Below are 41824 nucleotides of genomic sequence, written 5' to 3'. Positions count from 1 at the left end.
CGCATCATTCAACTTTCCTGCGGAAAAACCTCGCTGATTTTGCGGGTTATGCAAACGGAGTTGCTCGGCACGCTCTTGTTGACGAACGACATGGCGCCAATGCTCACGTTGTCGCCAATCTGGATATCGTCACCGATGATGCAGGAATGCGCGGCGAGCCGCACATTGTCGCCAATGCGGATGGACTTCTCGCCCTCGCCGCCCTTAATCCCTACCGTGCAGTTCTGCCACACCTTGAAGTTCTTGCCGATCACCGAATAACCGCTGATGACGATTCCCGTAGGATGACCGATCCACAACCCCTCACCGACCTCGGCGCCAAGCATAATCTCTACGTTGTAGCATCGGCTCAGGCGCTCGTTGAGCAACTTGGCGCGGCGACGCCAGAAGCCGCTGTGGCTGGTGTGCATCACGTAGGCCACGCGATACCAGAATACGTAGGCATAGCGGTTGCTGCGCTTGCACTTCTGCCGCACCCGACGCCAGGAGAAACGGCGCTCCGCGCTGCCGAGAATCTCGATGGACCAGTAGCGTTTGAGCAGTTGAAAATCGGCGATCAGACTCATCATTGCGCTCCTATCGACTGCATTTTAGCGCTGCCTCGCGGAGTCGCCGACACGGCCAGCAAGATACCAACCGGCAACCAGAAGACCATCCAGAACACGCCTGGCCGCAGAAAGATCACATAGAAATTGGCGATTGCGACAACCAGGGTGAACACCATCATGGCCAGGCCCAATGGCGCCATGCTGTCCTGCAACCGATAGCGCCACCCCCTGTGCAGTAATAGGCCGATCAGTGTCAGCAAGAGCAAAAGGCCGGGCAACCCATACTCGAAGAAGAACTGCAGATAAAGACTGTGCGCCTGGTTGAAGCAGCGTTTGGCCGCTGCAATGCAGATATTGGCGTCGGCACCCGCACCGGCGCCCCATAACCAGAACGTATCCAGCTGCGAAAGCCAACTACCAAAAATCGCATCGCGGTAACTCATTTCGAGTCCCCCGGCGCGACCCAGCAAAAGCAAGATCAGCACGGCCATGGGTGTTGCAACCACGATGGCGATAACCAACAGACGTCGGCTCAGGACAAACCAGCCCAAGGTTGCCAGCCCGGCGAGAACGCCGACCCATACTCCACGAGAATAAGTGAAGTACTGGTAGGCCAACATTCCCACCAAGGCGACCAGGCACAGCCAGCGGATTATCCCCCGGGCGCTCACGACCAGGTGTGCGGCGACTAGCGCGCCAACGCCAAAATACAGGGCGGCAACAATCGGATTGCCAAAATCGGCCAATCCGCGCCAGCCCCAGGTAAAGATTCGGAAAGCCCGGTACTCCAACCCATGCTGCTCAACATACAACGCCTGCACCAGACTGCCCCAAGCACACAGGCCCGCCACCAGCACGACGGCCACCAGCAACCATTGCCAGACTCGTCGGTTCTGCATAACCAGGCTGATTGCCATCAGATACAACCAAGCGTACAGGGTCACACGCAGCCAACGCAGTCGCCCGTCTTCGCTGCCTTCGTTGAACAACGCGACGATCAAGACCCACGCCAGCAAAGCCAGAAGAGCCATGCACAGCGGGCGCTGCCAGCTGTCGATCCGCGACCACGACAGCACCACAGCCAGCAGCGCGGGCAAGAACAGCATCAGGTTGACTATGGTCGTGTAACGGCTGCCATCGGTAATAAAACACAGACCGGCCAGCTGCAGGAACAACCCGAGCGCCAGCCAGCACTGAAAGAGGGGGTACAACTTGTCTCTGACACTCAATTAACACCTTCCCGTTTTACGCGCTCAAGCGCCGAGCAACTTCCATCAGGTGCTCGCCGCTGGAGTCCTGCCAGCGCCCGGGCACGCAATATTCATGCTGCAGATAATGCAGGAAGCTCCTGCGCAACACCTCATCCACCGGCCATTGCGGAAAGTCCTTGGCAATCCGCATCAGCTCATCCCGCGAGTCGGCGTGCATGGCCACGCCCTCGACATTGAAGAATGCCTGCCCGAGGATCAGCAATGGCTTGCCGAGCAACAAGCTTTCCAACCCCACCGTGGAGTTGAGGGTGACAACAAACTCGCAAGCCTCGATCAGCTCCTGGGTGGCATTGCCATTGGCAAACATCAGGCGCTCATGGGTACGCTGGTGCAGCTCAGGGTAGGACTCGCGACTCGACGGATGCTCCTTGAACACCACGGTCCAGCCGGTCTCGGCGACCAGTCGCTCACCCAGGGCGAACAGCTCGCGCATATTGCCGATCCAGGGCGAGAACAGACGAACCTGGGTGTCGCGATCATCCTGAAACGGGATGAACACAAAACGCTCGGGCAACGTGATCGCGACCTGTCCGGCGACGCGAGGTTTGCGCGGAATGAGAGTCACCTCCTGCTGCAGGTCGATGGCCTGACGCGCGGCATAAGCACGATAGAACGCGGCATCACGCGGCACCGAGTTAAAGTAGTTGACCCCGCGCGGATCCAGGGTGGTGGTATCGGGCAGCAAACCGTTCTCGAAGAAGAAGGTCTTCGTGCCTTCCGGAAGAAGCGACAGCAGAAGTTGGCAATAACGATTGGAACCATTCCAGACCACCACGGCATCGGGCTTGTCCCGCTCGACCAATGCTTGCAGGCGCAGCGCCATTACCAGCATTTCGAGGCGTAGCAGCAGCCGATAGAACGCGCCCTCGTACTTGGCCTTGACTCGTCGCTCCTGGCACTTCTCCTCAACCAGTTTGTGCCAGCCGATGCGCTGAATGACACGATGCCAGCCACCCAGTGCAGGCAATGGCAACTGCCGTGGCGTAACGACTCGCCCCTGCAGCGGAGTATTCGTCAGTAGGCGTTGGAAGTAGATTGTCTGATGCTTGGCCAGGGAAAAAAACAGGAACTTGTTCATACACACACCATTGCCGGAGGCACTACCGCCGGCCGAGAGAATAATGCGGAGTCATTGTGATCAACTCCCGAAAATGGAATTGGAGGGCGGCAGTACCTCCCCGGCACAGCGTCCATCGGCCAGCAACTCGTCCAGCAGGACTAGCGTATTGCTCAGGCCCTCCACGCCGTGCGCAAGATGAAACTCGGCAAAGCGCTCAGAGCTGACGACACTGGCCGGGTAGGCCGCTGATATCTCGCCCAGACGGGCAGCCAACGCTGGCAAGTCGGTCACGCAAGCACCGAAAAACCGCGCCTGGGCGAAGATGTCGTGTTCACCACTGGCATTCGCGTGGATCACCGGCCGTCGTGCCAGGGCGGCCTCGATGACCGCATTCGACATGATGTTGACCACTACGGACGCCCGGCTCAATGCATCAGCCAGCCCACAGTCGGAAGGCAGCACCCGCAGGTTCTCCAGAGTCGCGGCCGCATCGTGCCAGAACGGCACCTGGCTGCGCGGATGCGCCTTGATCAGCACCTGGTAATCCGGGTTCTCGGCCGTCCAGGCGCGCAGCATGGTGTAAGTGCGCTGGTAGCCCAGCTCTTTTTCCTTGTCCGGGCCGACGCCGAGGATCAACAGTACGCGGCGCTCAGCCTCGGCAGGCGGCAGATCGAAGGTGTCGTCGATCATGTGCGAGCCGGCCAGCACCACCATCGAAGTACCGAAACGCAGCGCGCGCGCCTGCAGGGCCTCCAGCGAACTCCGGCCGAACAGGAAGTAGTAGTCGTAGTCGTTCATGCTCAGGCGCCGCGAACCTTCCACGGTGGTCGCATGGGCCAGGTGTACCAGCAGACGGTCACGGCGGTTCAGGGCCAGGCGCAAGAACGGCGAATACAGGCTGCCATTGCGATCATTGAGCAAGATGCGCGGTTGGTGGTGCTCGACCAGCCACTCGGCATAGGCCGCATGGCCGAAGTAACGCAGTGGCACCGACTGCGGCGGACGCTTGAGCAGGCGCTGGCGGAGAATGGTCCTGGGCTCCTGCAGTGCGGTTTCCACCAACGCATGACCGCGCGCGCGCAGTCCATCGATCAGCAGCTTCTTGCGCTGGAACTTGATCACCTTCAGTGCCGATTGCAGCAGGAGAAAATCGCAGGGCTGCGCACTGATCGAACGTGCCAGGCGTGCCTGGGCGCGCAGGCCGAACAGCCAGTCACCAATCGCCTCGCGGACGAAACACAGCGCACTGCCGAGCAAGCCATGCCGCTCGCGCAGCAGCAGCCAGCGGTAGCGGTCCAGCGCGCGGGCCTTGTCCACCCAGGGATTGCCGGAGACAACCGTAGTCATGTCGAACGCAGGCCGGTGAGCATGGGTAACGTCCAGAAATGCTCGTAGACAACCTGATCGGAGAAACGCTGCGCGAGATGAGCCTGTATACGTTGAGGCGTACCCGCCAGCGCTGCAGCATCAGCAGCTTCGGCGATCAATTGCCGGGCCAATGCCTCGGCATCGCCCAGAACGAACAGCCTACCCACACCCTGCACCACTTCCCGCCCGCCGCCGCAATCACTGCAGATCACCGGCACACCGGCGGCCATGGCTTCGAGCAGGACCATGCCGAAGGGCTCATGGTCGGAAGTCAGGGCAAACACATCGAAGGCCTTGAAGTAGCGACGCCCTTCAGGAACCTGTCCCAGAAAGCGCACCTGCTCGGCCACACCCAGCTCAGCAGCCAGCGCCTTTAATGAAGACTCCAGCTTGCCACTGCCCATAATCGCCAGCAGGCTGCCGGCCGGCAACTGGGGTAGTGCCGTGGCGAAGCCGCGGATCAGGGTGGCCTGGTCCTTATCCGGGTGCAGGCGGCCGACGTTGCCGACTATCCAGGCCTGCTGCAGCAGACCGAGATGCTCGCGAGCGGCCTCGCGCGACACCTGTTCGGCCTGCACGGCGGCGATATCGATGCGGTTGTACAGGGTTTCGATGCGCTCGTGCGGCCAGGCTGGCAGGCAGCCACGCATATCGTCGCGCACCGCGTTGGAGACGCCGAGCAAGGCCAGGCGACTCCGGAAGAAGTTGGCAAACAGCCGGCGCGAGCGCCGCTGGTAATCGCCGAAGGCATGGTGCACGCCTATCACCGGCAGGTCGCTGCCGAGCAAGGCCACATAGATGGGTTTGAAACGATGGGCGATGCAGAACTTGAAGTTGCGTGACGCGGCGATGCGCTTGATATCGCCGATGGCCTTGAGCTTGAGGCCGCGCACATCGCGGCTCGCGTAATCGAGAAAGATCACCTCGTCGGAAGCCGAGCCTTGCTCGACCTCCGAGCTTGGCTTACCGGTCAGGTAGACCGTACAGACCTTGTAAGGCGTACCGACAAATAGCGCGGCGTACTGCCGCGCGCAGTCGAGGAAGGGACCGTCGTAGCCGTGGCAAAACTGCAAAACCCACGGCTGATCAGCCCCAGCGACCTCAGACATTGTCATACCAATCCTTGCCATCCTTGACCACCAGAATGTCTTCCATGATCAGGTATTGCAGGTCGGAGCCGTAGAACATGTTCAGCGCGTCGGTGGGCGAGCAGATCATCGGCTCGCCGCGGCGGTTGAGCGAGGTGTTCAGCGACACGCCGTTGCCGGTGAGTTTCTCCAGTTCCAGCATCATGTCGTAGTAGCGCGGGTTGTATTCGCGCTTGAGCACCTGGGCGCGCGAGGTGCCGTCCTCGTGCACCACTTCGCTGACGCGGGTCTTCCACTCTTCATTGACTTCAAAGGTGAAGGTCATAAAGGGGCTCGGGTGGTCGACCTTGAGCATCTGCGGGCCGACGGTATCCAGCATCGACGGGCAGAAGGGGCGCCAGCGCTCGCGGAACTTAATCTGCTCGTTGATGCGGTCGGCTACGCCTGGCACGCTCGGGCAACCGATGATCGAACGGCCGCCGAGGGCGCGCGGGCCGAACTCCATGCGGCCCTGGAACCAGGCCACCGGATTGGCATCGACCATGATCTTGGCGATGCGCTGCGGCATATTGTCGATCTGCTTGAACACCGGTTTGCTCGGGTGACGGGCGCAGGCGGCGATCACATCCTCGTTGGAGTAAGCCGGGCCGAGGTAGACGTGCTCCATCTTCTCCACCGGCACGCCGCGCTGGTGCGAGACGTAGGCAGCCGCGCCGACCGCGGTACCGGCGTCGCCGGAAGCGGGCTGGACAAACAACTCTTTGACGTCGTCCCTGGCGATGATCTTCTGGTTGAGTTTGACATTCAGCGCGCAGCCGCCGGCGAAGGCGATCTTGCCGGTCTCGCGGATGATGTCACCCAGATAGTGTTCCATCATCTGCAGCGCCAGCTTCTCGAACAGCGCCTGCATGCTGGCGGCGTAGTGGATATAAGGGTCGTCGGCGATATCGCCCTGACGCTTGGGCCCCAGCCACTCGATCAGCTTCTTGGAGAAGTAGAAGCCTTTGCCGTTTTCCTTATAGCGGCGCAGGCCGATGACGTTGGCGTAGTCGGTGTTGATGATCAGCTCACCGTTTTCAAACTTGGCCAGACGGGAGAAATCGTACTGGCTGGCATCGCCATAGGGCGCCATGCCCATGACCTTGAACTCGCCGTCGAGCATCTCGAAGCCGAGGAACTCGGTGATCGCGCCGTACAGACCTCCGAGGGAATCCGGGTCGAAGAACTCCTTGATCTTGTGGATCTTGCCGTTCTCGCCGTAGCCGAAGAAGGTGGTGGCGTACTCGCCCTTGCCGTCGATGCCGAGGATCGCGGTCTTCTCGGTGAAGCCCGAGCAGTGATAGGCGCTGGCGGCGTGGGCCAGGTGATGCTCGACCGGCTCGATCTTGATCTTCTTCAGGTCGAAGCCGAGCTGCTGCAAGCACCACTGGATATGCTTGTAGTAGCGCTTGTAGCGACGGTTGCCCATCAGGATGGCGTCCAGCGCACGATCCGGGGCGTACCAGTAGCGCTTGGCATACTGCCAGCGGGCTTTCTCGAAGATGCTGATGGGGGCGAAGGGAATGGCCACGACGTCGACATCGCTCGGCTTGATCCCGGCCTGTTCCAGGCAGAACTTGGCCGACTCGTAGGGCATGCGGTTCTTCGCGTGCTTGTCGCGCACAAAGCGCTCTTCTTCGGCGGCCGCGATCAACTTGCCGTCGATATACAGGGCGGCGGAAGGATCATGACTGAGAGCGCCGGACAGGCCGAGAATGGTCAATGCCACTGGTTTTGCCTCTATTTCGGGCAGGTGCCGGGCACCTGCGGTAAGCGTTGGTCGAGCAGTTGGCACAGCTGGGAGTCAGCCGGCCAGTTGCGTAAAAATCGGGCACGGTCGCGGGCATAAGCCCTGGCGAAACTGCGTTCACTGCGGTGTTGCTGCATGGCGTCCAGGTCGATCAGCGACCAAAAACCCTGAGCCTCATCCCGCTCTTCAATCCAAAGCAGATTGTGCCCCTTAAGATCGCCGTGGCTGATGCGTTCGCGCAGCAAGGCGGCGAACAGGCGATCGAGGGCCAACAGGTCGGATTCAGGCGGCGAACTCTGCCCTTGTGTAGCCAAGTAGGGCTGAAAACGCGCGATTATATCCTGCCCGCCGCAATATTCGGTAATCAGGTAGGCGCGCCCGCGCAGCCAGCTCCAGCGCCGCTCCACGACCGCCAGCGGGCGCGGGGTGGCGATGCCGAGCAGCTGCAGGCGCTGCCCCTCGACCCAACTGTGCCAGGCGCGGCTGGGACGCCAGAAGCGCTTAAGCCAATGGGCCAGGTTCTTGATGTTGTAGCGCTTGACCACCAAGGGCCGGCCGGCCAACTCGACCCGCGCCACGGTGGCGGCGCCACCGGTCTTGTAGATATGCCCCTGCTCGGTCAGCTGGTCCAGGTTATCCAGCAGCGGCTCCAGGGCCTGCTGCTCGTCGCGGCGCACTATGCGCAGGCCGAAAGCCCCCACTTTGGCGGAGAACAGGCTGCAATCGCGGGCGATCTTCTGCAAATAATCACCCAGGCGCCAGCGCCGCACCTTGGCCACTTCCTGAAGCAAGACTTCCAGCGGCAGGGCGTGCTCGCCGTTGACCAGCAGGTAATGCACCAGCAGCTCTTCGATATAGGGGGTGAGCTCGGCCGGTAACTGGGCGAAGAACACTCCGAGGTTAGCCAGCACCTTGTCCCGCGACAGCGGCTGACCAGGCGCTTCGGCCTGCACGCCGCCGCCGTCGATAATAAACAGCTGGCCGTTATGCCGCAGCAGATTGTCCAGATGCAGATCGGCTTGCCATAAGCCCTTGGCGTGCATCTGCGCGATGGCGGCCAGGGCTTCACCGAGCACCTGTTGCTGGGCATCGCTCAGCAGCGCGGTATTTTCCACCGCCCGCCAGCTATCCCCCAGGCTTTCTGCGCCATCCAGGTAGTCGAACAGCAGCCAACCGCCCTCACCCTCTTGCAGCCCATCGGCCAGCAGTATCGGTGTGCACAGCCCTTGTTCGGCCAGGCAGCGCGCGCCCTGCAATTCACGCCGGAAATGCCGCGCGGCCTTAGCGCCCACCAGCAGTTTGGCCAGCACCTTGCGCCCCCGCCATTCGGCCAGACCGACATAACGCTGCCCCGGCAGCACCCGCAGCAGTTGCTCCAGGCGCAAGACTGCCGGGCCCGCGGCATCCGCCAGTTCTATCTGCAGCGGCAACTCGGGGCTACGCCCGGCCTGGGCCAGCTCGACGAGAGTCACCGGCGCGCCGCCTTGTTAAGCCGCCGCGCGCCCAGCAGTCGCCACCAGCGTTCGATGTCGCCGCCGGCCGGCAGATAGGCCGCCAGCAACTGGCGCACCTCCGCCTCGCTCCAGACCGCGGCGCGGCGCAGCAGCGGCTCCAGGTCCTTGACTCGGTCGCGCTCGCCAAACAGCAGCGGACGGGTCTTCTCCAGGTCGATCAACTGCGCACTGAAGGCGCCGCCGTCTTCCTTGAGGCCCTCTTCCTTGAGAAAGATATGCTTGGGATAGAAGCAGCCATGCATCTGCCCGGCGCCGTGCAGGCGCTGGGCCAGCTCGGCACAGGCGCGCAGAATGGCCGCACGTTGCGTCTCGGGGCGTGTACTCCAGCCCGATAGCAGACTGTCCAGATCGCGCCAACCATCCAGGGCACGGGTCAGCAGAATCGCCCGGCGCTCGCCCGGCAGCCGCCGCTCGGCGAAGAAGGCTGCCTGCAACGCCGGAATACCCAGAGCCTGGTAACGCTGGATATTGCGAAACTCGCGGGCAAAGGTCGGCTCGCCAAAGGGATGCAGCAGGTTGCGGGTCAGGTGATTGCTCTGGCGTTTGAGGTAAAACGCCGCCTCGCCCAGATCCAGGCGATACACGCTGCTCCAGCCGCCGCGCTCGGTATTGGGTTCATCCACCGCTTCCAGCTGCAGCGCCCACAGCGCGTCGTAGCTGGCCAGTCCATGGCGTTCCAGCAGCGCGCGATCCGCCGCGTCGATAAAGTCGCTCATTCCCTGCCCTCGAAAAAACCGACTATCTGGCGGATGCGCTTTTTATCGCTGGCGTTCAAGCGCTCACGACCGCGGTACTGTAGGTAGAAGCGCAGGCGCTGGCTGCGCGACAGTTTGTATTTGGCGACCTTATCCAGACAGGCCAGATCCTTGACGATGCGGTAACGCAGCAGCGGGCCCCACCAGAAGGAGCCGGTCGGGCAGTCGATAAAGAACAGCTCGGCGCGGTCGTTGACCAGCAAATTGCGCCACTTCAAGTCGTTATGGGTGAAGTGATGCTCATGCAAGGTCCGCGTGGCGCGGGCCAACTGGTGGCTGACACCCACCACCCAATCCTTGTCGCGCAGGCGCGGGTCATTGCGTTTGGCCAGCAGGGCCAGGTCTTCGGTATTGTCCAGCTCGCGGGTAATCAGGGCGCCGCGAACAAAACTGCCCCGCTTGCGCTCCAGGCCATAAGCGACGATTGACGCAGTCGGCACGCCCCACTTGGCAAAGTTCTTCAGGTTCTGCCACTCGGCCTTGACCCGCGGCCGCCCGATAAAGCGGCGCAGCCCCTTGCCCGCGCCCCAGTAGCGCTTGACGTAATAGCGCACGCCGTCGCGCTCAATCAGTATCACTTCCGACAGCGGGTCCTTGGTCAGGCGCTCGCCTTGCAGGGCGAATACCGCATCCAGGCTGGCGAAGTCGGCAGACAGCGCCTGGTACTGCTGATCCAGAATCCAGGCTGACATCAGAGCGCATCCCCATAACGCTGTTTGCGGGCATAGAGCTTGTCCGCCTTGCGCTGCAGCCAGGCCAACAGGCGCGCCTCGTCCTGCAGAATCTGCCGCAGCGGTTGCTGGCCCTTGGTTTCCTGAAAATAGGTTTGCAGAAAGCGCAGCTTGTCGCGCCGGGTCAGGCCGATATCCAGGGCGGAAAAATACAGCGCGGCCAGGTCCTTGTTGCGCCAGCGCAGCGGCGTAACGGCGCGTACCTGGGCGCGGTGCAGGTCGATCAGCGACAGGCGCAGATCGTCCGCCGTCACCGGCTTATCGGTGTGCAGCAGAAAGTGGCAGATATAGCAGTCACGGTGATTGACCCCGGCGCGGTGCATGGCCCCGCTCATCTGCGCCACCTCGGCGATCAGCGCCCACTTGAGGCGCGGCTCGGGCGGCTGCTGCAGCCAGTTCAGGCTGAACTGCTCGAGATCGGTGGTCGGCGCCAGTTCCTCGGTGACGATAAAGGAATGCTGCGCCGCCGGGTTGTTGCCGCGCTCGCCATAGGCCACCGCGGTCATGGTCGGCACGCCGGCCTGCTGCAGGCGATGGATGGCCTGCCACTCCTGGCGCGCGCCCAGCACCGGCAGCTTGGCGCTCAGCAGGTTCTTGACTATCTCGCCCCAGCCGATGCCGCGGTGGATCTTGACGAAATAGCCGCGCCCGGCGACCTCGGTGCGCAGGGTGCGGCGGCCTTCCAGCTCGCGGTAAATCTGGCCCTGCAAGGCCTCGACCGCGGCAAAGGCATCGCGCCCGGCCCACAGGCTGTTAAAGGGTTCTGCCAACACCAGCTTCATGGGCGCGCCGCCAGGATAATGTCCGCCGCGCGCTGCGGCATGGAATACAGATCGGCGCTGTCGGCATAGGCCAGGCCATTGCGCCCCCAGAACTCTCGGCGCTGATCGTCGGCGAGCATATCGGCGAGCAGATGGTTGAGGCGTTCCTGCTCGAAGGGGCTGGGCAGCACCCGCCCGGCATCCGCCTCGGCGATGTAATGGGCATAGCCGCAGACAGCGCTGACCAGCACCGGCAAGCCGGAGACCAGGGCCTCCAGCAGCACGGTGCCGGTGTTTTCGTTATAGGCCGGATGGATCAGCAGATCGGCGCCCAGCAGGAAGCGCGGGATATCGCTGCGGCCCTTGAGAATCTGCACCTGCTCGGACAAGCCCAGGGTCTTGGCCTGCAACTGGAAGGCGCGCGGATCGTCCTGGCCGATGGCGATCAGGCGGGTGCGCTGCTTCAGCTCCCGCGGCAGGGCGGCCAGGGCCTTCAGGCTGCGATCCAGGCCCTTGGTCTTGAACCCGGAGCCGAACTGCACCAGCAGCAGTTCATCGTCCGCCAGCTTGAACTCGCGGCGGAACTCGGCGCGGATCTCGGCGGCATTAGCCGGTGCGCGGCGGTCCTGGGCGATGCCCGGCGGCAGCAGGTGAAAGCGCTGCAGCGGGGTGTGGTAGTGCTGGATAAACAGCGGCTGCTGCACCTCGGAGATCATCAGTATCTCGGTCTTCGCCTCGAGGGCGAACACCGCCCGCTCGTAGTCGGCGAAGTGCTTGTAGCGCCCCCACTGGCGATACAGCGGGTTGCGCAGGGTCTGCGCCTTGTCCTCGAAGCAGCCGTCGGCGGCGTAATAGACGTCGAGGCCGGGCATCTTGTTGAAACCCACCACCCGATCCACCGGGCGCTTGGCCAGATCGGCCTCGATCCAGGCCGTGAGCTTTTCGTTGCGCTTGTGGTTGAACAGCGCCTTGACCGGCACCAGCACCAGCTCGAAACCCGCCGGCACCTCGCCTTCCCAGATCGGCGTGTAGACGCGGATGGCATGGCCGCGCGCCTGGCACTCCAGGGCGATGCGCATAAAGTCGCGCTGCAGGCCGCCGAAGGGGAAGTATTTGTAGAGGATAAAAGCTAATTGCATCAGACAGTTTCCTCAGCTAACAACAGGGCCTGCAGTTGCGTGGCGACACGCTCGACATCCAAACCGTCGAAACAGGGCTTGTGCCGGTCGCCCAGGCCGGCATTCGGCCCGCTGGCGCACAGATGCACCTGCGAGCGGCCATAGGCGCCGACGCGCCCCGGCAGGGTCGGGCCGTACAGGGAGATGCTCGGCACATCCAGGGCGGCGGCCAGGTGACCCAGACCGGTGTCCACCGCCACGCAAGCGCTGGCCCCGGCAATCACCTTGGCCACCCCGGCCAGATTCAGCTTGGGCAGCACGGCGGCATGCTCGACGCCGGCGGCGATCCGCTCGGCCCGTTCCTTCTCCACCGCATTGCCCCAGGGCAGGCGAATCGCCCAGCCCTGCTCGCTCATCTGCTCGGCCAGCGCGCGCCAGTTGGCTTCCGGCCAATGCTTGCTGGGCCAGGTGGTGCCGTGCAGAAACAGCAGATAGGGCTGCGCCGCGCCATCGGCCAGCTGCGCACGATTCAGGCCATAGTCCGCGGCCGTGTCGGGCAGCGGATAATCCAGGGCCTGGGCAAACAGCTGGCGCACCCGCTCCAGGGCATGTTGCTCGCGCGGCACGGTATAGGCGCGGTTATAGAAACGGCTGGCCAGAGGCTCGCGCGCCGAATCGCGGTCCAGGCCGGCCACCGGCGCCTTGACGTAACAGGTCAGCCAGGCGCTTTTCAGCAAGCCCTGAGCATCGATCACCAGGTCGTACTGGGTCTCGCCCAGGCGCCGCTTGAAGCGCTGCCACTCACCGCTCTTGAAGGTCTGCCAGAGGTTCTTGCGCCAGCGGCGGATCGCCACCGGAATCACCCGGGCCACGGCCGGGTGCCAGGCGGGGATCTCGGCGAAACCTTCTTCCACCACCCAATCGAACTGGATACCGGGAATCGCCCGCGCCGCGTCGGTCAGGGCCGGCAGGCTGTGAATCACGTCGCCGAGCGACGAAGTCTTGATCAACAGAACCCGCACTATTCGACCTCGACCGGATCGGCCACCAGGCGCTCCAACGCCTCTATCACCGCGCGCGGCTTGAGCTGGCCCAGGCAGTTGTAGTGGCCGAAGCGACAGGTGCGATCGAAGCAGGGACTGCACGGAAGATTAAGGCGGACTATCTCCACCTGCTCGGCCAGAGGCGGGGTGAAGGCCGGCGAAGTGGAGCCGTACACCGCCACCAGCGGGCGATTCAGCGCGGCCGCCACATGCATCAGCCCGGAATCGTTGGACACCACGGCTCCCGCGCAGGACAGCAGGTCGATGGCCTCGGCCAGGCTGGTGTCACCGGCCAGATTCACCGCTTCTTCACGCAGGCCGGGAATCAGGCGCGAACGGATATCTTCACCCACTGGATGATCGTTCTTCGAGCCGAACAGCCAGACCTGCCAGCCGAGGCGGATCTTCGCCTCGGCGACCTTGGCGTAATGTTCGCTCGGCCAGCGCTTGGCTTCGCCGAACTCGGCCCCCGGACAGAGCGCCAGCACCGGGCGATCCAGGCTCAGGCCGAACTTGCGCAAGGCCGCGTCGCGGCTGGCCGGCTCTATCTGCAGAGACGGCCGCGGATAAGGCTGCGCCAGTTCGGCGCCCGGCTCGAAGGCCAGGGCCATAAAGCGCTCGATCATCAGCGGGTAACGCTCTTTGTCCAGTGCGCGGATATCGTTAAGCAGGCCGTAGCGCATCTCGCCCTTCCAGCCGGTGCGCTTGGGGATGCCGGCAAAGAACGGCACCAGGGCGGATTTGAGCGAATTGGGCAGCAGAATGGCCTGATCGTACTGGCCGGCCAGGGACTTGCCTATCTTGCGCCGGGTGGCCAGCTCGAGCATGCCGTGGCCCAGGGGGAAGCTCAGGGCCTGGCGCACTTCGGGCATGCGCTCGAGAATCGGCCGGCTCCACTCGGGGGCCAGCACATCGATTTCGCAGCCGGGGTGGCGCTGCTGCAGACACTGGAACAGTGTCTGCGCCATCACCATATCGCCCACCCAACTGGGGCCTACGATCAGTATTTTCATGCGGTTTCCAGAAACGACCAAGGAGGCTTTCGCCTCCCGGACAGACTTAACGCTCGACTATCAGCCTAATCTGCATCGCGTGATGGGTATCGCTGCGCTCAACCCATCCTACGAAGCTGGCCGCTTATTTAACCAAGGTGCGCCATTCGGCGTGAGCATCGGTCTTGCCAGTCACCAGGTCGAAATAAGCGGTCTGCAGCTTCTCGGTCACCGGGCCGCGACGACCCGCACCGATCTGCCGGCCATCGACTTCGCGAATCGGCGTGACTTCGGCGGCGGTGCCGGTGAAGAAGGCCTCGTCGGCGATATACACCTCGTCGCGGGTGATGCGCTTCTCGACCACCTGGATACCGTGCTCGGCGGCCAGGGTCAGGATGGTGTTACGGGTGATGCCATTGAGGCAGGACGTGACTTCCGGGGTGTAGATCACGCCGTTCTTGACCAGAAAGATATTCTCCCCCGAGCCCTCGGCCACATAGCCTTCCGGGTCCAGCAGCATGGCCTCATCGGCGCCACCGGAGATGGCTTCCTGCAGCGCCAGCATCGAGTTGATGTAGTTGCCGTTGGCCTTGGCGCGGGTCATGGAGATATTGACGTGGTGGCGGGTAAAGGAGCTGGTGCGCACCTTGATGCCGACCTGCAGGGCTTCGTCGCCCATATAGGCACCCCAGTTCCAGGCTGCGACTATCACCTGCACCTTCAAGCCGGTGGCGCGCAGGCCCATGGCTTCAGATCCGTAGAACACCATCGGACGGATATAGGCGCTTTCCAGGTTGTTCTCGCGCACGGCGGCGCGGGTGGCCTGGTTGATCTCTTCTTTGCTGAAGGGAATCTTCATGCCCATGATGTGGGCCGAATCGAACAGGCGGTCGGTGTGCGCCTCCAGACGGAAGATCGCCGTGCCCTGCGGGGTGTTGTAGGCACGCACGCCCTCGAATACGCCCATGCCGTAGTGCAGGGTATGGGTCAGCACGTGGGTGGTCGCGCTGCGCCACGGCACCAGTTCGCCGTCATACCAGATCACGCCATCACGATCGGCCATCGACATAATTGCCTGCTCCTCACATTCTATTGGTACAGAGTAGGCCGGCCGCCACACGCGGCCGGCACCATCAATTCAGCTCAAGCCCAGTTCCCGCCAGATGCGCATCACGCTGCGCCGCTCCTCAGGGAACTGCTCACCACTCACCACCCCAGGCTGCTTCTGCAATGCCTGGCGGTGCGCCGCTGCGCGGTAGGCTTTGTAAATATCCCGCAGCAAACGAGCATCCTCCCCCGGCAGCATACCGACGCGCTCCAGCCCTTCCAGAATGCGGATGTTATCGGTGAACTCCAGCAGTTCCGGGTACTGGTGCGACCAGGCCAGGGCCGCGTATTGCACCATAAATTCAATATCGACGATACCACCGGCATCCTGCTTCAGATCGAAGGGGAACGCGGCCTCGAAGGCGTTGGCCGCGGTGCCGGCGGCGGTGGCCTTGCTGCCGAGGTTGTCGCGCATCTTGGCGCGCATCTCGCTGACCTCGCCGCGCAGCTTGTTCAGGTCGCGCGCGCCCCCCAGCACCTGCGCGCGCACCGCCGCGAAGGCCTTACCGACCCGCGGGCACCCCACCAGCACCCGCGCGCGCACCAGGGCCTGATGCTCCCAGGTCCAGGCCTCGTTCTCCTGATAGCGCAAAAAGGCGCCCAGGGAGCTGACCAGCAAACCCGCCGCGCCCGAGGGACGCAGGCGCATATCCACCTCATAGAGCTGGCCGGAGTTGGTCTGGGTGGTCAGCAGGTGGATGATGCGCTGGCCCAGGCGATTGAAGAACTGCGCGCCGTCGATGGGCTTGGCGCCGTCGGTCTCGGCCTGGGGATCGCCATCGTGGATAAACACCAGATCCAGGTCCGAGCCGTGGCCGAACTCCAGGCCGCCCACCTTGCCGTAGCCGACTATGACGAAATCCGGATCGCACAGGCTGCCATCGACCCGCCGCGGCGTGCCGTACTTGGCCACCGTATGGCGCCAGGCCAGGGCCAGCACCTGATCGAGAATCGCCTCGGCCAGCCAGGTCAGATAGTCGCTGACCTTCATCAACGGCAGGCTGCCGGCGATTTCCGAGGCGGCCACGCGCAGTCCGTGGGCCAGCTTGAAATGACGCAGCGCTTCCATCTGCTGTTCCAGGTCGTCCTCGGGGATACGCGCCAGGCGTTCGCGCAACTCGGCGGCCAGCTCCGGCGCCAGGGGCGGCTTGAACAGGCGCCCCTCGTTGAGCAGCTCATCGAGCAACAAGGGGAAGCGGGTGATCTGCTCGGCGATCCACGGGCTGGCGGCGCACAGGGTTAGCAAGCGCTGCAAAGCTCCGGGGTTTTCCGTGAGCAACACCAGATAGGCCGAACGCCGCGCCACCGCCTCCACCAGCGGCAACACCCGCTCCAGCACCAGGTCCGGGTTGTCGTGCTCCACCGCCTGGGCCAGCAGACGCGGCACGAAGGCGTCCAGACGCTCGCGGCCGAGGCGCTGCATGGCGCGCACCTGGTTGCCGTTGCGCAGCCCGACCAAGCGCTGCCAGGCCCCTAGGCCATCGGCAAAACCGGCCTCGCTCAGCTGGTGACAGGCCGCCGCCTCGTCCTGAGCTTCCTCCCACAGCGGCAGCCACTCACCGCCGACCACCGCCTCCTGATCGCCTTCGACCTCCTCGTCCGGGTCGGCGATGACCTGGCGGAAATGCCAGTCGACCCGGCCACGCCAGTGCATCAGGCGCTCATGGAACGCCTGCCAGCTGGCAAAGCCCATGATAAAGGCCACCCGCGCGCGATCCCGCTCGTCGTCGGGGAGCATCTGCGTCTGCCGATCGTCGATGCCCTGCAGGGCATGCTCGGTATAACGCAGAAAGGCATAGGCATCGCGCAACTCGTCGGTCACCGCGGCGGGCAAATAGCCCTGCCCTTGCAGGATCTGCAACACGCTGAACAGCGAGCGTTGCTGCAGGCTGAGGTCGCGCCCACCGTGAATCAGCTGGAAGGCCTGGGCGATAAATTCCACCTCGCGGATGCCGCCGGCACCGAGCTTGATATTTTCGGCCATGCCCTTGCGCCGCACTTCCTGCTGGATCAGCTGCTTCATGGCGCGCAGCGCTTCGATGGCGGAAAAGTCCAGGTAGCGCCGATAAACGAAGGGTCGCAGCATCTCCAGCAACTGCGCGCCGGCGACCTGGTCGCCACCCACCACCCGCGCCTTGATCATGGCGTAGCGCTCCCAGTCGCGACCCTGATCCTGGTAGTACTGCTCCAGCGCGTTGAAGCTGAACACCAGGGAGCCGGAGGAGCCATAGGGGCGCAGGCGCATATCGGTGCGGAACACGAAGCCATCGACCGTGATCGCATCCAGCGCCTTGATCAGGCGCTGGCCGAGGCGAATAAAGAACTCCTGATTGTCCAGCGCACGCTTCACCCCTTGGGTCTCGCCGCCCTCGGGGTAGCCGAAGATCAGGTCGATATCCGAGGACAGATTCAGTTCATGGGCGCCCAGCTTGCCCATGCCGAGCACCACCATATGCTGCGGCTCGCCAGAGCGCCGACCGATGGGCGTGCCGAACTGCACGCAGTGCTGCGGATACAGCCAGTGGTAGGCCAGGTCGATGCAGGCATCGGCCAGATCCGAGAGGTCGCGACAGGTCTCGATCAGATCGGCCTGACGGCTGATATCGCGCCAGATGATGCGCAGCTGCTGACGGTTGCGAAAACGCCGCAAGCGCCGCCCCAACTCCTCCTCATTGGCGCAGTCGCGCAACGCCTCGAGCAGCTGCCCGCGCAGCTCGCCAGCCGCCAAGGCCCGCTCCAACTCACCGCAAGCCGCCAGCTCCAGCAGCATCTGCGGATCGCGCAAACCCTGCTGCACGACGAAATCGCTGGCCGCGCCGACCCGGCGCAAGGTCTCGCGGCGCGCGGCCGGCCAGGCGGCGAATTGCGCCGCCGCCTCAGCGGATAATTGGCTAAATGCCTGCTGCAAGGACTGCTCTGCGCGCAGGGCCAAGGGATCGAGCGCAGCAGGTAAAGAGGCCAGCGCGGGCAGGCTCATAGTCTATCCTTTTTGGCGGGCCGCCAGCGAGAACGCGGATAAGGCAAACACCCGGCGCTAGAGCGGGGCGATCACTGGCAGCGAAAATAATTGTAGTTTTACTACCGAAGATTGTATCCAAAAGGCTGAAATCGGCGTCGGAATGTAGTAAAACTACACAGAGCCGGCCCTACCCCGGTCAACCCAAGAATTTACGAGGCCCACTCACGAAGTCGGCCGCGAACCCTGGCCTCCGATTCTGGAAGCCTTTCCGCCCTGGAGCAAGCCATGCAAGACCTCGATCCCGTCGAAACCCAGGAATGGCTGGACGCCCTTGAGTCCGTCCTCGATCACGAGGGTGAAGACCGCGCACATTACCTGATGACCCGTATGGGCGAGCTGGCCACCCGCAGTGGTTCACAGCTGCCTTACGCGATCACCACGCCGTACCGCAACACCATCCCGGTAACCCACGAAGCACGCATGCCTGGCGACCTGTTTATGGAACGCCGCATTCGCTCGCTGGTGCGCTGGAACGCCCTGGCCATGGTGATGCGCACCAACCTGCACGACTCGGATCTGGGCGGCCATATCTCCAGCTTCGCCTCCTCGGCGACCCTGTATGACATCGGCTTCAACTACTTCTTCCAGGCTCCGACCGACGAGCACGGCGGCGACCTGATCTTCTTCCAGGGCCATGCCTCGCCGGGCGTGTATGCCCGCGCCTTTATGGAAGGCCGCATCAGCGAAGACCAGCTGAACAACTTCCGCCAGGAAGTCGATGGTCAAGGTCTGTCGTCCTACCCGCACCCCTGGCTGATGCCGGACTTCTGGCAGTTCCCTACCGTATCCATGGGTCTCGGCCCGATTCAGGCGATCTACCAGGCACGCTTTATGAAGTACCTGGAAGCGCGCGGCTTTATCCCCGCCGGCAAGCAGAAGGTCTGGTGCTTTATGGGCGACGGCGAGTGCGACGAGCCGGAATCGCTTGGCGCGATCTCCCTGGCTGGCCGCGAGAAGCTGGACAACCTGATCTTCCACATCAACTGCAACCTGCAGCGCCTCGACGGCCCGGTGCGCGGCAACGGCAAGATCATCCAGGAACTGGAAGGCGTATTCCGTGGTGGCGGCTGGAACGTCAACAAGGTGGTCTGGGGCCGTTTCTGGGACCCGCTGCTGGCCAAGGACGTCGACGGCATCCTGCAGCGCCGCATGGACGAAGTGATAGACGGCGAGTACCAGAACTACAAGGCCAAAGACGGCGCCTTCGTCCGCGAGCATTTCTTCAACAGCCCCGAGCTGAAAGAGATGGTCAAAGACCTCTCCGACGATGAAATCTGGAAGCTCAACCGCGGCGGCCACGACCCGTACAAGGTTTATGCGGCCTACCACCAGGCGGTCAACCACAAAGACCAGCCGACCGTGATCCTGGCCAAGACCGTCAAGGGTTATGGCACCGGCGCCGGTGAAGCGAAGAACACCGCGCACAACACCAAGAAGGTCGATGTCGACAGCCTGAAGAAATTCCGCGACCGCTTCGACATTCCGGTCAAGGATGATCAGCTGGAGAGCCTGCCGTTCTTCAAGCCGGAACCGGGCAGCGCCGAATACAAATACCTGCACGAGCGGCGTGCCGCCCTGGGCGGTTTCGTGCCGCAGCGTCGGGCCAACAGCTTCAGCATCCCGACCCCGCCGCTGGATACCCTCAAGGCCATCCTCGACGGTTCCGGCGACCGTGAAATCTCCACCACCATGGCCTTCGTGCGCATCCTCGCGCAGCTGGTCAAGGACAAGGATCTGGGTCAGCGCATCGTTCCGATCATCCCGGACGAAGCGCGTACCTTCGGTATGGAAGGCATGTTCCGTCAGCTCGGCATCTACTCCTCGGTCGGCCAGCTGTACGAGCCGGTGGATAAAGACCAGGTGATGTTCTACCGCGAGGACAAGAAGGGGCAGATCCTCGAGGAAGGCATCAACGAAGCCGGCGCCATGAGTTCCTTTATCGCCGCAGGTACCAGCTACAGCTGCCACAACCAGCCGATGCTGCCGTTCTATATCTTCTACTCGATGTTCGGTTTCCAGCGTATCGGCGACCTGGCCTGGGCCGCTGGCGACAGCCGCACCCGTGGCTTCCTGATCGGCGGTACCGCCGGCCGCACCACCCTGAACGGCGAAGGCCTGCAGCACGAAGACGGTCACAGCCACATCATGGCCGCGACCATCCCCAACTGCCGCACCTATGATCCGACCTACGGCTACGAGCTGGCGGTGATCATCCGTGAAGGCACGCGGCAGATGACCGAAGAGCAGCAGAACATCTTCTATTACATCACCGTGATGAACGAGTCCTACCAGCAGCCGGCCATGCCGAGCGGGGTCGAGGAAGGCATCATCAAGGGCATGTACCTGCTCGAGGAAGACAAGCGCGAAGCGGCGCACCACGTGCAGCTGCTCGGTTCGGGCACCATCCTGCGCGAAGTGCGCGAGGCGGCGAAGATCCTGCGCGACGAGTTCAATGTCGGCGCCGATGTATGGAGCGTCACCAGCTTCAACGAACTGCGTCGCGACGGCCTGGCAGTGGAGCGGCAGAACCGCCTGCACCCGGAGCACAAGCCCAAGCAGTCCTATGTCGAGCAGTGCCTGAGCGGCCGTCAGGGCCCGGTCATCGCCAGCACCGACTATATGAAATTGTTCGCCGACCAGATCCGCCAGTGGGTGCCGAGCAAGGAATACAAGGTCCTGGGTACCGACGGTTTCGGCCGCAGCGACACCCGCAAGAAGCTGCGTCACTTCTTCGAAGTGGACCGCAACTGGGTGGTCCTGGCCGCACTGGAAGCCCTCGCCGACCGTGGTGATATCGAACCTAAAGTGGTGGCCGAGGCCATCGCCAAGTTCGGCATCAACCCGGAAAAAATCAACCCACTGGACTGCTGAGGAGCGAAACGATGAGTGAAGTTATTCGCGTACCCGACATCGGCAGCGGTGAGGGTGAAGTGATCGAGTTGTTCGTCAAGGTTGGCGATCGCATCGAAGCCGACCAGAGCCTGCTGACTCTGGAGTCGGACAAGGCCAGCATGGAGATCCCGGCGCCCAAAGCCGGGGTGATCAAGAGCCTGAAAATCAAGCTGGGCGACCGTCTGAAAGAAGGCGACGAACTGCTGGAGCTGGAAGTCGAAGGTGCAGCAGCCGCTGCGCCAGCCGCTGCTGCTCCGGCCGCCGCGCCGCAAGCCGCGCAAGCGCCGGCTCCGGTTGCCGCGCCTGCCGCGGCGGCGAGCAGCAGCGTGCAGGATATCCACGTGCCGGATATCGGCTCGGACGGCAAGGCCAAGATCATCGAAATACTGGTCAAGGTCGGCGACTCGGTCGCAGCCGACCAGTCGCTGATTACCCTGGAGTCGGACAAGGCCAGCATGGAAATCCCCTCGCCGGTCGCCGGCGTGGTGGAAAGCATCGGCGTCAAGCTGGAAGACGAAGTCGGCACTGGCGATTTCATCCTCAAGCTGAAAGTGGCCGGCAGCGCACCTGCCGCCGCTCCAGCGCCAGCACCTGCGCAAGCGCCTGCCGTGCATACAACGCCCGCCGGCGCACACCCTGCGGTAGTCGCCGAAGTCAGCGCCATCGCCTCGCTGGCCGCGGCTGCCGCCAGCGTTGCCGCCGCGCCTGCAGCCGCCAGCGGCAGCAAAGTGCATGCGGGCCCGGCCGTGCGTCAGCTCGCTCGCGAGTTCGGCGTCGAGCTGTCGGCCGTGCCTGGCACAGGCCCCAAGGGTCGCGTGCTCAAGGAAGACGTGCAAGCCCACGTCAAAGCCATGATGCAGAAGGCCAAGCAAGCGCCGACTGGCGCAATCGGCGGCGCCGGCATCCCGCCGATTCCGACCGTGGACTTCAGCAAGTTCGGTGAAATCGAAGAAGTGGCGATGACCCGCCTGATGCAGGTCGGCGCCGCTAACCTGCATCGCAGCTGGCTCAACGTGCCGCACGTGACCCAGTTCGACTCGGCCGATATCACCGAGCTGGAAGCCTTCCGCGTGGCGCAGAAAGCCGTGGCGGAAAAGGCCGGGGTCAAGCTCACCGTGCTGCCGTTGCTGCTCAAGGCCTGCGCCTTCCTGCTCAAGGAACTGCCGGACTTCAACAGCTCGCTGGCGCCGAGCGGCAAGGCGATCATCCGCAAGAAATACGTGCACATCGGCTTCGCCGTGGACACCCCGGATGGCCTGCTGGTACCCGTGATCAAGAACGTCGATCAGAAGAGCCTGCTGCAGCTGGCCGCCGAAGCCGCCGCCCTGGCGGAAAAGGCGCGGACCAAGAAGCTGTCAGCCGATGATATGCAGGGCGCCTGCTTCACCATCTCCAGCCTCGGCCATATCGGCGGTACCGGCTTCACACCTATCGTCAACGCGCCGGAAGTGGCAATCCTCGGGGTGAGCAAGGCGACCATCCAGCCGGTGTGGGATGGCAAGGCCTTCCAGCCCAAACTGATGCTGCCGCTGTCGCTGTCCTACGACCACCGGGTGATCAACGGTGCCGCCGCGGCGCGCTTTACCAAGCGCCTCGCCGACGTCCTGGCGGATATCCGCACCATGCTGCTGTAACCGCTTCAACTTTCGAGCACGCCACGCTCGTATCCTCGACCCCGCCACTTTGGCGGGGTTTTTTTTGTGTTCAGCACATCCATGTGCTTCACCCCTTCGGGGCTTGCGCGCAAAAACGCTCCCGGCGTTTTTGTGGCTTGCCATCCATGGCAGCCACCTCCGGCCGTCGCTGCGCGACGTTAAAAATGGCTCCCGGCCATTTTTGCCTTTACCACCATGGCACAGTGCGTAGGGCGGACATGCCGCAAGGCTTGTCCGCCATGCAGGCCGCAGAGCGGACAAGGCGCTGCCATGTCCACCCTACAACGACCGGCCTAGCCTTTTTGCAGATTGCGAATCAGAAAGCTCAGGGCCTTGGCCAGCTCGGCCGCGCCCTTATGGTCGCGCACTATGCTGAGCAGCGGGCTGCCATCGTTGGGGTTATGCAGTACGCAGCTGATGCCGCTCGCCGGGCACTCGTAGCGCACATAGGGATCGGCGCCGAACAGGCTGATCAGCCGGTTGTGCACGGCGATATCGGTGCCGTTCTGCCCGCGCACTTCCTCACGCAGCAGCAACTCGCCGGAGCCGGCCAGGCTCAGCTGATACAGGCGATCCTGGCGTTGCGCCTGGCCGACCTGATAGGCCGCGCGCAGGGCATAGGTTTTCAGCAGATCGTTGCTATGGGCGAGCAACGCCTGGCGCTCATCCTGGGTCAGGTACAAGCGTTTCAGCTCGGCCAGATAATGGCTCTGTTCGGTACTGCTCAGCCCCGCACCCAGCTCACCGGCAAATGCCGCAGACATCCCCAGGCAGCTGCTTAACAACACTGCGCCTATTAGTTTTCTTGTCAGTCGCAATTGCATGATGCACCCTTAGCCGACGCGATAAGTGAAGTGGGCCGAGGCCCTCGCCTCGGTCAGCATACTGGAAGCCCGCCACGGAATGAAAAACCATCCCGATGCCGCAAGTCGTTTAGCGGCCGAGGTTGTGACGCAGTTGCCCGTGCCCTCGCGCCTCGGCATGTTGCGTTTCGAACGTTTGAACGAGGCCAGTTGGACCCTGCTCTATCTCGACGCGGCCTGCGAACAGCAGTTGGGCATTCCCGCCCAGGAGCTCTGCGCCCTGCTCGACTCGCCCTACGCCAGCCTGATGGAGCCGGCGGCCCGTTATCAGCTGCATGACGAGATTGCGCAACAGCTGGCCGCGCACAAGCATTACGCGGTGAGCTACAGCCTGCATACGCCCCATGGCCCCCTGCGCCTGCTGGAAATGGGCGAAGCCTTCAACCAGCATGGCCGCCAGATGCTCCACGGCTACCTGCTGCCCCTGCACAACAACCCCGAACCGGCCCAGCAGGCCTTGGCCCTGTACCAGCGCAGCCAGGCCGAACTGCAGCAACAGCAGCGCCGCTCCCAGGCCCAGCGTAGCCTGATAGTGCAGCTGGCGCGCCACCACTACGGCGAGCACAACCCGCTGCGCGAAGCCGCCGAACTGATCAGCAAGAGCGCCTGCGACACCTACGGCGTGGCCCGCGCCGGAATCTGGAGCCTGCACGGCCAGCAGCTGCAACCCGTGGCCCTGTACCTGCGCGAGCTCGGACAACATATAGAGCCGGCCGCCATAGATGCCAGCCCCTACCCCAATTACCTGCACGCCCTGCAAAGCGGCCGCGCCCTGGATGCCCACGATGCGCAGCAGGACCCGCGCACCCGCGAACTGAGCGCCGACTACCTGCAGCCCCTGGGCATCACCGCCATGCTCGACGCCAGCATCCGCGTCGAGGGTGAAGTGGTCGGCGTGCTGTGCCTGGAACATATAGGCGCGCCGCGCACCTGGCAGCCCGACGAAATCGCCTTCGCCGGCGAGCTGGCCGACCAGTACGCCCAGGTTCTTAGCAGCCAGCAGCGGCGCATGGCCACCAGCACCCTGCACCTGTTCCAGCGCGCCGTCGAGCAGAGCTCCAGCGCCTTTATCCTGCTGGATCGCGACGGCCTGGTGGAGTACGTGAACCCCAGCTTCACCGCCATCACTCTGTACAGCGCCGGCGAAGTGCAGGGCCGGCGCCTGTCGGAAATGCCCGCCCTGGAAAACCTCAGCGAGCTGCTGTTCGATGCCGGCCCCAATCTGGCCGAGCACAATAGCTGGCAAGGCGAATTCAAGAGCCGGCGCAAGAACCTCGAGCCTTACTGGGGCCATCTGTCGCTGTCCAAGGTGCATGCCGACGATGGCCGCCTGACCCACTTTATCGGCATCTACGAAGACATCACCGCCAGCAGACAGGCGCAGCAATATATCGAGCGCCTGGCCTTTCGCGACAACCTCACCGGCCTGGGCAACCGCTACGCCTTTATCCGCGCCCTGGAAAGCCACTTTGCCGACAGCCCGGACAAGCCGATCAGCCTGCTGCTGGTGGACATCGACAACTTCAAACGGATCAACGACAGCCTCGGCCACCAGACCGGCGACAAGCTGCTCAGCAGCCTGGCCCGGCGTCTGCGCAACAGCCTGAAAAGCGTGAATATCCTGGCGCGTTTCGCCAGCAACGAATTCGCCATCCTGCTCGACAGCGCCAGCCTCGAAGACAGCCAGCGGATCGCCCAGCAGGTGCTGCACACCCTGGACAAGCCACTGTTCGTCGACAACCAGCTGATCAGCGTCACCGGCTCGATCGGCCTGGCCTGCGCTCCCGCCCACGGCACCGACCCGCAGACCCTGATGAAGCACACCGGCCTGGCCCTGCACAAAGCCAAGGCCAACGGCAAAAACCAGCTGCAGGTGTTTACCGAAGCCCTGAATGCCGAGGCGCACTACAAGCTGTTCGTCGAGAACAACCTGCGCCGCGCCCTGATGCAGAACGAGCTGGAAGTCTTCTACCAACCCAAGCTGTGCCTGAAGAGCGGCCAGCTGCTGGGCATGGAAGCCCTGCTGCGCTGGCATCACCCGGAAAAGGGCATGATCAGCCCGGACAAATTTATCGGCGTAGCGGAAGAAACCGGCCTGATCATCCCCATCGGCAAATGGGTGGTGCGCCAGGCCTGCCGCATGAGCAAGCAACTCGGCGCCATCGGCCACGGCAGCCTGCAGATGGCCATCAACCTGTCGCCCAAGCAGTTCTCCGACCCCGATCTGGTCGGTGAAATCGCCGCCATCCTGCAGGAAGAACAGCTCGATCCAAGGCAGCTGGAACTGGAGCTGACCGAGAGCCTGTTGCTGGAAGCCACCGACGACACCCGCCACCAGCTCAGCCGCCTGAAGAGCCTGGGCCTGACCCTGGCCATGGACGACTTCGGCACCGGCTACTCGTCGCTCAGCTACCTGAAGAAATTCCCCATCGACGTGATCAAGATCGACCGCAGCTTTATCCAGGATATTCCGCAGGATCAGGACGATATGGAGATCACCTCGGCGGTGATCGCCATGGCCCACAACCTCAAGCTCAAGGTGGTCGCCGAAGGCGTCGAAACCGCCGCCCAACTGGGCTTCCTGCGCAGCCAGCGCTGCGATATCGGCCAGGGCTACCTGTTCGACAGGCCGATTGCCGGACGTGATCTGCTGGAAAGCCTGAAACGTTATCCCGCTCGGCGCTAAATTACCTTGTAGGAGCCAGCTTGCTGGCGACCCCTGCAGGTCAAACGCATCGCCAGCAAGCTGGCTCCTACACCGACTGCTGTGCTTAACATGCAGCTTGAAGTTGCCCCGGAGGCCCCCATGGTTTTGCGCTCACAGATTCTCGCCCATAAACTCGAACTGCCCACGGCCGAGCAAGCCCTGCCCGGCCGCGCCGAAGCCATGGCGGTGCCGGCGGCCCATTTCGTCAACGGCAACCCGCTGCAGGGGCCATTTCCCGCCGGCCTGCAACAAGCGGTATTCGCCCTGGGCTGTTTCTGGGGCGCCGAGCGGCGCTTCTGGCAGCAGCCGGGCGTGTGGAGCACCGCGGTCGGCTATGCCGGCGGCCATACGCCCAACCCCAGCTACGAGGAAACCTGCTCGGGCCTGACCGGCCACACCGAGGTGGTGCTGGTGCTGTTCGACCCTCGGCAGATCAGCTATGCAACGCTGCTGAAAGTCTTCTGGGAAGCGCACAACCCGACCCAAGGCATGCGTCAGGGCAACGATATCGGCAGCCAATACCGCTCGGCCATCTACTGCTATGGCGTCGAACAACTGGCCGCGGCGCAGGCCAGCCAGGCGCAGTTCGAAGCCGAACTGGCCAAGGCCGGCTTCGGCCCCATCACCACGGAAATCCGCGAGGCGCCGCCCTTCTACTATGCCGAGGCCTATCACCAGCAATACCTGGCGAAAAATCCGGGCGGTTATTGCGGCCTGGGCGGCACCGGGGTCTGTCTGCCAAGCTAATAGGCGAGCAGGTCTAGGTAGCCCTAGACCTGCCAGAGCGTCACAGCACCTGGGGCTGCTGCGCCCCCTCGGCTTTCGCCCCAGGCATCCAGTTCTTCAACAGCGCCCCGATCCGATAGCCGCGCCAACCGAGCATGCGGGTGGCGGTTAGCACCCCGGCCATCAGCGCGCCGCCGACTCCGGCGGTCACCGTATCCGCCCCGGTCAGATAGAGACCCTTGATCGGCGTCTGGCTGTGAATCCAGTGCTGTTCGAAACGCTGCACGCTGTGGTCGATGCCGTAGATCTCGCCTTCCTCGTTCCACTGGTACCACTCGGTGGACAGCGGCGTGCCCAGCTCGCAGAAGTCCAGCGCGCCGCGCAGTTGCGGCTGGTGGCGGTACAGGGTTTCCAGCAGCTGCGCAGTGAGCTCGGCCTTGAACGCCTCGTACTCGGCGCCGCGCTTGCCCCAGGTGCTGCCCTTCCACTGGGCGAACCACTGCGGCTGGGTCGGCGCAACGATCTCCACCGTGGCCTTGTGCGGGTAATGGGCATCCCAGGCCGGGTCCTTGGCGGAGGGGAAGCTGATATAAATCAGCGGCATCGCCGGGTTCTGCCCGGCCATAAAGCTGCTGACGTTATGGTCGTGATCATGGCTCGGGTAGACCCAATAGTTGGTCTTCGGCAGCTTCAGCTCGGCGGCGCTGCCCTTAAAGCCGGCGTACAGGCACAGGGTGGCGGCCGACAGTTTGACCTTTCGCAGCGGCGCCAACAGGCCATATTCGCTCGCCACCTGGTGGTCGATCAGACGGGTATAGGTGGGCACCAGGCCGGCGCAGCTGACGATCTGCGGGGCGCGGATTTCCAGGCCACCCTTCAGCATACGCACCCCGACCGCACGACCATTCTCGACCAGTATCTTGTCGACCCCGGCATAGGTGAACACCTGGCCGCCGGCCGCCTCGATCACCGGGATGATGGTCTCGGAAATCTTCGTCGCACCGCCCACCGGGTAGTTACCGCCGGTGATGTAGTGCTTGGCGACCATGGCGTGCATGACGAAGGCCGCCTCAGCCGGCGGCAGGCCGTAGTCGCCCCACTGGGCGGTGAGCACGCCGATCAGCTGCTGGTTCTGGGTCAGGCCTTCGAGCACTTCGCGGGTGGTCTTGAAGAAGTAGGCCGGCAGCCACAGGCGGCGCAGCCTGGCGTAGAGCATGCCCAGGGAACGCGGCAAAGCCTGGCCGGCGAAGAAACGCGGCACCCGGGCGCTGACCTCGCTAAGCAGCTCGACATAGCGGTCAATCGCGCTAGCGTCCTCGGGAAAATGGCGCTTTATCTCCGCCTTGAACTCCTCGCGCCCGGCCACGTAGTCGTAGGTCTGCTCGCCTATCACTATGCGGTCGTAATGGGCGTCCATCGGCGCCCATTCGAGCTTGCCGCCTGAGATCACATCGAAGATCCGCCGGATCGCCGACCAGGGTTTGTGCACCTCGCCGATATAATGCACGCCCACGTCCCACTCGTAGCCTTCGCGCTCGTAGCTGTGGGTGTAGCCGCCGGCGGTGTAGTGCTGCTCCAGCACGCACACCCGCTTGCCTAGCTTGGCCAGCAGCGCCGCGGTGGTCAGGCCGCCGATACCGGAGCCGATGATAATGGCGTCGTAGTCGTTGCCGAGCAGGCGCGGACGGAAGCGGGTACCGGTGCGTTTCATAAGAGGCTCCTGCGCTATTGTTATTATGCAATTTTTTGCATACTAGGCAGGCATTCTGTCTAATGCAACTTTTTGCATAATCCGTATACTGCCGCGCACCCTTTATCTGCCCCGTGAAATCCGCCCATGTCGCTCAAGCACGCCATTCTTATCCTCCTGGAAAGCGAACCCGGCAGCGGCTACGACCTGCTCAAGCGCTTCAAGGATGGCCTCGGCTACTTCTGGAACGCCAAGCACCAGCAGGTCTACCTGGAACTGAAGAAGCTCAACGAGGCCGGCTGGCTGGAGTTCGAGGCCGAGGCCCAGGAAACCCGCCCGGACAAGAAGATCTACCGCCTGACCCCGACCGGCCACGCCGAGCTGCTGCGCTGGCTGGGCGAGCCGGTGCAACCGAACACGATCAACGATGCGCTGCTGGTCAAGCTGTATGCCGGCGCCCATACCTCGCTGGATAACCTGCGCGAGGAAATGCAGCGGCACGTGGCGGTACACCGCAAGACCCTGGACAGCCTGCTGAACATCGAGCGCGACTACCGCGCCCTGCCCGACGAGCAACGCAGCGCCCTGCGCCTGCCCTACCTGACCCTGCGCCGCGGCATACTCGGCGAACAGTCCTGGCTGGCCTGGGCCGCTGAAGTCGAGCAGGAACTGGGCCGCGACTAGCAGCGACGGTGGGCTGGATGCCAGGTCATAAGCAAACCGCTAGACTGCAAGCCAATAGCCACCAGCCCAGCCGCCCTACCGAGTCCGCTATGCCTGAAGCGCCCGCCTATATCACGCCCGATCAGCTCTGTGTCGGCCTATATATCCAACTCGAACTGGCCTGGTGGGAGCACAACTTCGCCTTCAGCAATTTCAAGATCAAGGACGAAGCGCAGATCAAGGCGCTGCGCGCGCTGGGCCTGCAACGCCTGCGTTATGACCCCGCGCGCAGCGACTGCGTGCCCCGGACGCCGCAGCCCGCGCCGATAGAAGCACCAGCCGAAGCGCCGCCACCCAGCGCCGAGGAGCAAGCGCGCCAGCTGCGCGCGGCCAAGCTCAGCGTGCTGCGCAAGCGCCTGGCCGAGGTGGACCGCAAATTTATCCAGGCCAGCAAGCAGGTCAAGGCGCTCAACCAGACCCTGCGCAACCGCCCGGAAGACGCCATCAAGCAGGCCGGCGCGGTGGTCGGCGCCCTGGTCGAGGCCATGCTCGGCGAAGACGGCGCCGCGCTGCACAGCATCAACGGCAAGGCCGCCGATAACGCCTACTCCCACCCGCTGAACGTCACGGTGCTGTCGATGCTGCTCGGCCGCCAACTTGGCTTCGATGCCGAGGCCTGCCATATCCTCGGCCTCGGCGCGCTGCTGCATGACATGGGCAAGCTGGAGGTGCCGAGCAAGGTGCTGCTCAAGGCCGAACCCCTGACCCGCCCGGAGCAGCAGTTGCTGCAACTGCACAGCGAGTTCGGCCTGCGCCGCGGTCAGCAGCTGATGCTGGACGACGAGGTGCTGCGCATCCTTCACGAGCACCACGAGTACTGCGACGGCAGCGGCTACCCGCGCGGCCTGAGTGAAGCGGCGATCGGTCGGCTGAGCCGGGTGGTGTGCATCACCAACCACTTCGACAACCTGTGCAACCCGCTCAACCCGCGCGATGGCCTGAGCCCGCACGAGGCGCTGTCGACCATGTTCAACCAGCAACGCCAACGCTTCGACGAGGTCGCGCTGCGAGCCTTTATCCGTTGCATGGGCATCTACCCGCCGGGCAGCCTGGTGCAGCTGGACAACGGCCGCCACGGCCTGGTGCTGGGCATGCACCCGAGCCTGCCGCTCAAGCCGACGCTGATCCTCTACGACCCCGAGGTACCCAAGGAAGAAGCCCTGATCGTCAACCTTGAGCACGAGCCCCAGCTAGCGATCGCCCGCAGCGTACGCCCGGCGCAACTAGCGCCGGCGGAACTGGACTACCTCAACCCGCGCCAGCAGCTCAGTTACTACGTCGAACCACGCCAGCCGCTGCCCTAAGAGCCGCCCATGCATGCTCCAGGGAGGAGCGTGTAGCGGCGTAACCCTCCTGGCCCGACCGAGGCCCGCAAAACTCACCGGGTAGCCGCGATACACGGCGAGTTAAATGCAGACGGCAGATAGCCTTTTAACCCGATGGGTATCGCGAAGCTCAAGCCACCTACGGGTTGTGCCCTAATGCCACGTGGCGCGGGTGGGCTCGGATCAACGGTCAATCAGGCGCTTTCGCGTACCTGGGTTTGCCCCAAGGCCCGCCGATTGGACAGGTAGACGTTATCCGCTTGCGGCACCTCGCCGCTTTCCAAGGCCCGCAACCATTGCTCGGTGCTCAGCACGGCGGCGAAGCCGGTGTGCATGACCAGGGTAAACACCCGATGAATCTCCTCGGCGGTCGCCGCGCCCAGGCTGTTCACATAGGGCAATGAGCCAGAAGCATCGTGCAGCAACTCAACGTTCCAGCCTTCATGCTTGGCTTGGCGCACGGTGGCGTCGTTGCAGTTGTGGGTCATGTAGCCGACCACGGTCAGGGTGTCGATCTGCCGCTCGCGCAGCCAGGCGCCGAGATCGGTGCCGGTCAGGGCGCTGGCGACGTTTTTCTCGACTAGGTGATCGCGGTGGCGGCCGGCGACCAGTGGGTGCAGTTCGGCCTGCTCGCTACCCCGGGCGAACAGCGGCGCGGTCTCCGGCGCCAGATGCTGCACCACCACGACCGGAATTCCTGCGGTCTGGGCGGTATCCATGGCCTTGGCGATATTGGCGAGGGACTGGTTCACGTCCGGGTACTCGATCAACAGGTTGCCGGTGACGTATTCGTTCTGCACATCGATAACGATCAGGGCGCGGCGGGGCTGCTGAGTCATAGTGGCGATCCTCATGGTTGGTGTGAGGCAGATTCTTCACCCGCCGACGCCTAGCCCGTGAGTGGCCCGAATGACAAACTCCGCTATTATCGGGCCAACTCATTGACCCGCAAACAGGCAGATATTTCGTGCACAAGCATGTCGTGGCGGTGGTCGCCTTCAACCAGATCAGCCCTTTCCACCTGTCCGTACCCTGCATGGTGTTCGGCGAATTCAGTCCGAAAGAGGCGGCGTTCGAGCTGAAGGTCTGCGCCGTCGAGGAGGGTCCTCTGAGCACTACTGCCGGCTTCAGCCTGGCCGTCGAGCATGGCCTGGAAGCATTGCACGGGGCGCAGACGGTGATAGTGCCGAGCTGGCGCGACACACAGGAGCGGCCGCCGCAGGCGTTGCTCGATGCGCTGGTGGCAGCCCATCGGCGTGGCGCCCAACTGGTTGGCCTGTGCTTGGGCGCCTTCGTGCTGGCCGAAACCGGCCTGCTCGACGGTCGTAAGGCGACCACGCACTGGGCGCTGGCCAAGGAGTTCGCCCGACGCTTTCCCGCCGTCGAGGTGGATGCCGATGTGCTCTATATTGATGACGGCGAACTGCTGACCTCGGCCGGCACCGCCGCCGGGATTGACTGCTGCCTGCACCTGCTGCGCCGGCACTGCGGCGCCGAAGTGGCGAACAAGGTGGCGCGGCGCTTGGTGGTGCCGCCGCATCGCCAAGGCGGGCAAGCGCAGTTCATCGAGCAGCCGCTGCCGGCCACCGCGCGGGACGACCGTTTGGCCGGCCTGCTCGACTGGCTGCGCGAACACCTGCATCAGGCCCACAGCCTGGACAGCCTTGCCGAGCGCGCCTTGATGAGCCGCCGCACCTTTACCCGGCATTTCCGCCAACTGACCGGCAGCACCCTGGGCAACTGGCTGCAGGCCGAACGGGTGGCGTTGAGCCAACGTCTGCTGGAAAGCACCGATCAGCCAGTGGAAGCCATCGCCATCCTGGCCGGTTTCGGCTCGTCGGTGTCCCTGCGCCAACAGTTCAACGTCGCCCTTGGCGTGTCGCCAAGGGCATACCGGCGCAGCTTCCGCGGCATTTAAGCCTCGCCCTGGCGGGCTAAAACCCAGCCTACGACTGCCTGCTACGGCAGGGCCTCGGCGTCCTGTGCCTACAGGGGAACACGTCGATCACCTTGCCGGCGCGGATGGCCGGGCAACTTGGTCGTGCAACCTCTATCCGGTTGTCTGGGTTTGCCGGTAAAGCCGATGGCACGGGCCGCCCTGAGTGCGCCGGCAAGCACACCCGCAATAAGCGGTTATTGATCCACGTTGATCAAGCACTGGGGGCTGATAACGCGATGGGTAGCGCTGCGCTTAACCCAGCCTACGTGCTCGAGCCCGGAGCTTATGGCTTACCGCTTGGAGCTTCCTCGATCAACCAATCCATCCGCCAGCCGCCCTGGCTTTGCCCCAGCAGCTGGGCCAGCCAGGGCAGGATCTGCTTGAGTTCGTCTTCCAGGCCCCAAGGCGGGTTGCTGATCACCAGGCCGGAGCCGTTCAGGCGCGCGGCTTCGTCGGTGGGGTGCACATAGAGTTCGACCCGCAGCAGCTTGGGCGCCTTGCTCTTTTGCAGGTCGTTGTAGAAGCGCTTGAGCTGGCGCAGGTCCTTGATCGGGTACCAGATCGCCACCACCGCCTGGCGCATACGGCTTATGGCTTCGCTGAGGGACTGGGCGCAGCGCTCCATTTCGTCGGTCTGTTCGAACGGCGGGTCGATCAGCAGCAGCGCGCGCTTCTCCCGGGTCGGCAGCAGAGCGCGCGGCACATGCCAGCCTTCGCCCAGGTGCACGGCCACGCGGCGGTCGCCGGTCATATTTTCCTTGAGCAGGCGGCCGTCTTCCGGGTGTTTCTCGTTCAGGTGCAGGCGGTCCTGCTCGCGGGTCAGCAGGCGCGCCAGCTCCGGCGAGCCGGGGTAATGGCGCAGCACGCCATCGGGGTTCATGGCGCGTATCACTTCCAGGTAGTCGAGCAGTGGGTCCGGCACCTCCGTGGCCTGCCACAGCCGCGCTATGCCTTGCAGCCACTCGCCGGTGCGGCTGGCCGCATCGCCTTGCAGGTCGTACAGGCCGACGCCGGCATGGCTGTCGAGGTAGGCGAAGGGCGCCTCCTTGCGTGACAGCAGGGCGATCAGGCGGCTCAAGACGTAGTGTTTCAGTACATCGGCATGGTTGCCGGCGTGGAAGGCGTGGCGGTAGTTCATCGGCGGACTCCTGTGGCCGCACAGTTTAACAGGCCGCTACAAAACTGCCGCGCCAGCATTTGCACTGGCCATAGCCGCCCGCCACTGGCTAAGGTAATGCCTCCCGGCCCAAGGGAGTTGGGTAGAAATCGCCATGGAGTTTGCGATGAAACTGCAAGAGTTGCTGGGTATCGACTTGCCCTTGATCCAGGCCCCCATGGCCGGGGTGCAGAACCACGCCCTGGCCGCTGCCGTGTCGAATGCCGGCGCCCTGGGCTCGCTGCCCTGCGCCATGCTCGACGCCGCCGGCTTGCGTAGCGAGCTGAGCGCGCTCAGGGCCAAGACCGCTAAGCCGTTTAACCTGAACTTCTTCTGCCATAGCCCGGCGCCAGCCGACCCGCAGCGCGAAGCCGCCTGGCGCAGCGCCCTGTCTCCTTATTACGCCGAGTTCGGTATCGACCCGGCGAGCATCGCCGCCGGCCCAGGTCGGCAGCCGTTTAGCGGCGAAATGTCCGAGGTGCTGGAAGAGTTCCGTCCGGCTGTGGTGAGCTTCCACTTCGGCCTGCCCTCGGCCGAGCTGCTGGCCCGGGTCAAAGCCTGTGGGGCCAAGGTGCTCAGCTCGGCCACCACGGTCGAGGAAGCGCTATGGCTGCAAGAGCGGGGCGTGGACGCGATTATCGCCCAGGGCCTGGAAGCCGGCGGCCATCGCGGCCACTTCCTGGATAGGGATATCAGCCGCCAGTTGGGCACCTTCGCCCTGCTGCCGCAGATGGTCCAGGCCGTGCGCCTGCCGGTGATAGCCGCCGGCGGTATCGCCGACGCCCGAGGCGTACGCGCCGCCATGGCCCTGGGCGCTGCCGGGGTGCAGATCGGCACCGCCTACCTGTGCTGCCCGGAAGCCACCACCAGCGCCGTGCACCGCGCCGCGCTAAACGGGCCAGAGGCTCGGCATACGGCGCTGACCAATCTATTTAGCGGCCGCCCGGCACGCGGCATAGTCAACCGGCTGATGCGTGAACTGGGCCCGCTTAGCCCCACGGCGCCAGGTTTCCCCCTGGCCACCGCAGCCATAGCGCCGCTGCGCAGCAAGGCGGAAAGCCTGGGCAGCGGCGACTTCTCGCCGCTGTGGGCCGGGCAGAATGCCAGCGGCTGCAAGGCCATAGCCGCCGCCGAACTGACCGCCGAACTGGCTAAAGGCTTTGTGGCCCGGTAGCCCGCGCTTTTAGCCGTTGATCCAGCCTGTAGGAGCCAGCTTGCTGGCAAGCAGCCGATCAACAGCATCGCCAGCAAGCTGGCTCCTACCAAGGCAACGGCAAAACGCTTGTACGCCTAAGCTCCCGAGCCGCAACCCTGCCCAACGGCCAGTTATCACGCTTATTGATAGTGCTGGGAGCCTCGCCTGGGGCTGCTTAGACTCGGCGCATCCTAAATGGAGGTATTCCCATGTCCGAGTCCCTGCTCAGCTCCCGCAACCTGGCCTTCGAACTTTTTGAGGTGCTGGACGCCGAAGCCCTGACCCAGCGTGAGCGCTTTGCCGAGCACAGCCGCGAGACCTTCGACGCGGCCATCGACACCGCCCGCAGCATCGCCGAGAAGCTGTTCGCCCCGCACAACCGCAAGAACGACGAGCACGAGCCCGAGTATGTCGACGGCGCCGCCGTGCTGATCCCCGAGGTCAAGCCAGCGGTGGACGCCTTCCTCGAGGCCGGCTTCCTCAATGCCACAAGGGACTTCGAAACTGGCGGGATGCAGCTGCCCAATCTGCTGTCGCAGGCCTGCTTCGCCCACTTCCAGTCGGCGAATGCTGCGACCACCTCCTACCCCTTTCTGACCATGGGCGCGGCCAACCTGATCGAGACCTTTGGCAGTGCCGAGCAGAAGCAGCGCTTTCTACAGCCGATGATCGAGGGGCGCTTCTTCGGCACCATGGCGCTGACCGAGCCCCACGCCGGCTCCTCCCTGTCGGATATCCGCACCAAGGCTGAACCCGCTGCGGACGGCAGCTACCGGATCAAGGGCAACAAGATCTTTATCTCCGGCGGCGACCATCCATTGAGCGAGAACATCGTGCATATGGTGCTGGCCAAGCTGCCGGACGCACCGCCCGGGGTGAAGGGCATCAGCCTGTTTATCGTGCCGAAGTTCCTGGTCAACGACGACGGCAGCCTGGGCCCGCGCAACGACGTGGTGCTGGCCGGGCTGTTCCACAAGATGGGCTGGCGCGGCACCACCTCCACGGCGCTCAACTTTGGTGATAACGCGGGGGGCGATAACGGCGGCTGCGTCGGCTATCTGGTGGGCAAGCCGCACGCAGGCCTGTCCTATATGTTCCAGATGATGAACGAGGCGCGCATCGGCGTCGGCATGGGCGCGGTGATGCTCGGCTACGCCGGCTATCTGTACTCCCTCGATTACGCCCGCCAGCGCCCCCAAGGTCGCCTGCCGGACGGCAAGGACCCGACTTCCAGCCAGGTGGCGATCATCGAGCACGCCGATGTGCGGCGCATGCTGCTGACCCAGAAAGCCTATGTGGAAGGCGCCTTCGACCTCGGCCTGTATGCCGCGCGGCTGTTCGACGACACCCAGACCCTGGCCACCGAGGAAGAGCGACGCAGCGCCCTGGAGCTGCTGGATCTGCTCACCCCGATCGTCAAATCCTGGCCTTCGGAGTTCTGCCTGAAGGCCAACGAGCTGGCGATCCAGATTCTCGGCGGCCACGGCTATACCCGCGATTACCCGGTGGAGCAGTACTACCGCGACAACCGCTTGAACCCCATTCACGAAGGCACCCACGGCATCCAGTCGCTGGACCTGCTCGGCCGTAAGGTGTCGATGAATGGCGGCGCGGCGCTCAAGCAACTGGTCAAGCTGATCCAGGGCACCTGCCAACGCGCCGAAGCACACGAGTCGCTAAACGCCCTGCGCCAACCCCTGGAGCAACTGCTGGCGCGCCTGTCGGCGGTGACCCTGGCGCTGCTGGGCGACCTGATGAGCGGCAAGGTCAATCAGGGCCTGGCCAACTCGGCGCTGTACCTGAAGGTGTTCGGCCATCTGGTGATCGGCTGGCGCTGGCTGGAGCAGGCGATCAAGGCCGAACAGGGTCTGGCGGCCGGTAACCCGGCGGATGCCGACTTCTATAAAGGCAAGCTGCAAGCCGCGCGCTATTTCCTGACCTGGGAAGTGCCGAGCTGCCACCACGACCTGGCCCTACTGGAAGCCCGTGACGACACCTGCCTGGGCATGCAGGACGCCTGGTTCTAAGGCTTATCGGTTGACCCTAGGGTGGGTTAGCGGCGCAGGAAAATCGATGTTTGACGTGCCGCGCTGAGCGAGCGCCGCGTAACCCACCAATGTCTAGTCCAGATCGGGCACTGTGGTGGGTTACGGCGCAATCGAGAGATGCGGGTGCAGGCCGACCGGGACAGGCGCCCCACCCTACGCAGTTGATTGCCACCCCCTAAACAATGCCTCGCTCCTGCGGGGCGTTTTTTTGACAGCCCGGTAAAGGCAGCGGTTAGAATCCGGCATGACCTCTGCATTGCAGGGGCGCCCCCGCCCATTCGCCCGGAGTACGCCCTTGGACGCCACCACCATCAATAATCTGTTCTTGATCGGTGCAATGCTGGTGACCATGAGCATTCTGGTCAGTGCATTCGGCTCGCGTTTCGGCATCCCCATCCTGGTGATTTTCCTCGCGGTCGGCATGCTGGCCGGCACCGATGGCCCCGGCGGCATCGTCTTCGATAATTACCCGCTGGCCTATCTGGTCGGCAACCTGGCGCTGGCGATCATCCTGCTCGACGGCGGCATGCGCACGCGGGTCGCGAGCTTCCGCGTGGCGCTGTGGCCGTCCTTGTCCCTGGCCACGGTCGGCGTGTTGGTCACCGCCGGGCTGACCGGCATCGCCGCCGCCTGGCTGTTCGAGCTGAGCTGGATGGAAGGCCTGCTGATCGGCGCCATAGTCGGCTCCACCGATGCCGCGGCGGTGTTCAGCCTGCTCGGCGGGCGCGGCCTCAACGAGCGGGTCAGCGCCACCCTGGAGATCGAATCCGGCAGCAACGATCCGATGGCGGTGTTCCTCACCGTGACCCTGATCGAGATGCTCGCCGCGGGGCAGGCCGAGCTCGGCTGGCATTTCGTCGTGGAGCTGCTGAGCGAGTTCGGTATCGGCGCCCTGCTCGGCCTGGGCGGCGCCTGGCTGCTGCTGCAGGTGGTCAACCGCATGAGCCTGGCCAACGGCCTGTATCCGCTGCTGGTGGTCAGCGGCGGCCTGATGATCTTCGCCATCACCAACGCCGTAGGCGGCAGCGGCATCCTCGCCATCTACCTGTGCGGCCTGCTGCTGGGCAACCGGCCGATCCGCTCGCGTCACGGCATCCTGCACATACTCGACGGCCTGACCTGGCTGGCGCAGATCGGCATGTTCCTGGTCCTCGGCCTGCTGGTCACCCCCCACGAGCTGCTGCCGATCATCCTGCCGGCCCTGGGCCTGGCGCTGTGGATGATACTGTTCGCCCGGCCGCTGTCGGTGTTCCTCGGCCTGCTGCCGTTCCGCGCCTTCCACGACCGCGAGAAGGCCTTTATCGCCTGGGTCGGCCTGCGCGGCGCGGTGCCGATCATTCTCGCGGTGTTCCCGCTGATGGCCGGGCTGCCGAACGCCCAGCTGTTCTTCAACGTGGCCTTCTTTATCGTGCTGGTGTCCCTGCTGCTGCAGGGCACCAGCCTGCCCTGGGCGGCCAAGCTGCTCAAGGTCACGGTGCCGCCGGACCCGGCGCCGGTCTCCCGCGCCGGCCTGGAAGTGTACCCGACCAGCCAGTGGGAGCTGTTTATCTACCGCCTGGGCGCCGAGAAATGGTGCATAGGCGCGCCCCTGCGCGAGCTGAAGATGCCCGAGGGCACGCGCATCGCCGCGCTGTTTCGCAACAAGGAACTGCTGCACCCCTCCGGCAGCACCAGCCTGGAAGCCGGCGACCTGCTCTGCGTGGTCGGCCATGAACATGACCTGCCGGCCCTCGGCAAGCTGTTCAGCCAGGCGCCCAAGCGCGGCCAGGACCTGCGTTTCTTCGGCGATTTCATCCTGGAAGGCGATGCCCAGCTGGCCGCCGTGGCCACCCTGTATGGCTTGCAACTGCAGGGTGCCGAAGGCCAGCTGCACCTAGGGCGCTTTATCGCCCACCAGATCGGCGGCGAACCGGTGATCGGCGACCAGGTGGAATGGCAAGGCCTGACCTGGACGGTGGCGGCGATGGACGGCAACAAGGTACGCAAGGTCGGCGTCAAATTCCCCGAAGGGGCCCGCCCCGGCCCGGGCCTATTCCTCTAACAGGTTCTAACGGCTTGCGGGGGCGCACGCAACGGCTGTTGCGCAGCCTGTTAGACTCAGCATCTTTTTTGAGCCGTACGATCATCCCTATGCCTTCTTTACGCTCCTACTTTGCCGCCACCCTGCTCGGGCTGTGCCTCTGCGCGCCCCTGCTGCACGCCGCCGAAGCACCGAACAGCGCCGCCGTGCAGCGCAATCTGGAAACCCTGGCCGAGCGCAAACTGCCGGAAGCCGAGCAGCAGGCGCTCAAGCAGACCCTGGAAAAAACCCTGGAACTGCTGACCGAGCAGGCCGCCAGCCAGCAGGCCCTGCACGACCTGCAAAAACAGCTGGAGCAGGCGCCGCGCCTGATTAGCGAAGCCCGGCGCGAATTCGAGCGGCTGAAGGCCAGCAAAACCACCCCGGTCAACCAGCGCTTTGGCAAAAGCCCGGTGGCGCAGCTGGAGCCATTGCTCGCCGAGCGCAACAACCAGTTGAACCAGTGGCAAAAGCAGCTGATTGAAGCCAACAGCCTGATCATCACCGCGCAGACCCGTCCGGAACGCGCCCAGGCCGAGATCAGCAGCAACCAGACCCGCAGCCAGGCCATCAACAACAGCCTGAAAAGCGGCAAGGATGGCGGCAAGCCGCTGAGCGCCGAACGCCGCGACCTGCTCAACGCCGAACTGGCCAAGCTGGAGGCGCAGACCCAGTTGCGCCGCCAGGAGCTGGCCGGCAACAGCCAGTTGCAGGACCTCGGCAACAGCCGCCGAACCCTGCTCGAAGAGCACATCCGGCGCATCGAGCAGGAACTGCTCGACCTGCAGACCCTGATCAATGACAAGCGCCAGGCGCAGTCTGAGCAAACCGTCGCCGAGCAGTCGCGCGAAGCCCTGAAAGCCGGCGACGGCACCCTGCTGGCGCGGGAAAGCGCGCTCAACCTGAAGCTCTCCGATTACCTGCTGCGCGCCACCGAACGCCTCAACCAACTGACCCGGGAAAACCTGCAGACCAAGCAGCAGCTGGACAGCGTCAACCAGAGCGACCAGGCCCTGGATGAGCAGATCAGCGTGCTGCAGGGTAGCCTGCTGCTGTCGCGCATTCTCTACCAGCAACAGCAGGCACTGCCCAAGCTGCAGATCGACAGCGACCTGGCCAACCAGATCGCCGACCTGCGCCTGTACCAGTTCGAGCTGAACCAGCTGCGCGAAAGCATCAACAACCCCAGCGCCTATGTCGACCAGCTGCTCGCCCAACAAAGCGGCGATGCCGAGACGCCCAGCCTGCGCGCCGACCTGCTGGACATCACCGCCACCCGCCGCGAGCTGATCGACCGCCTGAACCGCGAGCTGAATGCCCTGCTCAACGAGTCGATCACCCTGCAACTGAACCAGAAGCAGCTGCAAAGCACCGCCCAGGCCCTGCGCACCACCCTGGACGAGCAGCTGTTCTGGATTCCCAGCAACAAGCCGCTGGACCTGGACTGGTTCACATCGGTGCCGCGCCTGCTGAAAAAGCAGATCGCCGAACTGCCCTGGGGCTCCAACCTGAGCCAGCTGGGCGCCGGCCTGGTCGAGCGACCGCTGCTGTTCCTGCCGCTGCTGCTGTTGATCGCCGTGCTGCTGTGGCGCCGCGGCTACCTGTACCGCAAGCTCAACGAGCTGCACCAGGACATCGGCCACTTCAAGCGCGACAGCCAACTGCACACGCCCATGGCGATCCTCCTCAACCTGCTGCTGGCGCTGCCCGGCACGCTGTTCCTGGCCCTGTGCGGCTACGCCCTGCAGATGGATGCGCGCGGGCAGAACGTCAACCTGGGCGCCGCGCTGTTCCAGATGGCCCAGGCCTGGCTGGTGTTCTACACCGTGTACCGGATGCTGGCGCCGGCGGGCGTGGCCGAGCTGCATTTCCACTGGCCACAGCCGCAGGTGGCCTTCCTGCACCGGCAGATCCGCCGCCTGGGGCTGGTGGTCATGGCCCTGGTCGCGGTGGTGACGGTTGCCGAGCATCAGCCGGCCAGCCTCGCCAATGACGTGATCGGCCTGGCCGTGGTGCTCGGCTGCTACGCCCTGATGGCCTGGCTGCTGTACAAACTGCTGCTCAGCGGCCCGGCCCGCGAGCATGCCTTGCGCACGCTGATCGGCACCGCTCTGAGCCTGCTGCCGCTGGCGCTGATAGTCGCGGTGGGTTTCGGCTACTACTACACCGCGTTGAAGCTCAGCGACCGCCTGATCAATACCCTCTACCTGCTGATGATCTGGCAGATCATCGAAGCCACCTTCGTCCGCGGCCTGGCGGTGGCGGCGCGGCGTCTGGCCTTCCAGCGCGCCGCGAGCAAGCGCCAGGCGCAGAGCAAGGAAGGCGTCGACGGCGAGGTGGCCATCGAAGAGCCGACCCTGGATATCGAGCAGGTCAACCAGCAGTCGCTGCGGTTGATCCGCCTGGCCCTGCTCGGCACCTTCCTCGCCGGCCTGTACTGGGTCTGGGCCGACCTGATCTCGGTGTTCTCCTACCTGGACAATATCGCCCTCTACCAATACAGCAGCGGCAGCGGCGACAGCGCCAGCCTGGTGCCGATCAGCCTCAGCGACGTGCTCGGCGCGCTGATCATAGTCGGCATCACCGTGGCCCTGGCGCGCAACCTGCCCGGTCTGCTCGAAGTGCTGGTGCTCTCAAGGCTGAACCTGGCCCAGGGCAGCGCCTACGCCACCACCACCCTGC

General features: G+C 64.1%; 30 protein-coding genes. 11 read left to right on the top strand and 19 right to left on the bottom strand.

Annotated elements, in window-relative coordinates; all coding sequences use genetic code 11:
- Positions 1-8 precede the first annotated feature (8 nt).
- The 15 genes from Q8Q83_RS14800 to glnE form a co-directional block, all read right to left on the bottom strand.
- Entirely contained in the window at positions 9-566 is a 558-nt protein-coding gene (locus Q8Q83_RS14800; protein WP_305624901.1) for a serine acetyltransferase, read from the bottom strand.
- Positions 566-1777 carry an O-antigen ligase gene (locus tag Q8Q83_RS14795; protein ID WP_305624900.1) on the bottom strand — a complete coding sequence of 404 codons (1212 nt, stop codon included), beginning with the start codon at positions 1775-1777 and terminating at the stop codon, positions 566-568. The genes Q8Q83_RS14800 and Q8Q83_RS14795 overlap by 1 nt, the downstream gene beginning before the upstream one ends.
- 16 nt (positions 1778-1793) lie before the next feature.
- A complete protein-coding gene (locus tag Q8Q83_RS14790; RefSeq protein ID WP_305624899.1) occupies positions 1794-2897 on the bottom strand; it encodes a capsular biosynthesis protein in 1104 nt (367 codons plus the stop codon).
- Positions 2898-2957: 60 nt separating this feature from the next.
- Positions 2958-4226 (bottom strand): capsule biosynthesis protein, encoded by a 1269-nt coding sequence (locus Q8Q83_RS14785; RefSeq protein WP_305624898.1) that lies wholly within the window; start codon positions 4224-4226, stop codon positions 2958-2960.
- Positions 4223-5362, bottom strand: a complete 1140-nt coding sequence (locus Q8Q83_RS14780) for a glycosyltransferase (protein ID WP_305624897.1) — start codon at positions 5360-5362, stop codon at positions 4223-4225. The genes Q8Q83_RS14785 and Q8Q83_RS14780 overlap by 4 nt, the downstream gene beginning before the upstream one ends.
- Entirely contained in the window at positions 5349-7103 is a 1755-nt protein-coding gene (locus Q8Q83_RS14775; protein ID WP_305624896.1) for a carbamoyltransferase, read from the bottom strand. The genes Q8Q83_RS14780 and Q8Q83_RS14775 overlap by 14 nt, the downstream gene beginning before the upstream one ends.
- A gap of 11 nt (positions 7104-7114) precedes the next feature.
- Positions 7115-8596, bottom strand: a complete 1482-nt coding sequence (locus Q8Q83_RS14770) for a lipopolysaccharide kinase InaA family protein (RefSeq protein WP_305624895.1) — start codon at positions 8594-8596, stop codon at positions 7115-7117.
- Complete coding sequence (locus tag Q8Q83_RS14765; protein ID WP_305624894.1) at positions 8593-9354, bottom strand: lipopolysaccharide kinase InaA family protein; 762 nt, start codon at positions 9352-9354, stop codon at positions 8593-8595. Before Q8Q83_RS14765 ends, Q8Q83_RS14770 begins: the two co-directional genes overlap by 4 nt.
- Complete coding sequence (locus tag Q8Q83_RS14760; protein ID WP_305624893.1) at positions 9351-10085, bottom strand: lipopolysaccharide kinase InaA family protein; 735 nt, start codon at positions 10083-10085, stop codon at positions 9351-9353. Before Q8Q83_RS14760 ends, Q8Q83_RS14765 begins: the two co-directional genes overlap by 4 nt.
- Entirely contained in the window at positions 10085-10906 is an 822-nt protein-coding gene (gene rfaP / locus Q8Q83_RS14755) for a lipopolysaccharide core heptose(I) kinase RfaP (RefSeq protein ID WP_305624892.1), read from the bottom strand. The genes Q8Q83_RS14760 and rfaP overlap by 1 nt, the downstream gene beginning before the upstream one ends.
- Positions 10903-12024 (bottom strand): glycosyltransferase family 4 protein, encoded by a 1122-nt coding sequence (locus tag Q8Q83_RS14750; protein ID WP_305624891.1) that lies wholly within the window; start codon positions 12022-12024, stop codon positions 10903-10905. Before Q8Q83_RS14750 ends, rfaP begins: the two co-directional genes overlap by 4 nt.
- Entirely contained in the window at positions 12024-13025 is a 1002-nt protein-coding gene (gene waaC / locus Q8Q83_RS14745) for a lipopolysaccharide heptosyltransferase I (RefSeq protein WP_305624890.1), read from the bottom strand. Before waaC ends, Q8Q83_RS14750 begins: the two co-directional genes overlap by 1 nt.
- A complete protein-coding gene (gene waaF, locus Q8Q83_RS14740) occupies positions 13025-14059 on the bottom strand; it encodes a lipopolysaccharide heptosyltransferase II (protein WP_305624889.1) in 1035 nt (344 codons plus the stop codon). The genes waaC and waaF overlap by 1 nt, the downstream gene beginning before the upstream one ends.
- 124 nt (positions 14060-14183) lie before the next feature.
- The gene (ilvE, locus tag Q8Q83_RS14735; RefSeq protein ID WP_305624888.1) at positions 14184-15107 is read right to left on the bottom strand and encodes a branched-chain-amino-acid transaminase; all 924 of its coding nucleotides are present in this window, start codon (positions 15105-15107) and stop codon (positions 14184-14186) included.
- Positions 15108-15176: 69 nt separating this feature from the next.
- On the bottom strand, positions 15177-18122 hold the full coding sequence (gene glnE, locus Q8Q83_RS14730) for a bifunctional [glutamate--ammonia ligase]-adenylyl-L-tyrosine phosphorylase/[glutamate--ammonia-ligase] adenylyltransferase (RefSeq protein WP_305624887.1): 2946 nt from the start codon (positions 18120-18122) through the stop codon (positions 15177-15179).
- 267 nt (positions 18123-18389) lie between these two features.
- Here glnE and aceE point away from each other — a divergent pair, with 267 nt between their 5' ends.
- The gene (aceE, locus tag Q8Q83_RS14725; protein WP_305624886.1) at positions 18390-21035 is read left to right on the top strand and encodes a pyruvate dehydrogenase (acetyl-transferring), homodimeric type; all 2646 of its coding nucleotides are present in this window, start codon (positions 18390-18392) and stop codon (positions 21033-21035) included.
- An 11-nt stretch (positions 21036-21046) separates the two neighbouring features.
- A complete protein-coding gene (gene aceF / locus Q8Q83_RS14720; RefSeq protein WP_305624885.1) occupies positions 21047-22690 on the top strand; it encodes a dihydrolipoyllysine-residue acetyltransferase in 1644 nt (547 codons plus the stop codon).
- Positions 22691-23004: 314 nt separating this feature from the next.
- Here aceF and Q8Q83_RS14715 read toward each other — a convergent pair whose 3' ends face one another.
- On the bottom strand, positions 23005-23475 hold the full coding sequence (locus Q8Q83_RS14715) for a hypothetical protein (RefSeq protein ID WP_305624884.1): 471 nt from the start codon (positions 23473-23475) through the stop codon (positions 23005-23007).
- A 139-nt stretch (positions 23476-23614) separates the two neighbouring features.
- Between Q8Q83_RS14715 and Q8Q83_RS14710 the strand changes: the two genes are divergently transcribed.
- Complete coding sequence (locus Q8Q83_RS14710; RefSeq protein WP_305624883.1) at positions 23615-26260, top strand: bifunctional diguanylate cyclase/phosphodiesterase; 2646 nt, start codon at positions 23615-23617, stop codon at positions 26258-26260.
- 120 nt (positions 26261-26380) lie between these two features.
- Positions 26381-27028: a peptide-methionine (S)-S-oxide reductase MsrA gene (msrA, locus tag Q8Q83_RS14705; RefSeq protein WP_305624882.1), complete on the top strand. Its 648-nt coding sequence runs from the start codon at positions 26381-26383 to the stop codon at positions 27026-27028.
- 40 nt (positions 27029-27068) lie between these two features.
- Here the strand turns inward: msrA and Q8Q83_RS14700 are convergent, their stop codons facing one another.
- A complete protein-coding gene (locus Q8Q83_RS14700) occupies positions 27069-28718 on the bottom strand; it encodes an NAD(P)/FAD-dependent oxidoreductase (protein WP_305624881.1) in 1650 nt (549 codons plus the stop codon).
- A 126-nt stretch (positions 28719-28844) separates the two neighbouring features.
- Between Q8Q83_RS14700 and Q8Q83_RS14695 the strand changes: the two genes are divergently transcribed.
- Positions 28845-29381 (top strand): PadR family transcriptional regulator, encoded by a 537-nt coding sequence (locus Q8Q83_RS14695; protein ID WP_305624880.1) that lies wholly within the window; start codon positions 28845-28847, stop codon positions 29379-29381.
- An 89-nt stretch (positions 29382-29470) separates the two neighbouring features.
- Entirely contained in the window at positions 29471-30724 is a 1254-nt protein-coding gene (locus tag Q8Q83_RS14690; protein WP_305624879.1) for an HD-GYP domain-containing protein, read from the top strand.
- 215 nt (positions 30725-30939) lie between these two features.
- Here Q8Q83_RS14690 and Q8Q83_RS14685 read toward each other — a convergent pair whose 3' ends face one another.
- Positions 30940-31584 (bottom strand): cysteine hydrolase family protein, encoded by a 645-nt coding sequence (locus Q8Q83_RS14685; protein WP_305624878.1) that lies wholly within the window; start codon positions 31582-31584, stop codon positions 30940-30942.
- A 128-nt stretch (positions 31585-31712) separates the two neighbouring features.
- On the opposite strand from Q8Q83_RS14685, the gene Q8Q83_RS14680 reads away from it, so the two are divergent.
- Positions 31713-32663 (top strand): helix-turn-helix domain-containing protein, encoded by a 951-nt coding sequence (locus Q8Q83_RS14680; protein WP_305624877.1) that lies wholly within the window; start codon positions 31713-31715, stop codon positions 32661-32663.
- Between the two features lie 304 nt (positions 32664-32967).
- Here the strand turns inward: Q8Q83_RS14680 and Q8Q83_RS14675 are convergent, their stop codons facing one another.
- Positions 32968-33822: a 23S rRNA (adenine(2030)-N(6))-methyltransferase RlmJ gene (locus Q8Q83_RS14675; RefSeq protein ID WP_305624876.1), complete on the bottom strand. Its 855-nt coding sequence runs from the start codon at positions 33820-33822 to the stop codon at positions 32968-32970.
- 145 nt (positions 33823-33967) lie between these two features.
- Here Q8Q83_RS14675 and Q8Q83_RS14670 point away from each other — a divergent pair, with 145 nt between their 5' ends.
- The 4 genes from Q8Q83_RS14670 to mscK all read left to right on the top strand — a co-directional run.
- The gene (locus Q8Q83_RS14670; protein ID WP_305624875.1) at positions 33968-35014 is read left to right on the top strand and encodes a nitronate monooxygenase family protein; all 1047 of its coding nucleotides are present in this window, start codon (positions 33968-33970) and stop codon (positions 35012-35014) included.
- 230 nt (positions 35015-35244) lie between these two features.
- Positions 35245-37062: an acyl-CoA dehydrogenase gene (locus Q8Q83_RS14665; RefSeq protein ID WP_305624874.1), complete on the top strand. Its 1818-nt coding sequence runs from the start codon at positions 35245-35247 to the stop codon at positions 37060-37062.
- A gap of 316 nt (positions 37063-37378) precedes the next feature.
- Positions 37379-39124, top strand: coding sequence for a potassium/proton antiporter (locus Q8Q83_RS14660; protein ID WP_305624873.1), 1746 nt, complete (start codon positions 37379-37381; stop codon positions 39122-39124).
- Positions 39125-39213: 89 nt separating this feature from the next.
- Positions 39214-41824 (top strand): mechanosensitive channel MscK (gene mscK, locus Q8Q83_RS14655; protein WP_305624872.1); only part of this gene is annotated, 2611 nt, incomplete at its 3' end.

Source organism: Pseudomonas sp. (assembly GCF_030696055.1).
Taxonomy (GTDB): Bacteria; Pseudomonadota; Gammaproteobacteria; order Pseudomonadales; family Pseudomonadaceae; genus Aquipseudomonas.
This window is presented reverse-complemented; position numbering and strand designations above follow the sequence as displayed.

Excerpts from the sequence above, each read along its gene's own strand:
- Q8Q83_RS14790 (WP_305624899.1), bottom strand. The coding sequence starts at position 2,897 with ATGAACAAGTTCCTGTTTTTTTCCCTGGCCAAGCATCAGACAATCTAC.
- msrA (WP_305624882.1), top strand. The coding sequence starts at position 26,381 with ATGGTTTTGCGCTCACAGATTCTCGCCCATAAACTCGAACTGCCCACG.
- Q8Q83_RS14665 (WP_305624874.1), top strand. The coding sequence starts at position 35,245 with ATGTCCGAGTCCCTGCTCAGCTCCCGCAACCTGGCCTTCGAACTTTTT.
- Q8Q83_RS14765 (WP_305624894.1), bottom strand. The coding sequence starts at position 9,354 with ATGAGCGACTTTATCGACGCGGCGGATCGCGCGCTGCTGGAACGCCAT.
- Q8Q83_RS14675 (WP_305624876.1), bottom strand. The coding sequence starts at position 33,822 with ATGAACTACCGCCACGCCTTCCACGCCGGCAACCATGCCGATGTACTG.
- Q8Q83_RS14700 (WP_305624881.1), bottom strand. The coding sequence starts at position 28,718 with ATGAAACGCACCGGTACCCGCTTCCGTCCGCGCCTGCTCGGCAACGAC.
- Q8Q83_RS14685 (WP_305624878.1), bottom strand. The coding sequence starts at position 31,584 with ATGACTCAGCAGCCCCGCCGCGCCCTGATCGTTATCGATGTGCAGAAC.
- Q8Q83_RS14715 (WP_305624884.1), bottom strand. The coding sequence starts at position 23,475 with ATGTCTGCGGCATTTGCCGGTGAGCTGGGTGCGGGGCTGAGCAGTACC.
- aceE (WP_305624886.1), top strand. The coding sequence starts at position 18,390 with ATGCAAGACCTCGATCCCGTCGAAACCCAGGAATGGCTGGACGCCCTT.
- aceF (WP_305624885.1), top strand. The coding sequence starts at position 21,047 with ATGAGTGAAGTTATTCGCGTACCCGACATCGGCAGCGGTGAGGGTGAA.
- waaF (WP_305624889.1), bottom strand. The coding sequence starts at position 14,059 with ATGAAAATACTGATCGTAGGCCCCAGTTGGGTGGGCGATATGGTGATG.
- Q8Q83_RS14800 (WP_305624901.1), bottom strand. The coding sequence starts at position 566 with ATGAGTCTGATCGCCGATTTTCAACTGCTCAAACGCTACTGGTCCATC.
- Q8Q83_RS14780 (WP_305624897.1), bottom strand. The coding sequence starts at position 5,362 with ATGACAATGTCTGAGGTCGCTGGGGCTGATCAGCCGTGGGTTTTGCAG.
- Q8Q83_RS14785 (WP_305624898.1), bottom strand. The coding sequence starts at position 4,226 with ATGACTACGGTTGTCTCCGGCAATCCCTGGGTGGACAAGGCCCGCGCG.
- rfaP (WP_305624892.1), bottom strand. The coding sequence starts at position 10,906 with ATGAAGCTGGTGTTGGCAGAACCCTTTAACAGCCTGTGGGCCGGGCGC.
- Q8Q83_RS14760 (WP_305624893.1), bottom strand. The coding sequence starts at position 10,085 with ATGTCAGCCTGGATTCTGGATCAGCAGTACCAGGCGCTGTCTGCCGAC.
- Q8Q83_RS14690 (WP_305624879.1), top strand. The coding sequence starts at position 29,471 with ATGCCTGAAGCGCCCGCCTATATCACGCCCGATCAGCTCTGTGTCGGC.
- ilvE (WP_305624888.1), bottom strand. The coding sequence starts at position 15,107 with ATGTCGATGGCCGATCGTGATGGCGTGATCTGGTATGACGGCGAACTG.
- Q8Q83_RS14710 (WP_305624883.1), top strand. The coding sequence starts at position 23,615 with ATGAAAAACCATCCCGATGCCGCAAGTCGTTTAGCGGCCGAGGTTGTG.
- Q8Q83_RS14670 (WP_305624875.1), top strand. The coding sequence starts at position 33,968 with ATGAAACTGCAAGAGTTGCTGGGTATCGACTTGCCCTTGATCCAGGCC.
- Q8Q83_RS14695 (WP_305624880.1), top strand. The coding sequence starts at position 28,845 with ATGTCGCTCAAGCACGCCATTCTTATCCTCCTGGAAAGCGAACCCGGC.
- glnE (WP_305624887.1), bottom strand. The coding sequence starts at position 18,122 with ATGAGCCTGCCCGCGCTGGCCTCTTTACCTGCTGCGCTCGATCCCTTG.
- Q8Q83_RS14750 (WP_305624891.1), bottom strand. The coding sequence starts at position 12,024 with ATGCAATTAGCTTTTATCCTCTACAAATACTTCCCCTTCGGCGGCCTG.